We start from the raw sequence: 53,285 nt of genomic DNA on the forward strand, positions 1-53,285 counted from the left end.
GCGCCGAAAGGCCCTGATAGGTCATCCACAGGGGACGGCCGAGATCGTGCCCGTCCCAGTTCCAGATGCCGTCGTCCTGCTGGCGCAGCACACCGGCGACCGCGTCCGTGAGCAGCGTCCGCCACGCCTCCTCGCGGTCCTCGGCCACGGCGATCTCCCAGGCCCCGGGCGTCAGGAGGGCGCGCACCATCCACGCGGCCGTGAAGTGCCGCACGAAGAGGACCTCTTGGCGCCAGGAGTCCTGCGGGTGCGGGCGGCGCACCTCCTCCTGCGTGTTGCGCAGGTCCGCGCACTCCTCGTGCTGCGGCAGCGGGCAGGAGAGGAGCCAGCGGATGCCGTCTTCGCGCGCGGCCCGGGTGTTGCCGTCCTCGCCGAGGACGCGGGCCGCGCGGTCCAGGGCGACGACGGCCTGCGCCGTGTGCGCGGGCGAGGGCCGCGTGGTGTGCGCCGCGGGCCCGCGCAGGGCCGGGCCCCAGCAGCGGCGGTGCTCGCGGGCGGGGTCGGTGATGGTCCGGTCTACCAGCTCGTCCCGCAGCCGGGCGATGGCCGGGGAGTCGGGCGCCGCGCGCAGCATGCCCCGAAGGACCGTCGTCACCACATGCGTGCGGGCCAGCCCGGACGGCTCCAGGCCCGGGGTGAAGCGGGCCGCGCAGCGCGCCGCCTCGTCCGCGAGCCGCGCCGGGTCCGCGCCCGCGCGGGCGAGCGCGCCGAGGACCAGAGCCGTCACCTCGGGGCGCGGCACCGACCCCTGGGAGCGGGCGGCCCAGCCGCCGTCGGGCAGCCGCTGCCGCCACAACGTCTCCACCAGCTCCGAAGGGCTCAACCTGCCGTCCTGCACGCCGAGTTCGAGCACGAGGTGCAGTCCGTACGCGGTGCCGGTGGGCGTGGGCCGCACCGGCAGGGTCTGCTCGTCGAGGGCGTGCGGCCAGCCCTTCAGGAGGCCCCGGTCGGGATCGTCGAGGACGGCCAGCTCGGCGTGCAGGGTGCGGTGAGTGGCGGCGGCGAGTGCCGGGAAGGGGCCGGGGGCGTGGGCGGAGCCGGTCGCCGCGCCGGTGCCCGGGGCGCGCGGCGCGGTCGGCGCCCCGCCGTCGTCCGTGCCCGTCCGGGCGCGCAGCAGCGCCGCCGCGAGCCAGGCCGCCAGGCCCGTGCCGACGCCGCTGACAGCCGCGATGCCGTACCGCGCGGCGTCCGCGGACAGCTCCTGCGGCAACACGCCCACCAGGGACTGGAACACGGCGTACCCCGCGGCGGCGCAGCCGAAGCCGCCGAGCCAGCCCACGAACCGGCCCTGGCGCGAATCACCCGGGGGCGGCGGCCCGGGATCCGGCCGGACCGGGCTGCGGCCCAGCTGCTGCTGTGACACGGGATGTTCCCTCCCCCCAGGGCGGCGCGTGGGTCGTCGTCATTCCCAGTCTAGGCGGCCGCAATCGTGTTTCTCCGGGTCAGGAAGGGTCCGGTGCCCGGTGGCCGCGGGGCGCGCCGCCCCGTTCAGTCTTCTCTCACCGCCCCCGTTCGGCCATGGTGAAGGTGAAGGCGAACTCCGCGGGCGCCGCCGGGAGTTCGTGCCGCGGCAGCACCCCGGGGCCGCACGACTGCGAGCCGATGCCGCGCTGCCCGTGGTCGAGGTGCACCCACACCGTGGGGCCCGGCCTCAGATCCGTGCGGTGGGCCGCCGCGTCCAGCTCCGCGCTGCTCCAGCGCCGGGCCGTGAACCAGAACTCGGGGTCGCCGACGATCCGCACCCCGTCGCCGTCGAAGTCGTCGCGCAGCTCGGCCCAGCGGACGTCGGCGCGGGCGCCGTTCTCCTGCGGCCGGACGTACGGCGTCTGCATCCGGTCCACGTGTGTGTACCAACGGCTCACGACGGACGCCGACTTGGTGTCCGGGTAGGCCTCCCCGGGCCCGCCGCCGAACCAGTGCGCGTGGCCGAGCGCGGCGGGCAGCCCGAGCCGGACGCCGAGCCGGGGCAGCGGCACCTGCCAGTCGCCCTCCGGCGTCACCGACACCGCGAGCCGCAGGGCCGAGCCGTCGGACGTCCAGCGGTAGACGGTGCGGAGCGCCAGGTCGCGGGCGGCCGGGGCGACCCGGGTGCGGACAGTGAGCCCGTCGGCGTCCGACTCGACGTCGTCCAGGCGGTGTTGCATCCGGTCCAGGCCGAGCTTCCGCCACAGCGGGCCGTGGCGGGTGTCGGGCTGCCAGGGCGCGCCGTCGTCGTTGTCGGTGGGCGCCCGCCACACGTCGAGGCGCGGGGCGGCGGTCAGGGTGAGGTCGGCCAGGGCGCGCAGCTCGCCGGTGCGGGCGTCGAAGCGGCCGGGGCCGATGCCGAGGTCGTAGCCGCGGCGGCGCGGGCGTTCGCCGGTGGCGACGGGGACGGGCGGGCGCGGGGTGACGGCGAAGTCGGCGCGGGCCACGACGTGGTCGAGGGAGGTCCAGTTGGTCTCCTCGCAGACCATCGCCGACACGTGCAGCCGGATCTCCGCGCCGCCCGGCGCCGGCGGCGGGTCGGGCAGCTTCAGCTCGATGCTCTCGCCGGGGCCCAGCTCGGGCGGCACGTCCAGCGGGCCCGACACCGGGTGCGCCGGGCCGTCCGAGAGGTACGTCCACTCGAACGCGAGGTCCGCCAGGTCCGCGAAGTCGTACAGGTTGGTCACCGACACCGTGCCGGACACGGGGTCGTAGGTGAACCGCACCGGCTGGATCACCTGCTTGTAGTCGAGGAGCCCAGGGGACGGCGTCCGGTCGGGGAAGCACAGGCCGTCGCAGACGAAGTTCCCGTCGTGCAGCTCCTCGCCGAAGTCGCCGCCGTAGGCGTACCCGAACGCCGGGTGCCGCAGGCCGTGGTCGATCCACTCCCAGATGAAGCCGCCCTGCAGCCGCTCGTACCGCTCGAACAGGTCCTGGTACTCGCGCAGGCCGCCGGGGCCGTTGCCCATGGCGTGCCCGTACTCGCAGAGGACGAAGGGCAGCCGACGGCGCGCCTCGGGTCCCTCGTCCTCGCCCCGTCCGATGCGTTCGACCTCGGCGTGGTCGGCGTACATGCGGGAGTACATGTCGGTGTCCCCGCAGGAGGGGTCGCCCTCGTAGTGGAGGAGCCGGTCCGGGTCGCGGTCGCGGATCCAGGCGGCCATCGCGCTGAGGCCCGCGCCCGTGCCGCACTCGTTGCCGAGCGACCAGATGATCACCGAGGGGTGGTTCTTGTCCCGCTCGACGGTGCGGGCCGCGCGGTCCAGGAGGGCCGGGGTCCAGCGGTCGTCGTCGGCGGGGTTGCCGCGCCAGCCCAGCATCGTGAAGCCGTGCGTCTCCAGGTCGCACTCGTCGATCACCCACAGGCCCAGCTCGTCGCAGAGGTCGAGGAAGGCGGGGTGCGGCGGGTAGTGGGAGGTGCGGACGGCGTTGATGTTGTGCTGCTTCATCAGCTGGACGTCCGCGCGCATCGTGGCGAGGTCGAGGGCGCGGCCCTTCTCCGGGTGGAACTCGTGCCGGTTCACGCCCCGGAACAGCAACGGCCGCCCGTTCACCGTGATCAGCCCGTCGGTGAGGGCGACCGTCCGGAATCCCACCCGCAGCGGGATCCGCTCGCCCGCCGTGGTCAGCTCCGCGTCGTAGAGCCGGGGCAGCTCCGCCGACCACGGCTCGACCGGCACGGTCACGCTCTGCCCGGTCGCGACGTCCACGCCCAGCTCCGGCACCGTCACCCGGCCCGGCACGTCGGAGTCCACCCGCAGCGTGCCCGTGCCCGCCTCGTGGTCGTACGAGGCGTGCGTGAAGAAGTCCCGCGCCGCGCCCTCGGGCCGGTGCAGGAGCGTGACGTCCCGGAAGATGCCGGGCAGCCACCACTGGTCCTGGTCCTCCAGGTACGACCCCGACGACCACTGGTGCACGCGCACGGCGAGGACGTTGCTCCCGGGCCGCAGCAGGTGCCCCACCGCGAACTCGTGGGGGAGCCGCGACCCCTTGAAGTCCCCGAGCGGAGTGCCGTTCAGCCACACCCGCGCACACGACTCGACCCCGTCGAACCGCAGCACGGCGTCCCCGTCCGCGGGCCACCCCTCGGGCAGGTCGAATCCGCGCAGGTGGTCACCCGTCGGGTTCTCCGTCGGCACCCGCGGCGGGTCGACGGGGAACGGATACATCTGGTTGGTGTAGATGGGCGCGCCGTGGCCCTGCAGAACCCAGTGCCCGGGCACGACGACCTCGTCCCAGGCCGCGGCGTCGAAATCGGCGGCGGCGAACGACTCGTCGAGCCCGTACGCGCCGGGGGAGAGCCGGAACCGCCAGCTCCCGTTCAGTGAGAGCACGGCTGCGTCCGAGCCCGCGTACCACGCGCGGGGTGCGAGACCGCCGGTGCCGGGGGACACGTCCTCGTGGTGGGGAAGTTCCATGGGTCCATCACAACCCGCGGAAGGTGCGGTCTCAATTCTTTGCGTCGGCAGGTTGTTGGATTCTTGGCCGGTCGTTTGGACCGAACGGCGCCGCGGGCCCGCGCTCCGCGCGGACGGCCGCCGCGCGGAGCGAGCTCTCAGCCCCGGTCGAGGTCGGCGTACACCACGATCTGCCACGCGAGGACCCCGACGGCCGCGGTCTCCGCCCCCGAGACCGCGAGCAGCGGCCAGGTGAGGTGGCCGTTGGCCCAGAAGGCGGTCAGCGCGGCGAGCGGCGAGACGGTGAAGGCCAGCAGGTCCACGGCGAGCTGCAGTGCCTTGCGCGAGCCCCGGCGCCGGTCGTCGCGGTGGGCGGACTCCCAGCCGAGGATCTCCTCGTCCAGGTCGAGGACTTCGGCCAGGCGCGGGGCGAGCGTGGTGCGCACATGGCGGCCGATGGCGGAGATCTTCTCGTCGTTGACGAGGTACGTCCAGCCGAGCAGCAGCGCGATCGGCGGGAGCAGAAGCAGGAGCGCCAGATGGTCGTCCCCGCGCATCGTCGAGGCGATGACGGCGGCCGTGGCGGCGAGCATCGCGTACAGGAGGTTGTCGCGCAGCCGGATGCGGCCGGTCTGCTCCGCCTTCAGCTGTTCGTACTCGGTCAGCAGTACGCGTCCGAGGGTCACCTCGTCCGGCTCCGCCATCCTGCCTCCGTCCGTTCGGGGTCGGTGGGCTCAGCCCGGTCTCACAGCAGGTGGGGGAGCAGGGTGCAGAACACCTCCGCCGCGTTGCGGGCGGCGACGGCGTGGTGGCGGTCGTCCTTGTCGGGGCCCGCCGCGTCCGACATCCCGCGGACCGTCAGCCACGGCTCGGGGGAGCGGTCGTGGGCGGGGCCCGCGTACACGGCCTCGGCGAGGCCCGCGCCCTCCGTCTCCACCGCGAGGACCTTCTCGTTGTACTGGCGCAGATAGGCGCGCTCGGCCGCGTCGGTGTCGGCGAGGACGGCCTCGCCCGAGCCGATGAGACCGCGCAGCGCCCGGTGCTCCCCGGACCAGGGCAGCCGCCACGGCTCGCCGTGCTCCGTGAAGAAGTCGTTGACGGCGTGCTGCACCTCGGCGGCGATCGGGTGGCTGCGGCCGCGCCGCCGGATCCCCTCGGGCGTCACCTTGCGGGGTTCGTAGTGCACGACCTCCTGCGCCACGACGACATCGCCCAGGACCAGGTCCGGGTGGACGGCTCCGGCGATGCCGACGAGAGCGAGGAAGCGCGGAGCGTACGCGGCGCGCAGGGCCGCCACCGCACTGCCCGCCGACAACTGGCCCGGGTGCAGCGACTGGGTGACTGCGACCCGCACCGGGCGGCCCGCGTCGGCCCAGCGGAACTCGCGGAACCGCTCGCGGCGCGCGGTGACCGTCTTGCGCTGGGTGCCGCGCAGGGAGAGCGCGTCGATGAGGGCGCGGGTCTCCACCGAGAGGACCGTGACCACGCCCAGGTCCCAGGTCTCCGGCTCCGGTCCGGGCGGAGTCCGGGCGCTCTCGGGGCCGGTGGCGGGGGACCCCGTCACGCTCGTGTTCTCGCCCATGGCGACGCCCCCGGAGAGGTCGATCCGGTTGCCGGAGCCGGTGCTGATGATCCCGTTGTTCCGCACGGTGTTCCTCCCGGGATCACTTGCCGACGCTCGTGTTCTCGCCCATGGCCACGTCCGCCAGGTTGATCTGGTTGCCGGAGCCGGTGCTGATGACCCCGTTGTTGAGGATGGCCGTGGCCCGGCGCCGGAACTCGGAGGTGTCCACGCCGCGCTCGGTGAGGTAGTCCCCGACCGTCGAGAGCAGCCGCTGCTCGATGATCTTCAAGTGCTTCACGACGTCGAAGGTCTGGAAGTAGTTCTCGTCGGCGCCGATGGCCGCCAGCTCGCGCGCGCTGTAGTCGGCGCCGATGTCCCGCCCCCGCTTGAGCTGCGCCACGGTGACATCGCTCCCGGCGCCGAGCGCGCCGAGCAGGGGCAGCGGCGCCCGCAGCAGCCGCACGGGCGCGAGCGGGATGTCCCGGATGCGGCCGCCGGCCAGCGCGGCCGCGCGCAGCGTCGCCAGCGTGCCCGTGCCGCCGATGGTGTCGACGATCTGATAGGCGAGCCGGGTCGGCGCGAGGGCCCGGCTGCTGAACTCGATGTACATCGTGCGCCCTTGCAGTGACACGTGCACGAAGACGGTGGTCACCACCTCGCCGCCCCAGGACTCCACCTGGCACGTCAGATAGTGCCTGACCGTCTCCTGCGGGCGGTCCAGGACCCGCTCGACGAGCCCGGCACGGGCGGCCGGCTCCAGGTCGTCCGCGTAACCGCGCGCGTAACGGCCCGCCACGAAGAGGGAGTCGAGCACCCGCAGCCCCGGCAGCCGGGTCTCGGGGTCCTCCTCGGTGTCGAGCGCCGTGATCGCGCGCCGCAGCTCCTCAACCAACTCCCGGGTGGCGAACGGCTTCTTCTCGAACTCGACGTCCTTGTCGACGCCGAGCGGCTTGGCCTCGACCAGACGCTGCGCGAACGACCAGGTGCGCAGGCCGCTGCCGCTGCCGACGAAGGGGCTCGTGCCCGAGTACACCACCAGGGGGTGCCGCTGCTGGTTCTCGATCACGGCGAGGCGGCCGCGGGTGCGCGGACGGCGAGGATCGGTGCCGCGGGCGCGCAGCCGGTTCACGGCGAGCTGGCGCAGCGTGCCGAGCACCGCGAGGACGGCGCAGAGCGTCAGGGCGATCACGGCGGCCATGAGGAACACGCCGTCGTCCCCGCTCCCTTTGACTCCCGCGACCACGCCCGCGGTGACGAGGGCGGCGATGACGAGGTCGTAGCCGATGGTCCTGCGCCACCGGGGCGCGTCCGTATCCGGAGCCGTTCCGTCGGTGAACCTCTGCCCCAGGGCCCGGACGGACCGCGTGGCGTACGTGATCACCGCGATCGCGAGGCCGACGTCCAAGAGCACCACGGCGGCGAGGAGCGCGGGGAGCGGATAGAGCAGGATCGCCGCGCAGCACAGCGTGAGCAGCACCGCGTCGCCGACGGTGGACAGCCACCAGGCGCGCCACGCGTGCGTCACGACGGGCACCAGGTCGTAGCCGTACGACGGCGCGACCCGGCGTTTGCGGGCGTTGTACACCCGGTGCAGGACGGCGTCGCGGAACCCGGGGTCCAGGTACACCCCGGCGCACAGGCGCCGCGTCGCGGTGCGGTCCGGTATCTCGATGCCCACGTTGGGTGGGGCGGGTGTTTCAGGCGTCGTCATACGTCCCCCGTAAGTGCTCCGCCCGAGAGAGAGCCCACCAGCATATCGACGGTACGGGGGCGTGTCAGGGCGGGAACACGTCAGGATCGATGACTGAACTGGCTTGAGTGGAGGGGGAGTTGGATGCTTTCGAGGTGGCGTGGTCCTCGGGTGGCGCCGGGTGCGGAACGGGCCTGGGCCGGACGGCCGGAGGAGGCCGAATAAATAGGTGGCGGCCCGACGGAGGCGGGAGCTACAGTCAACGCGTTCCTCGGCGGAAGCGAGACGCGACCGCCGTCGTCGGCTGAGCAGGTTCCCAGGAGGTGTGATCAATGGCTGTCGTTGCGAACGATGCTGCCCGCATCCAGACGTTCATCCACATCACCTCCGTGGTCTCCGGCTGACCTCTCTCGTCCTTCGCCGCGCCCGTCCGGCGCGTGGGCCGGGGCCACCCTGTGAAGGGTTCCCCTTGTCTTTCCCCACGTTTCACTCTGCTGCGGATTCCTCTGCTGCTGATTCCGCTTCCGCCGCCTCCTCGGCCCTCTCCGGGTCCGCCGTGTCCTCCCTCCAGCCGTACGGCTGGGACGAGGACTGGGCCGCGGCCTTCGCCCCGTACGCGGCGCAAGGGCTGCTCCCCGGACGCGTCGTCCGCGTCGACCGGGGCAGCTGCGACCTCGTCGTCACCGAGGAAGGCGTCATCCGCGCCGACACCACCTACGTCACCCCGCACGACCCCCTGAAGGTCATCTGCACGGGCGACTGGGCGGCCGTCGACGCACCCGGCGGCGACCCCCGCTACGTACGGGCCTACCTGCCGCGCCGCACCTCCTTCGTGCGGTCCACCTCGTCCAAGCGGTCCGAGGGACAGATCCTCGCGGCCAACGTCGACCACGCCGTCATCGCGGTGTCCCTCGCTGCCGAGCTCGACCTCGGCCGCATCGAGCGGTTCCTCGCGCTCGGCTGGGAGTCCGGCGCCCAGCCCGTCGTCGTCCTCACCAAGGCCGACCTCGTGCCCGACGCCACCGCCCTGTCGTACCTCGTCGAGGACGTGGAGACGACCGCGCCCGGCGTGCAGGTGCTGCCCGTCAGCGCCGCCGACGGCGACGGCGTCGACGTCCTCGCCGCGGTGATCTCCGGCGGTACGTCGGTGCTCCTCGGGCAGTCCGGCGCGGGCAAGTCGACCCTCGCCAACGCGCTCGCCGGGGCCGAGATCATGGACGTCCAGGCGATCCGTGACGTCGACGGCAAGGGACGGCACACCACCACCACCCGCAACCTCCTCGTCCTGCCCGGCGGCGGCGTCCTCATCGACACGCCGGGACTGCGCGGGGTCGGCCTCTACGACGCCGGGACCGGCGTCGGCCAGGTCTTCGCCGAGATCGAGGAACTCGCCGAGGGGTGCCGCTTCCAGGACTGCGCGCACGAAGCGGAGCCCGGCTGCGCGGTGCTCGCCGCCCTTGAGGACGGCACACTCCCCGAGCGGCGGCTTGACAGCTACCGGAAGCTGATCCGGGAGAACCAGCGCATCGTCGCCAAGACCGACGCCCGGCTGCGGGCCGACATCCGTCGTGAGTGGAAGCGGCGGGGGGCCGAGGGGAAGGCGGCGATGGAGGCCAAGCGGGGGCGCTTGCGCTGAGCATGTGCGGCGGGGCGCGGTGGTTCTTCGGCCGCGGGGGCGGTGGGGGCTGGTCGCGCGGTTCCCCGCGCCCCTTGCGGGGCCCGGTCGGCCGCCCGCCCCGTCGCCCGCCGGGGGCAGCGGTCGGTGAGCGTGGTGTCCGATTTCCGCTAGCAGCCGCGTCTCGTCCGGCTCACACTGGATGACGTGAGCGATCAAGACACCAGGTACGAGGCCGTCCGCAGCCGCGACGCCCGTTTCGACGGCGAGTTCTTCTTCGCCGTCGAGACGACCGGCATCTACTGCCGGCCGAGCTGCCCGGCGGTCACGCCCAAGCGCAAGAACGTCCGCTACTACCCGACGGCCGCCGCCGCGCAGAGCAACGGCTTCCGCGCCTGCCGCCGCTGCCGCCCCGACGCCGTGCCCGGCTCAGCCGAGTGGAACGTCCGCGCCGACGTGGTCGGCCGGGCCATGCGGATGATCGGGGACGGCGTCGTCGACCGCGAGGGCGTCGGCGGCCTCGCCGTCCGCCTCGGCTACAGCGCCCGCCAGGTCCAGCGCCAGCTCACCGCGGAGCTGGGCGCGGGCCCGGTCGCGCTCGCCCGGGCGCAGCGCGCGCACACCGCCCGCGTGCTGCTCCAGACCACCGAACTGCCCGTCACGGAGATCGCGTTCGCCGCGGGATTCGCGAGCGTACGGCAGTTCAACGACACCATCCGGGCCGTGTACGAACTGACGCCCACCGGCCTGCGCGCCGCCGCGCCCAAGCGGGGCGGCGGCCGCGGCACCCCGTCCGCCGGGATCCCGCTGCGCCTCGCCCACCGCGGCCCCTACCAGGCCGCCGCCGTCTTCGACCTGCTCGCCCACGAGGCGCTGCCCGGCGTGGAGGACGTCAGCGGGGTGCGGGGCGCCCGGACGTACCGGCGCACGCTGCGGCTGCCGTACGCCTCCGGGATCGTCGCTGTCGAGGAGCGCGACGCGCGCAAGGGCTCCGACACCCACCGCTGCGGCTGGCTGGAGGCCCGCATCCACCTCACCGACCTGCGCGACCTGACCACCGCGGTGCAGCGCCTGCGCGGCCTCTTCGACCTGGACGCCGACCCGTACGCCGTCGACGAGCGCCTGTCCGCCGACCCCCGCCTCGCCCCCCTCGTCCGGGCCCGCCCCGGCCTGCGCTCGCCGGGCGCGGCCGACCCGGAGGAGTTCGCGGTGCGCGCGGTCGTCGGCCCGGAGCGGGCGCGCCGCCTCGTCGTCGAGCACGGCACGCCGCTGCCGTCGCCGTGCGGCACGCTCACCCATGTCTTCCCCGCGCCGGAGGCCCTCGCCGGACACCTCCCGCTCGCGGCCGCCCTCACCGACGGCACGGTGCGCCTGGACGCGGGCGCCGACCGCGACGACGCCGAGCGGCAGCTGCGCGCGGTCGCCGGTGTCGACGCGGTGGCGGCCGCCGCCATCCGGACGCGGGCCCTGGGCGACCCGGACGTGGCCCCGCCGGGGGAGCCGGTGCCGGACGCGTGGCGGCCCTGGCGTTCGTACGCGGTACGTCATCTGCGTACGGGACACGCGGGGGCGGACGTCGAGGAGGCCCGACTGCTCACGGCCTAGGGGTCTGCCCCCGGCGGGCCCGTCGCATCGTGTACCAGCCCGCCGCCGTCAGGGCCGCCGCGAGTGCCGCGGCGCCGCCGACGGTCTGCCCGGTGGAGGCCAGGCTGCCGTCCGACCCCGCGTCGCCGGTGTCACCGATGGCGCCGCCCGAGCCGCCCGAGCCGCCGGATCCCGTCGTGCCGGAGCCGCCCGCGTCCCCGGACCCGCCGGAGTCCGAGCCGCCCGCCGAGCCGCCCCCGCCGGAACCGCCGTCGTCCGTCCCGCCGTTGCCGTTGCCGTCACCGCCCCCGGGCCCGTCGCCGTCGGCGAAGGTCACCGGCACCCGGACGTCCTGCGAGCGGTCGCCGGGCAGGGTGTGGTCCGCGCGGGTCGCGAGGACGCAACGCGTGGTGCGGCAGTCCGTGGAGCCGTCCTTGGCGTCGACGGTCAACTCGACCTCGAACGAGCCGTCCTTGCCGTAGGGGACGGCCAGGTCCGCCCCGTGCGGCGGCGGGTTGTTCGAGATCCACGCCGACGCCTTCGAGCCGCCGTCCGTGGCCGCGCCGCCCACGCAGGGCGTCGGTGCCTTGCCGGGACCGTTGTCGACGCACAGGGCCACGTAGATGCCCTTCTTCTCGTCGTAGCCCGCGCCCGTGACGGTCAACTGCTGTTTCTTGGGAGCCAGTTCGTTCACCGGGGTGACGGTGAGCCGCTGGCCCCCGGGGCCGGTCGCCGAGCCCTCGTCGCCCGGTTTCCCGCGGATCTTGAGGGTGGCGGGCTCCGAGTGCGCCGTACCGGCGTCGTTGCTGAACTCGGCGCGGTAGCGGTGTCCGTCCTGCCGCGCGCGGGCGGTGAAGGTGTACGAGGGCTTCGTGGCGCCCTCGACCTCGGTCCAGGACCTGCCGCCGTCCGTGCTCCGCTGCCAGCGCACGGTGGGCTCGGGGGAGCCCTCCGCCCGGGCGGTGAGCGTGACCTCGGCCCCGTCGTCGGCGCTCACGTCGGCGGGCGACGCGGTGACCTTCGGCGGGGTGTTCCGCTCGATCCGGGTGATCCGGTTCTGGGCCGGGCTCGTCACGAACACCTCGGCGCCGCCCGGCGCCACCGCCACGGCGGCGTAGCCGAGTTGGGCCTCGTTGCCGGGCAGCGGGACGGGCTCGGCGACCGGCTTCAGGGTGCCGGTGTCGAGGACCGTCAGCGAGCCCCGGCCGTCGTAGTCGGGCGCGCCCGGGTCGCCGACGTCCTGCCGGGCGACATAGGCCCGGGAGCCGTCGAAGGCCACGTCCCGCGCCAGGTCCTTGCCGTCGACGGTGCCGCGCGCCACGCCGTCCGGGCCGAACACCATCACCTTGTCCTGCCGGCCGACCCACACCGAACCGGTCGCCGGGTCGACGGCCGTGAAGCCCTCCGTCCCTTCCTTGACGGGGAGTTCGACGGTCTTCGTCACGGTGAAGGAAGTGGTGTCGATCCGGTACAGCTTGTTCTGCGCGAGGTCCGCCGACCACACCGCCTTCCGTGCGGCGTCGACGGCGAACTGTCCGGCGCCCGGCAGCGTCAGCGTCCGTTTCGCCGCCCCCGTGGCCGTCTCGACCTCCGTCAGGACGGCGCCCTGCGCCACCAGCGTCGTCCCGTCCGTGACTCCGGGCCCGACGTCGGTGACCTTGGCGCCCGCGAGCCAGACGCCCTTGGCCTCCGGGTCGCCGTCCTTGGCCGTGCCGAGGCCCTTGAGCGGATAGTGGAAGACCACGCCGTCGCCCGGGAGCGGCGCGGCGATCTTGCGCACGGCCGACTCGCGGGGCACGCCGTTCGAGCCGGGCGCCTTGGCGGTGCGGCCGCGCACCGCGCCGCTGGACCGGTCGAGCACGTACAGGCCCATCTCGTTGACGTCCGCCGTCCCCGCGTCGTCGTCGGAGCCGACGTACAGCTTCTTCGAGTCGGGGTGGATCGTGACGTCGAGCGGTCTTCCGGCCGTCGTGAAGTCGCCGGTGCGCCGGTAACTCACCTTCTCCTCGGCGGAGTCGGGGTCACCGGTGCCCTCGGGGCCCGCGGGTGCGAAGCCCGTGCCGAGGGCGGCGAGCGTCAGCGCCGACGCGGCCAGCAGCGAGGTGCGTCTCATCGCGTGGGTGTCCGGCCTACTGGAAGGTGACCGGGATGTGCACGTCGTACTTGCGGTCGCCGGAGTCGAAGTGGTCGGCGCGCGTCACGATCGCGCACTCCACGGTCTCGCCGCACACCTGGCCGTTGCCCAGATCGGCCTTCACGTGGATTTTCACGGAGAAGCTGCCGCCCGTGCCGAAGCGGGAGCTGTTCGGCACGGTGCCGCCGCCGACGTTGGACACCCAGTGCGAGGCGCCGGTCGTGCCGGACTGGTCCTGGCCGCCCAGGCACGGGGTCGGCTTGTTGGCGCCGGGCGCCCCGTTGACGGCGCACAGGCCGACGTACACGCCCTGCCCGGTGTTGTAACCGGTGCCGGAGACCGTGACGTTGGCGCCCCCGGCCGCAGCGGAGTCCGGCCCGGTCAGCTGGAGGTTGTACGTTTTGCCGCCGTCGGTGATGGTGCGCTTGGCCGTGACGTCGGCCGCCGCCGCGGATCCGGCGAAGGCGGCGGTGAGCGCGGCGGCGGCGAGGGCGGTGACGCAGGCGCGGACGTGAGTGCGGGTGGGCATGGTGGACGGCACCTCTCTGGGTGTCAGGGAAGAGGCACGCCCGAGCGAGCCTCGACTTAGGTAAGGCATACCTAAGTCGTTTCGGCTCTTGGTGTCAACGCCCCGTCAGCTCGCGGGCAGCCCCCATCTCGGCGCGTCGGCGCCCGGTTTGACCGGCCTGATCCGCAGGTCGGGGCGGTCTCCCCGGGCCGTGATCAGCGCCGAGCCGCCCTTGCCGATGGTGATGCGGAGCGCGCCGCCGCCCGCGTCCTCGTACGGCAGCGGCCGCCCCCGCGCGTCCCGCACCTCGACCGGACCCGCGATGCCGTGCCGCACGACGCACGGCGCGCCCGCCTCGCTCACCAGGCGCACCCACCGCGTCGCCCCCCGCTCCCGCACCGCGCTGAGCAGGAACGCCCCCTGGGTGCGGAAGTCGTGGACCACCAGGTCCGGCCACGCGGCGGGCAGCGCGGGGAAGACGCGGATGACGTCGCCCCAGGACTGGCAGACCATGTCGTGCAGCGACTGCGCGGCCGACAGTGGGGTCTCGATGACCGGGCCCGACTCCTTGTACATGGTGTTCGCCTGGATGAAGCGGCTCATCAGCTGACCCAGGTATTTGAGCGCGTCCTCGCCCTTGCCGAGCAGCGCCGAGATCGACGCGGCGCCCGTGAACGTGTAGCCCTGGAGGGCTCCTTCGAAGTCCACCCAGTGCGCGAGGGACTTCTCGATCAGCGCCTTCTCGGCGGGCGCCCGGCCCGTCACCTCGTACAGCGGATAGACCGCGAGGAGGTGGGAGTAGTGGCGGTGCGACTTCGCGAAGGGGATGTCGGCACCGATCATGTAGCCGTTCGCGTCGGTGGGGTACGCGACGAGCCTCGCCAGGACCTCGCGCCAGCGTGGCGCCAACTCGTCCTCCACGCCCAGGAGTTCGGCCGCTTCCAGGAGTGTGCGGCAGCCCCACGTGAGGAGCATCAGGTCGTAGTTGCAGTCCCTGCTGTTGCCGCCGTACTCGGGCGAGAAGGTCGCCGGGAGGTGCAACTTGCCGTCCGGGCCCGGCTGGAGGAAGTGCAGGTAGTAGTTCACGGCGCCGCGCAGGAGCGGGAAGAGGACGTCGCGCAGGATCGCGGTGTCCATGGTGTGGCGGTAGCTCAGCCAGACGTTGTGCAGCGCCCAGGTGAGGTTGCCGACCTCGGGGGTCGGAGGGTCCTGGCCCGGAACGCCCACGCCGTAGCCGCCGCCCGTGACCGAGGCGCCGTTGACCAGACGGGTGTCGGTGGTGCGCGGCACGCCGAGGGAGTCCGCACGGTAGGGCGCGGCGACCTCCTTGGCGAGGTTGTCCCGGAACTCGCTCAACGCCCGGGTGACGGCGTCGAGTTCGAGGTGGTTGGCGCCGTGGATCAGCCAGTACTCCAGCTGCACGTTCAGGTTCCACCAGGTGTTCGGCCACGGCGTCGGCTCCAGCCAGGGCCCGCAGGTCGCCATCACCGGGGCGTCGCGGCGGGCGGCCGCCGCCGTCTTGTAGAGCTGGATCCAGTAGAAGCGCTGCATGCGGGCGTCCGGCAGCGACAGGAAGCTCTTGCGGTAGTAGGCGTCCCACCAGGCGCGGTGCGGCGCGGCCAGCGTGTCGTACGGCAGCCGGGCGGCGGCCCGCACGGCGCGCACCGCCCGGTCGCGGGCCGTGGCCTTGGGGTGCGAGTGCGCCACGTGGACGTACAACGTCCTTGCCCCGCCCCATCGTTGCTCGCGCCAGGCGGTGACGTGCTGCCCGCCCGCGAGCAGCGGCTGCACGGCGGCCGACACCCCGTCGTGGCTCTCCCTACGCGCGGGCGGATTGCCCTCGTAGCCCGTCGGCAGCGGCTTGAAGGCGGCGCGCGGGCTGATCGCCTCCGCCGGGTGGAACACCCAGCGGAAGCCGCGCTCGCCCGCGCTCGCCGTCACCTCCACGGCGAGGACCGAACGCGAACTGTGCACGTGCGCGCGGACGCGGAGCGTGCCCCGGTCCGTGGTGAGCGTCCCCGTCAGCTCGGCGTCGCGCAGCCGCAGCCGCCAGTCGAGGCCGGTGATCGCCCCGACGGGCTCCAGGGTGAAGTGGCCGATCGGCAGCCGGGCGAGCCCGAAGAGCGAGCCGAACTCCGGGCGGTGGTCCTGGACCTCGGAGTGCTGCACGTTGAACCGGACGGCCGCCTGCTCGCGGCCCGGCTCCGCGTAGATCCCGGAGCCGAGGAAGCCGTTGCCGAGGAACGGGCCCTCGTACCAGGTCCTCGGCATCCGCCGCCAGACCATGTCCGCGTCGTCCAGGACGGTGCGCCAGGGGTCGGGCGCGGCACGCTCCGGCTCCCGTGTGCCGGCCGCCGCGGCCCGCGCGGGCAGTCCGCCGACGAGGGCCGCCCCGCCGATCGCGGGTCCGGTGGCGAGCACGGCTCTTCTGGAGGGGCTGGGCATCAGGCCTCCTGGCCAAGTCATCGGAGGTATCTGCCGCTGAAAGCTAGAGATGACGTACGGGTACGTCAATGAGAAAGGAGAGATCCGATGTAAAAGAGCCGCAGTGATAAAGAGCCGCGGTGAAGTGAGCCGGGGCGAAGCGAGCCGCAGTGAAATGAGCCCTCAGCCGCCCCAGACCGCCGCCCCCACCCACGCCCCCACGATCAGCAGACACGCGAACAGCTCCACGAACACGCTCCACCCCCCGGCCCGCAGCGCCGTCCGCACCGCCGTCACCGCCTCCCCGCGCCCCCCGAGCCGTATCCGCTCCGCCAGGTACAGCCCGCCGACGAACCCCGGCAGCGCGCCGAGCACCGGCAGCACGCAGAAGCCGAGCAGGGCGCCCCCGCCCGCGTACGCGGCCATCCGATGGGTCGCCCCCGACTCGCGCAGCCGGCGCGGCGGCAACTGCCAGCGCACGGCCTGCGACAGCAGGAGCACCAGGGTCGCGCCGACGAGGACACCCCAGGCGAGCCCGTTCGGGTCCTGCAGCGCCCACCACGCGGTCCCGGCCCATACGAGCCAGGACCCCGGTACGCCGGGCACCAGCACTCCGCACAGGCCGAGCAGCATCACCACGCCGACCAGCAGGAGTTCCCACGCTCCCATCTGCCCAGAGTGCAGGAGCGGGTACGAAACCGCAGGTCGGGGTCAGTCCCGGGGGCTCGCGTGGGGGTCGGATCCGGGGGCCGTCCCGGTGACCTCGGGGACCCTCGGGGCCGGGAGCGCGGCGACGGGCCCGGCGGCCGCCTCGCGGGCCACCCAGCCGCGTTCGTACGCGTGCCAGCCGAGCTGGAGCCGGGTCGTCACGCCGGTCAGCTCCATCAGGCGCTTGACCCGGCGCTGCACGGTCCGCAGGCCCAGATCGAGCTGTTTGGCGACGCTGGCGTCGGTCATCCCGGCCAGGAGCAGCGAGAGGACCTCCAGATCCGTGCCGTCCGGACCTTCGGCGCCCGCCTCGCGCACCGCGTCGTCCTCGCCGAGGCGCAGCGGAAGAGCCGTCCGCCAGACCGCCTCGAACAGGCCCGTCAGGGATTCCAGGAGGCCGCTCGCGTGCACCACGAGCGCGGCGGGCTCCGCCGTCCGCGACGTCAGCGGCACCATCGCGAGGGTGCCGTCGGCGACCACCAGCTTCGTGGGCACGCGGTCCGCGACCCGGATCCGCTCCTCGCGCCGCATCGCCGCAGCGACCTCCATGAGCCCCGTGGGCGCGGCGAGGACCTCGCGCTCGATGACCACGCGGTAGCGCACCCCCCGGTTCGCGGCCTGCTCCTCCGCGTCGTTCTCCACGCCCGTGACCGCCACCGGCCTGCCCGTCACAAGGGCGCACACCTCGCGGCTCGCGCCGAGCTGGAGCTGCAGGAAGCGCTGGGAGACGGCGGCCGCGCCGGTCACCACCTCGACCAGGTCGTGGACGGTGGGCTCCGCGGCCCGCGCGCGGTACTCCTCGGCGAGCAGCGTCGCCGCGAGCTCGGCCTTCTCCAGCTCGTGCCGGTGCTGGGTGAGCAGCGCGCCGAGGGCGACCCCGGGCGGCGCCGCCACCCAGCGGCCCGCCCGGCCCGAGGCCTGCGCGGCCAGGCCGTGCCGCTCCAGGCGGCGCAGCGCCCGCTCGGTCTCCGGCTCGCCCAGCGTCAGCCGGCGCGCCAGGTCGGGCACGTCGGCGGCGCCCACCGACACCAGCGCGCGGTACGCCGCCTCGTGCGTCTCGTCCAGACCTATCGCAGCCAGCATGCGGCGACGTCCCTCCCCGATGCGTTCCGGGCAGGCCGGGCCTCCCGATCGTCCTGGCGCGGTCCGCCCGCCGTGGCGGAAAGCAGCCACGGCGTAAACCCGCCGCGAACATCATCCCCGCAGCACCCACCGGTCTGCCAAGGTGTCCCCCTGCGTCGGGCGGTCCTCCCGTGGGGGGTGGGGCCGCCCGGCGCTTCGCGCGCCACCCCGGCCCACCCCCGCCCGCGACGGGCGGAATTTCTTGATGCACCGTTTTCGTACGCCCTGTGCGGTGGACAATAGGGGCATGAGCCAGCAGGGGGAGAGGCACACCGGTCACGGGGCCCGTTCCGGCCAGGAGGACGACTGGTGGGGCCAGTTGTACGACGAGTCGAAGGACGACACGGGCCCGGCCAAGGCAGCCGACACCCTGGACGACCGCTTCGCCTCGGCGTCGGACACGGTGGCCGACGGGGACGACGGCGGGGACGGCGGGGACGGCGGGGACGGCGGGGACGGGGACTCGGACCGGGACGAGCGTGCCGAGGGCTCCGGACCACCGGGAGTTCCCGGGCAACGGGGCGAGGCGTCCGGTGACCTGGCGTCGGCCCAGGGGGAGCCCGGACCGCGCGACGCCGACCCGGCCGAGCGCGAGCCCGCCCCCGACCGACGCCAAGCCCTCCCGGACTGGTTGACCGCATCGCCCCCTCGGCCACCCGAGCGCCCCGCGCCCGAACCACCACAGCCACCCCGGCCGCCGACCCCCGCGCCCCCTCGGCCGACGGTTCCGGAGCCCCCTCGGCCCTCAGCCCCGGAGACACCCCAGCCACCGACGACGGAGGCAGCCCGGACCGCGCCTCCAGCCCCGCCCGCCCCACCCGGAACCCCCGCGCCTCCCGTACCCCCACCGCTCCCCGAGCGCCCCGCGTCCCCGCCCACCGGGCCGCCCCCCGACCGCCCCCACCACCCTCCCGCCTACCGCGCCCCCGCCCCCTGGGCGGCCACCGTCGCCACCGCCGGGCCCGTCACGTTCCCCTCGGGGCGGCAGGCCGAACCCGCGGGGGCCTCGACGGACGAGGGGCGGGCATCGACCGAGGGGAGTGCGATGAGCGGCGCCGGAGAGGACGACGCGGCGGCGCGGGGCGACACGGAGGTGCCGGTCGGGGTGCCCGCGTACGTGGGGGACGGGCCGCCCACCTACGAGGCGGAGCCGACGGGTCTGCCCGCGGCCGACCCGGACGCCTTGGAGGAGCTGATCGCCGACACCGTGCTCGACGGGGCGCGCTACGGCACGAGCACCCTGCGCGCCGCGTCCGTGCGCGGCGACTCGGCCCGGTTCCGGGGCGAGCCGCGCCGCGACGCGCTGCTCACCGCCCGCTTCGGCACCGGCGAGGACGCCCTCGTCCTGGTCGCCATGGCCACCGGCGCCCGCGCCACGCCGGGCGCGCACCGGGCCGCCGCCGACGCCTGCGCGTGGATCGGCCGCGCGGTGGGCCGCAGCCACAGCCGCCTCGCCCAGGACATCCGCGCCGCGCGCCGCGGCGACCTCAAGTCGGGCCTGCACCGCCTCACCGACCGCAGCCTCGGCAAGCTCCGCGCCCGCGCCGCCGAACTCGGCCTGGAACCGGACGAGTACACGGCGACGCTGCGCTGTCTGCTGCTGCCCGCCGACCCCGATTGCCGCACCCGCGTGTTCTTCGGCATCGGCGCGGGCGGCCTGTTCCGGCTGCGCGGCGGCGAGTGGCAGGACATAGAGCCGCGCACGGCGGACACGGCGGGCGAGCCCGTCGTCGGCTTCGGCTCACCGCCCGCCGAGACCCCCGACGGCGACCGGCTCACCATGGACCTGGGGATCACCACACCCCCGAGCCCCTACGAGCCCGCGCCCGCGCCGCCGCGCGACCCCTTCCGCTTCCGGGCCTCCGTCGCCCGCCCGGGCGACACCCTGCTGCTGTGCAGCGGCGGCCTCGCCGAGCCGCTGCGCGGCGAACCGGAGCTGTCCCGCCACCTCACCCGCAGATGGGCCGAGGGCGGCCCACCGGGACTCGCCGCGTTCCTCGCCGACACCCAGGTGCGGGTGAAGGGCTACGCGGACGATCGCACCGTTGCCGCCGTTTGGGAGGCGTGAGCGGCGCCGCTGTGAATTCATGGACCCAACGAGAGCGAAGGGGTGCATGAAGAGATGGCCAAGCAGAACGTCGCCGAGCAGTTCGTCGACATCCTCGTACGCGCCGGAGTCAAACGCCTCTACGGAGTCGTCGGGGACAGCCTGAACCCCGTCGTCGACGCGATCCGCCGCACCAAGGCGATCGACTGGATCCAGGTCAGGCACGAGGAGACCGCCGCCTTCGCGGCCGGCGCGGAAGCGCAGATCACCGGCTCCCTCGCCGCCTGCGCGGGCTCCTGCGGCCCCGGCAACCTGCACCTCATCAACGGCCTCTACGACGCGCACCGCTCCATGGCCCCGGTCCTGGCCCTCGCCTCCCACATCCCGTCCTCCGAGATCGGCCTCGGCTACTTCCAGGAGACCCACCCCGACCAGCTGTTCCGCGAGTGCAGCCACTACAGCGAACTGATCTCCAACCCCAAGCAGATGCCGCGTCTGCTCCAGACCGCCATCCAGCACGCCGTCGGCCAGTCGGGCGTCAGCGTGGTGTCCCTGCCCGGCGACATCGCCTCCGAGCCCGCCCCGGACAAGGCCGCCGAGACCGCCCTCGTGACCTCACGGCCCTCCGTGCGGCCCGGCGACACCGAGATCGACAAGCTCGCCGCAATGATCGACGAGGCCGACCGGGTCACCCTCTTCTGCGGCAGCGGCACGGCGGGCGCGCACGCCGAGGTGATGGAGTTCGCCGAGAAGATCAAGTCCCCGGTGGGGCACGCCCTGCGGGGCAAGGAGTGGATCCAGTACGACAACCCGTACGACGTCGGCATGAGCGGACTGCTCGGCTACGGCGCCGCGTACGAGGCCACCCACGAGTGCGACCTCCTCATCCTGCTCGGCACGGACTTCCCGTACAACGCCTTCCTGCCCGACGACGTCAAGATCGCCCAGGTCGACGTGCGGCCCGAACGCCTCGGCCGCCGCTCCAAGCTCGACCTCGCCGTCTGGGGCGACGTGCGCGAGACCCTGCGCTGCCTCACCCCGCGCGTCCTGCCGAAGTCGAACCGCAAATTCCTCGACAAGATGCTGAAGAAGCACGCGGACGCGCTCGAAGGCGTCGTGAAGGCGTACACCCGCAAGGTCGAGAAGCACATCCCGATCCACCCGGAGTACGTCGCCTCCGTCCTCGACGACCTCGCCGCCGACGACGCCGTCTTCACCGTCGACACCGGCATGTGCAACGTCTGGGCCGCCCGCTACATCTCGCCCAACGGCAAGCGCCGCATCATCGGCTCCTTCAGCCACGGCTCCATGGCCAACGCCCTTCCGCAGGCGATCGGCGCCCAGTTCACCGACCGCAAGCGGCAGGTGATCTCCATGTCGGGCGACGGCGGGTTCTCCATGCTGATGGGCGACTTCCTCACCCTCGTCCAGTACGACCTGCCGGTGAAGGTCGTCCTCTTCAACAACTCCTCCCTCGGCATGGTGGAGTTGGAGATGCTCGTCGCCGGGCTGCCCTCGTACGGCACCAGCAACCACAACCCCGACTTCGCCGCCGTCGCCCGGGCCGCCGGTGCCTACGGCGTCCGCGTCGAGAAGCCCAAACAGCTCGCGGGCGCCCTCAAGGACGCCTTCTCGCACAAGGGCCCCGCCCTCGTCGACATCGTCACCGACCCCAACGCGCTGTCCATCCCGCCCAAGATCAGCTCGGAGATGGTCACCGGCTTCGCCCTCTCCGCCAGCAAGATCGTCCTCGACGGCGGGGTGGGCCGCATGCTCCAACTGGCCCGCTCCAACCTGCGCAACGTGCCCCGACCCTGACCCGACCGCCACTCGTCCTCAAACGCCGGACGGGCTATCTCCCACCCACCCGCCCGAACTTGCACTAGCAGCCCAACAGCCTGGCACCATCAGCCCCGAAGCACCTCGCCCACAGCGCCCTCGCCCACAGCGCCCACCCCCGCAGCGCCGCTTCGACTCGCCCCGCAGCGCCTCTCCGGCCCGCCCCGGGCAAGTTTTCAGCCCGTCGTGGGGGTCCCCCCTGCTCCTTAAGAGCTTGGGGGAGTTTGAGGACGAGGCGCGGAGCGCCGATTCGGGGGCGCCCCCGTCCCACGGCAACGGGACACCCACCCCCGGGATCGGAGAAGGGGTGGGACTGGGGCGCCCCCGCGAGGGCTACGCCGGGCGTAGGCGCAAGGTCAGGATCTGGAAGGGGCGGAGGGTGAGGGAGAGGCCCGCGCCGGAGGTGTCGGCCGGGTGGAGGGGGCGTTCCAGGAGGTCCGTGACGTCGGCGCGGGTGACGGGGAAGGACGTGGTGAGCACGGCACGGGCCCGCCCACCCCGGGACTCGTACAGGCGCACCACCACGTCCCCACTGCGGTCCTCCGCGAGCTTGACGGACTCGACGGTCACCCCGGGGTGGTCGACCCGCACGAGGGGCGCCACCGCGGGTGCCGAGGCGACCCGCAGCGGCAGATTGAGGGCAAGCCCCTCCGCGACGGCGTCCCCCGTCCCGGCACCGGGCAGCAGCGCGTAGGCGAAGTGATGGGTGCCGAGATCGGTCTCGGGGTCGGGACTGTGCGGCGCGCGCAGCAGCGTGAGCCGGACGGTGGTGCCGAGCCCCTCGGCGTGCGCGACCCGGGTCACGTCGTGCCCGTACGTGGAGTCGTTGAGCACCGCGACCCCGTACCCGTCCTCGGCCACCCGCAGCCACCGATGCGCACAGATCTCGAAACGCGCCGCGTCCCAGGAGGTGTTGGCGTGCGTGGGCCGCTGCACGTGCCCGAACTGGATCTCCGCGGCGGACCTCTCGGCCTGCACGTCCAGCGGGAAGGCGGCCTTGAGGACCTTCTCCGACTCGCGCCACTCGACTTCGGTGACGACGTCGAGGCGGCGGCTGCCCGCGGCGAGCCGCAGCTCCTGGGTGATCCGCGACCCGGCGCCGAAGACGCGGACGACCCGCACGGACGCCCGCAGCGGCCCGTCCTCGACCAGCTCGACCGACTCCGCCGCCGTGAGGTCGGTGTGGCGGTGGCGGTAGTGCTTGTCGAGGTCCCACGCGTCGTAGTGGGTGGGGTGGTCGGGGTGCAGCTGGAGGAGGTTGCCGCGGCTGCCGGGGGCGAGGACCTCCCGGTCGGCGGCCCGGTCGAGGACGGAGGCGATGAGGCCGTCGGAGTCGACGGTGACGCGCAGGTGCTCGTTGGAGAGGACGATCTCCTGGCCCGTGCGGGTCGCCGAGGTCACCGCCCCCGCCTCCCGCTCCTGCCCGGCGGCCTCCGCGAGCCCGCGGGTGCCGAGCCCGCCGACGCTCACGTGCACGAGCCGCCCCTCGTGCTCGACGACCTCACTCCGCTCGTACGGCGAGGAGTTGAGCACCGAGGCCTCGCCGCCGCCGAGGTGCCGCACCGCCTCGGCGGTGAGCGAGTCCAGCTCGGCGAGGACGCGTGCGTAGGTGTCGCGGGCCTCGCGGTGCACCCAGGCGATGGAGGATCCGGGCAGGATGTCGTGGAACTGGTGCAGCAGGACCGTCTTCCACAGCCGGTCCAGGTCGTCGTACGGATAGGCGTACCCCGGGTCCTTCACGGCGGCCACCGCGCACCACAACTCAGCCTCGCGCAGGGCGTGTTCACTGCGCCGGTTGCCGCGCTTGGTGGCCGCCTGCGAGGTGTACGTCGCCCGGTGCAGCTCCAGATACAGCTCCCCGGACCACACCGGCGCCCGCTCGCCGTACTCCTCCTCGGCCGCCGCGAAGAACGCCGAAGGGCGCTCGACCTCGACGCGCGGCGAGCCCTCCAGGGAACGCAGGCGGCGCGCCCGCTCCAGCATCTCGCGGGTCGGACCGCCGCCGCCGTCGCCCCAGCCGAACGGCACCAGGGAGCGCGTCGCCCGGCCCTTGTCGGCGAAGTTCCGCTCCGCGTGGGCGAGTTCGGTGCCGTGCAGCTGGGAGTTGTACGTGTCCACCGGCGGGAAGTGCGTGAAGACCCGCGTCCCGTCGATGCCCTCCCACCAGAAGGTGTGGTGCGGCATCTTGTTGGACTGGTTCCAGCTCAGCTTCTGGGTGAGGAACCACCGTACGCCCGCGAGCTTCGCCAACTGCGGGAAGGCGGCGGTGTATCCGAAGGAGTCCGGCAGCCAGATCTCCTCCGTGTCGACCCCGAACTCCTCCTGGAAGAACCGTTTCCCGTGCACGATCTGCCGCGCCAGCGCCTCACCGCCCGGCATGTTGGCGTCCGACTCCACCCACATCGACCCCACCGGAGCCCAGTTCCCGTCCGTGACGGCCTTCTTGATGCGCTCCCAGATGTGCGGCTGGTGCTCCTTCACCCACGCGTACTGCTGCGCCTGCGAGCAGGCGAACACCAGCTCCGGATAGTCACGCGCGAGCGCCGTCACATTGGCGAACGTACGGGACGCCTTGCGCACCGTCTCGCGCAGCGGCCACAGCCACGCCGAGTCGATATGCGCGTGCCCGGCAGCCGATACGCGGTGGGCGCTGGCGTGCGCGGGCCGCGCGAGCACCTCGGCGAGCTCGGCGCGGGCCGCGGCGGCGGTGCCGGAGACGTCGTGCAGATCGAGCGTGTCGAGCATGTCCTCAAGGGCCCGCAGGATCTCGTGCCGTCGCGGCTGTCCCGTGTTCAACTCCCGCATGAGCTCCGAGAGGACCTCGATGTCCAGGACGAGGTGCCAGACGGGCTCGTCGAGTACGGCGAGGTCGGCAGCCGCGAATCGGTAGATGGGCCGATCGCCGGCCGTCAGGATGTCGCCGAGCGGGGTCGGTACGAAGTCGTGCAGCACCGTCGGGTTGGCTGCCGCTTCAAGCAGCAGGCGCACCGGCTCGCCGCCCCGGGCGCGGGTGGCCACCGGCACATGACGGTTGCGCGGGTGAATGCCCTTCAGCGGCACCCCCGAGGCGTCGTACACCAGACCCTCCGCCTGGAAGCCCGGCCCCTCCCCGGTGAACCCGGGATCGATCACCGCCTCCACCTGTCGCCCCTCCCACTCCCGGGGCACCTCGCCCTCGAGCCGGAACCAGCTCGTCGACCAGGGCTTTCCCCAGTCGGATCCGGCCTCGAACGGCTCATACGTCTCCGCGAGTGCCTCGCCCACGGGCACCGGCTCGCCCGGCGCGTGCCACACGGACAGGGAGAGCGGCACCCGCGCCGCGTACTGGGCGGGCCTGATGAACTGCCGCAGCGCGCGCTCCAGGCGCTCCTCCACCAGCGTTCGGTCGTCGTGCACAGCGGCTCCTTCGCGTGGTCGCTCACGGGGTCGATCGGGGGCGATCAGGGCGTACTCGGCTTCACTTCCCCCCAACCCATCGGCGCATCCGTCCCCTTGATTGACGAATGGACATGAGTGCGGCTTGGCGGGACGGGAATGCATCCCGTGAGCGTGTTCGAGTCGGAGACCGGTCGGGGGGCTTGGTCACAGTGGTCATCGGGTGGGCGGGGTCATGATGAGACACCTAAGAGGAGGAGCTGCCACCGGTTCGGTGGGTTCCGTTGAAGCCGTCGAAGCCGCCGGTGGGGAGGCATCCGCTCCGCGACGCGGGGACGAGTCGGCCGGGGGCGCGGTGGGGGTCGGCCGGATGCAGTTACGGCGGCGGCTCGGGCGTGCCGACTTACGGGCGGTGTCCGAGGTGCGGGGTGCGTTACGGGAACTGCTGCGGCACTGGGGGCGGCCCGGGCGGGCCGAGACCGCGGAGCTGTTGGCCAGTGAGCTGGTCACCAATGCGCTCGTCCATACGGACCGGGACGCGATTCTGACCGCCACGGTGGGGCCGCGGCGGCTGCGGGTCGAGGTCCGGGACTTCGTGGGGCGGCGGCCGCTGCCGCGGGCGCCCGGGAACGCCGAGGACACCCACGGGCGTGGGCTGCTCCTCGTCCAGTCCCTCGCCGACGCGTGGGGGGTGCGGGTGCACGGGGTGGGCAAGGTGGTGTGGTTCGAGTTGGACGGGGACGCGGGCTGATCCCTCGCGGGGCGCCCCGGTCCCGCCCCTTCTCCGAAACCGGGGCGCTGCGCCCCCTGGACCCCGGCCTCCCGTCGGTGTCCCCTTCGGGTGGGACGGTCCTCCGCCGAATCGGCGCTCCGCGCCTCGTCCTCAATCGCCGGACGGGCTGGAAACATCGCCGAGGCGGGCTGGGTGGGCAAGTCGTTTCGGGGCTGAGAGTGCCGGGCTGTTGAGCTGGTGGTGCGAGTTTGGGCGGGTGGGTGGGAGAGAGCCTGTCCGGCGATTGAGGACGAGGCCGGAGGCCGATCGAGGGTGCCTCCGGCCGAGCCGTCAGCCGAACTGCTGCTCCAGATCCTTCAGCTTCTGCTCCAGCGAGTCGAGCCGGGGCAACGTCTGGGTGTCGTCCTCGGCGGTGAGGTCGACGGTGACCGGTGCGGACGGGTCATTCGGGACGGCCTGAAGGGAGGGCCGGGACCGTACGGGAAGCTCGTCCTGGGACGGGGATGGCGATGGCGCCGCTATGGCAGGGTCCGCGCCGACCTGCGCGGACCCTCCCGTGGAACCCATCTGGACGTCCACCTGACGGCCACCGCGCCCGTGGTACCCACGATGCCCCCGGCTGATGGCCTTGAGCTGCGCCCGCTCCAGCTTCTCCTGGTCCCGCCGTCGCGTGCGCGCCTGCTCCTTCTCGCGCCGGTCCTCGCGGACCTCCTCGACGGCCTCGTCGAGGGTGCGTACGCCTTCGAGCAGCATCAGCGACCACGCGCCGAAGGTCTCCCGGGGCGCCCGCAGCCACCGCACGATGCGGATCTGCGGCAGCGGCCGCGGCACGAGCCCCTGCTCGCGCAGCGCGGCCCGGCGGGTCTGCTTCAGGGCCCGGTCGAAGAGGACGGCCGCGGACAGCGACATCCCGGCGAAGAACTGCGGGGCACCGGCGTGCCCGATGCCGCGCGGCGCGTGCACCCAGTTGAACCAGGCGGCGGCCCCGGCGAACGTCCAGACCAGGAGCCGCGAGCCGAGCGCGGCGTCACCGTGGCTGGCCTCGCGCACCGCGAGGACGGAGCAGAACATGGCGGCGCCGTCGAGGCCGAAGGGGACCAGGTACTCCCAGCCGCCGGAGAGGTTCAGATTCTGTCGGCCGAAGCCGACGAGTCCGTGGAAGGAGAGGGCGGCGGCGACCGCCGCGCAGCAGAAGAGGAGGACGTAGGAGGCGGTGCCGTAGACGGCTTCCTTGCGCCTGCGGCGCTCCTCGTTGCGTTCCCACGAGTCGTCGCTGGTGGCCACTTTCGCCTGGGCCTTCCTGCCCCGCGCGAGTACCGCCACCGCGACTGCCATGCCCAGGAGCAGGATCCCGCCGGGCAGCAGCCAGTCCAGCGATATGTCGGTCAGTCTCATCTGGCGTCCCTTGCGTCGCGTAGGGCGAGTTCGGGCGCCATAGTGGCCCACCGCGCACGGCGCCCAAGGCGGTTTTCGGGCAAGAGGACGCCAAGGGGGTGGTGAAGGCCGTACCGAGCGCCGAATACCTCGAACTCACGCGTGAGACGCTGGAATCGGGTTCGATTAAACGCGCACGAAGGGGTGGTTCGCCGGGGGCGTCAGCTCGCCGCGTCGGCCGTCAGCCGGGCGACGCGGTCCGCGTCGCACATGCGGGGGCAGGTGACGCAGGTGTCGGCGGGCCGCAGCGTGTAGAACATGCAGCAGCTCGCGCGGTCCCGGGTGGGCAGCTTCTCGCCGTTCGGCCCGGTGAGTTCGCGGAACGCGGCCGTGCCCACGTACGGCTTCGTGGCGCCCGGGAGCAGCTGCTCCAGCTCGGTCGTGGCGCGCTGCTCCTCGCCGAGGAGGTGGGCCACGTACCAGAGGCCCTCGACGATCTCGTCCGTGGCGACGGCCCACAGTGCCCGGCCCCGGCGCCGCATGCGCGGGCCGAAGCCGTCGAGCAGCGGTCCCATGTGCTCGGCCACGGCAGCCCGCAGCTCGGCGCGCAGCGCCTCCTCGTCCGCGACGACGCGGGCGCCGGGCAGCGCGGCCGCCGGGTCGTCCGGCAGGCAGACGAATCCGCCCGGGCGCACCGCGATCTTCCCGAGGGCGCGCTGGAAGAAGACGTTGTCGACGGGGTAGCTCGGCACCCGGCGCTGGAGGAACCACGGCACCGTGAACAGCAGGGTGGCGGGCCAGGCGTAGCGGTGCAGGCCGAAGCTGGCGACGACGTCCGGGCGGGCCTGCTGGCCGTAGTCCTTGATGACCTGCGCGTCGTCCCAGGCGAGGAACTCCTCGAACTCGGGCCCGGCCTCCGCGAGCCCGGCCGCGCCCACCCAGCCACCGCCCCGCGGCGGCTGTTCGTCCTCGGCCAGCTCCTGGATGCGCAGCCCGGGGAACACCTCGGTGAGGCGGGCGTAGGCGGCGGTGACGGGGCTCTGAGCGCGCTCCGTACGTCGAGCGCCGCTTTCCAGGGTGGGAACGGACATGCGCGGGGACCACCGAATCACGATCGATTGCAGGTAAGCCTAACCTTACCCAACATGATCGAGGTTTCAACTGCGGTCGTGTCCGCCTATGGTGCTTCTCGTACGTTTCGGACTGACGGGGCACGGAAGTGCGGGAGGCAAGCGTGGAGCGGGCGGGAGCGCGGACGGCGGATGTGACCGCCATGCGCGCCGCCGGGCGCGTGCCGGAGCAGCCGGAGCGGTCGGAGGTGCGACAGGCGGACGCGGCGGCGCGGGGTGAGCACACGCACGACGGGCCCGACGGGGGCGGCGGCGCCCTCGACGCGCCGGATGACGCCATCTCGGGCATATCGGCTGTTCCTGGCCCTTCCCGGCATCTCGGCGTGCCGCCCCCGCGCAAGCCCATGCAGCGCGCCTCCGTGCGCGGGCAAGTGCTCGACGCCCTGCGCGCGGCCCTGGTGGGCGGCGAGCTGGCGCCGGGCGAGGTGTACTCCGCCCCGGCGCTCGGCGAGCGCTTCGGGGTCTCGGCGACGCCCGTGCGCGAGGCGATGCAGCAGCTCGCGCTCGAAGGCGCGGTGGAGGTGGTCCCCAACCGCGGCTTCCGGGTCACCCGGCGCGGCGCGCGTGAGCTGGGGGAGCTGGCCGAGGTGCGGGCGCTGATCGAGGTGCCGGTGATGCTGCGGCTCGCCCGCACCGTGCCCGCGGAGGCCTGGGCGCGGCTGCGCCCCCTGGCGGAGGCGACCGTGGCCGCCGCGGCCTGCGCCGACCTGGCCCGCTACGCCGAGGCGGACCGGGCCTTCCACGGCGCCCTGCTCGGCCTCTCCGGCAACCAGCAGCTCGTCCAGGTCGCCGACGACCTGCACCGCCGCTCCCAGTGGCCCCTGGTCACGGGCCCTGTCGCGGGCCGCCGCGCCGACCTCGTGGCCGACGCCGCCGAGCACATGGCCCTCCTGGACGCCCTGGTCGCCCGCGACCTCCCGGTGGTCCAGTCCCTGGTGCGCGAACACTTCACGGGCGGCGACGGCTGACCTGACGGGATCGCCCGCCCTGGCGGGAACACCCGGGCGGGCGGCGCCACCCGCCCGGGCCGCCGTGCCCCCGCGGCCTCAGGCCGCCGGAGCCGGCGGCGTCAGCTGTGCCGCGAGCCACGACGGCACCCCGCCCAGGAGGCGGAACAGACGGGTGGCCTCGGCGCGCAGCCGGGACGCCTCCGGTTCGGGTTCCGCGTCCGCGAGGGCGGCCAGGGCCGGGGCCGTGCCGACGAGGAAGCCGAGTTCCTCACGGATGCGCAGGGACTCCGCGAAGCCGTGTCGGGCGTCGGCCAACTCGCCCTCGCGCAGGGCGAGTCCGGCGAGGTGGCGCCAGGTGAAGGAGAGGAGGAGCGGGTCGTCGTGGGCGGTGGCGCCGGCGTGGGCGCGGCGGTAGGCGGCACGGGCCGCCTGCGGGGAGTCCGCGATGTGCTCGGCGATCAGGCCGCGGCGGAAGTCCAGGAGGGGGCGCCCGGAGGAGCCGGGGGCGAGCAGCGCGGCGGCCCTGCCGAGCGCGGTGCGGGCCTCGTCGGCCCGGTCCCGTACACCCAACACCGTTGCTGCGTAAGCGAGTTGGCCGCGTTCGCAGGCGGCGGCGCCGCGGGCGTCGTCATCGTCGGCGACCGCCTCCGCCGTCCGCAGGCTGTCCTCGGCCTCGTCCCAGCCGTCGCCGGTGAACAGGCAGCGCTCGATGAGGAGCGAGGTTCTCTGGACGGCGACGTCCGCGCCCTCTCGGGTGGCGAGCAGCGCCGCCGCGTCGGTCCAGCAGCCGCGCGAGCGCAGCCGCCATACCGCGGTCTGGAGTGGATCGTTCGAAGCGTTCGTTCCGGTACCAGACATGGCGGTATGCGCCACGTTGCCCTCCCCTAGCGCGCCATTGAGCTGTTGAGTCGTGGGCGAATCTCAGCACGGATCGGCGCGCTCGGCCAAGGGGATGGGTGAAAGATTTCACAAACGAGGGGGAACGAGAGCCGAGGGACGGGCGGAGGCCGCGGGGCGTGGGGAGACGCCCGCGGCCCCTGGGATCCGGCCCGAGGGCCTCAACTCATGCGCAGGGCCAGGAAGAAGTCCAGCTTGTCCTCAAGTCGGGAAAGGTCACGGCCCGTCAACTGCTCGATACGCCCGACCCGGTAGCGCAGCGTGTTGACGTGCAGGTGCAGCCGGGTCGCGCAGCGCGTCCAGGAGCCGTCGCAGTCGAGGAACGCCTCGAGGGTCGGGATGAGCTCGGCGCGGTGCCTGCGGTCGTACTCGCGCAGCGGGTCGAGCAGGCGCGCGGTGAACGCGCGGCGCACGTCGTCGGGGACGAAGGGCAGCAGCAGCACGTGCGAGGCCAGCTCCTGGTGGCCCGCCGCGCACACCCGGCCGGGCCGCGCCGCGGCGACCCTGCGGGCGTGCCGGGCCTCCTCCAGGGCGCCCCGCAGGCCCTCCGCCGAGTGCACGGACGCGCTGACGCCGATCGTGAGCCGCCCGTCGTCCGCGAGGCCCGCCGAGAGCGGCTCCCGCACGGCCGCGAGCAGCGTGTCCGCGAGCAGCCCCGGCTCGGCGCCGTCCACCTCGGTGGACAGCGCGGGCAGCGGCACGAGCGCGATGGCCTCGTCGCCCGTGTGGGCCACCGCGATCCGGTCGGACGGGTCGGGTCCGGCCGCCGTCGGGTCGACCAGGATCTCCTCCAGGAGCGACTGGGCCACCGGGCCGCCCTCGATGCCCGAGCCGTCGGCGCCGTCGGCTGAGTTGGCTGCGTTCCACTCGACCCGCGCCACCACGACCTGCCAGTGCGGCGCCGCCCCGAGGCCCGGCAGCAGCACCGGTGCCGCGACCCGCAGACGCGCCGCGATCTCGGCGGGCGCCGCACCCGTCTGGACCAGTTCGAGCACTTCCTGGGCCAGGCGGCGGCGCACCGTGCGCGCCGCGTCCCTGCGGTCCCGCTCCACGGCGATCAGCTGGGTGACGCCCTGGAGCAGGTCGAGCCGCTCCTCGGGCCAGTCGCCCGCGTCCGCCTCGACGGCGAGCAGCCAGTCCGACAGGACCGTCTCGCGCACGTCCCGGGACGCGCTGACCGCACCCCGGCCACTGGACCGAATGGGGAACAGGGAGTACGTGACGCCGTCCACGCTCACCCGGTGCGGGCCCCTGCGCCCCGTCCTGGCGGCGGCGAGCTGCTCCCCGGCCAGCCGCGCGCAGACCGCCGCGGGCAGGGCCGGGCCCGCCGTGCCCGCGCCGGCGATGGGCCGTCCGGCGGGGGAGAGCACCCAGGCCCGCAGGTCCAGGTCGGTGCCGAGCAGGTCGAGGACCACGTCGGGGCCGCCGCCCGCGGGGCCCGAGGTCATCAGGCGGCGGTGGCGGTCCACCACGGCCGCCAGGTCCCCGGCGCGCTCGCCGGACACCTGGCGTACGACGTGCTCGGTGATCGTCGCGAACGCCACCGACTCGTTGACCGCGAACAGCGGCAGGCGGTGGCGGGCGCACGCCTCCACCAGGTCGTCGGGGACGGAGCCCAGCTCCGCCTCGCCCGCGGCCAGCGCGGCGACCCCGGCGGCTGCGAGAATACGTACAAAAGGCTCGGTGTCCGAGGCGTCCCTGCGCCAGGCGAGACCGGTGAGCACCAGCTCGCCGCCCGCAAGGTAGCGGCTGGGGTCGCGCAGGTCCGTGGTCATCACGCCACGCACGGTGCGGTCCAGCTCGTCCTCGCCGCCGAGCAGCCTGAGGCCCAGCGCGTCGGTGTCAAGGAGTGCGCGCAGCCGCATGGTGTCGTCGCCGCCGATCTGTCTCGATTTGATGTCCGGCCGGGATCCCGGACGAACCCGGGGTCGCGGAGTCCCGAAGGTGTCGCGGTTTCTAGAGGGAATCCGCGAGGTTACTGGGGACCGTTCTTCATACGAATCTACAAGACTCGCGCCTTGGCCAGCCAACTCCTTCATGGTTTCGGTGACTGACCCCATCGGACGACCGGGCGGTGTACTTGCCCCACTCCGCGTTAACAGCACATGAACGAGTAGTCGAGAGGCGAAGGACAGCCTCGGCCAGAACGTTGGCCGGAACGTTCGCCCCGGCTCGTCAGCCTAGTAAGCCCCGGTCGGATCCCCAGCGGGAGCCGACCGCACGGCACGATCACGAAGAGAGAGCCACTCATGGACTTCCTTCGCCCCGCCAGCTGGGAGGAGGCGCTCGCCGCGAAGGCCGAGCACCCCACCGCTGTGCCGATTGCGGGTGGCACCGATGTCATGGTCGAGATCAACTTCGACCACCGTCGTCCGGAGTACCTGCTGGACCTCAACCGCATCGGTGAGCTGCGGGAGTGGGAGGTCGGTGCGGACACCGTCCGGCTCGGCGCTTCGGTCCCGTACACGGACATCATGGAGAACCTGCGCGCCGAGCTGCCCGGCCTCGCGCTCGCCTCGCACACGGTCGCCTCGCCGCAGATCCGCAACCGCGGCGGCGTCGGCGGCAACCTCGGCACGGCGTCGCCCGCCGGTGACGCCCATCCGGCGCTGCTCGCCGCGGACTGCGAGGTCGAGGTGGAGTCCGTACGCGGCTCGCGCCTGATCCCGATCGACGCGTTCTACACCGGCGTGAAGCGCAACGCGCTCGCCGCGGACGAGCTGATCCGGGCCGTGCACATCAAGAAGGCCGACGGGCCGCAGCAGTACTCCAAGGTGGGTACGCGCAACGCCATGGTCATCGCCGTGTGCGCGTTCGGCATCGCGCTGCACCCCGAGACCCGCACCGTGCGGACCGGCATCGGCTCCGCCGCCCCTACGCCCATCCGGGCGAAGGCGGCCGAGGAGTTCCTGAACGCGGCGCTCGAAGAGGGCGGCTTCTGGGACAGCAAGAAGATCATCACCCCCTCGATCGCCAAGCAGTTCGCGGAGCTCGCCTCCGGAGCCGCCAACCCGATCGACGACGTGCGCGGCACGGCGAACTACCGCCGTCACGCCGTCGGGATCATGGCCCGCCGCACGCTCGGCTGGACCTGGGAGTCGTACCGCGGCAACGGCCGCAGCACTGAGGGAGTCGCATAATGCGCGTGAACTTCACGGTCAACGGCCGTCAACAGGAAGCCGACGACGTCTGGGAGGGCGAGTCCCTCCTGTACGTGCTGCGCGAGCGCATGGGTCTGCCGGGTTCCAAGAACGCCTGTGAGCAGGGCGAGTGCGGTTCCTGCACCGTCCGTCTCGACGGCGTCCCGGTGTGTTCGTGTCTGGTCGCGGCCGGGCAGGTGGAGGGCCGCGAGGTCACCACCGTCGAGGGCCTCGCCGACTACGCCAAGCACCGCGAGAGCGCCCACCCGGGCGGCGGCTGCGCCACCGGCGCCTGCGGCACTTCGCTCCAGGCCGCCCAGCAGTGGAGCGCCAAGGGCCAGGACTCACAGACCGGCGAAGGCACCGAACTCTCCCCGATCCAGCAGGCGTTCATCGACGCCGGCGCCGTCCAGTGCGGCTTCTGCACCCCCGGCCTGCTCGTCGCGGCCGACGAGCTCCTGGAGCGCAACGACACGCCCTCCGACGCGGACATCCGCGAGGCGCTGTCCGGCAACCTCTGCCGCTGCACCGGTTACGAGAAGATCCTCGACGCGGTCCGCCTGGCCGCGGCCCGTCAGGGAGAGGCGGTCTGATCATGGCTGGCACCACCACTGGCATCCCCGCCAACGTCACCCAGGGCTCGCAGACGAAGGGCGGCGTCGGCGAGTCGATGCTGCGCCCCGACGGCACCCTGAAGGTCACCGGCGAATTCGCCTACTCCTCGGACATGTGGCACGAGGAGATGCTCTGGGGCCAGGCCCTGCGCTCCACGGTCGCCCACGCCGAGATCGTGTCCATCGACACCTCCGAGGCCCTCGCCCTGTCGGGCGTCTACGCCGTCCTGACGGCCGACGACCTGCCGGCCGCGAAGAACTACGGCATGGAGTACCAGGACACGCCCGTCCTCGCCTACGGCAAGGTCCGCCACCACGGCGAGCCGATCGCCCTCGTGGCCGCGGACCACCCGGAGACGGCCCGCCGCGCCGCCGCGAAGATCAAGATCGAGTACCGCGAGCTGCCGGTCATCACGGACGAGGCGTCCGCGACCGCTCCCGACGCGGTCCTGGTCCACGAGAACCGCGGCGACCACCACGCCGGGCACTCCCCGCACCCGAACATCGTGCACCGCCAGCCGATCATCCGCGGCAACGCCGCCGAGGCCGCCAAGAAGGCCGACGTGATCGTCAAGGGCGAGTACACCTTCGGCATGCAGGACCAGGCCTTCCTCGGCCCGGAGTCCGGCCTCGCGGTGCCCGCCGAGGACGGCGGCGTCGACCTGTACGTGGCCACCCAGTGGCTGCACTCCGACCTCAAGCAGATCGCCCCTTGCCTCGGCCTGCCCGAGGAGAAGGTCCGCATGACGATGGCGGGCGTCGGCGGCGCGTTCGGCGGCCGCGAGGACATCTCGATGCAGATCCTCGCCTCCGTGCTCGCCCTGCGCACGGGCAAGCCGGTGAAGATGGTCTACAACCGGTACGAGTCCTTCTTCGGCCACGTCCACCGGCACCCGGCCAAGCTTTACTACGAGCACGGCGCCACCAAGGACGGCAAGATCACGCACATGAAGTGCAAGATCGTCCTGGACGGCGGCGCCTACATGTCCTCGACCCCCTCGGTCGTCGGCAACGCCTCGTCCCTCTCGGTCGGCCCGTACGTCATCGACGACGTGGAGATCGAGGCGATCGGCCTCTACACCAACAACCCGCCCTGCGGCGCCATGCGCGGCTTCGGCGCGGTCCAGGCGTGCTTCGCCTACGAGGCCCAGATGGACAAGCTGGCGGCGAAGCTGGGCATGGACCCGGTGGAGTTCCGGCAGCTGAACGCGATGGAGCAGGGCACGATCATGCCGACCGGGCAGCCGGTCGACTCGCCCGCTCCCGTCGCCGAACTCCTGCGCCGGGTCAAGGCCCGCCCCATGCCGCCGGAGCGCCAGTGGGAGTCCAGCGAGGGCGCCGACGTCCGCGCGCTGCCCGGCGGTCTGTCCAACACCACGCACGGCGAGGGCGTCGTCCGCGGCGTCGGCTACGCGGTCGGCATCAAGAACGTCGGCTTCTCCGAGGGCTTCGACGACTACTCGACCGCGAAGATCCGCATCGAGGTCATCAACGGCGAGGCCGTGGCCACGGTCCACACCGCGGCGGCCGAGGTCGGCCAGGGCGGCGTCACCATCCACGCGCAGATCGCCCGGACCGAACTCGGCGTCCAGCAGGTCACCATCGTCCCCGCCGACACCCAGGTGGGCTCGGCGGGATCGACCTCCGCGGGCCGTCAGACGTACATGACCGGCGGCGCCATCAAGAACTCCTGCGAGATCGTCCGCGAGCAGGTCCTGGAGATCGGCCGGCGCAAGTTCGGCTCGTACCACCCGGCCTGGGCGAGTGCCGAACTCCTCCTGGAGGGCGGCAAGGTCGTCACCGACGGCGGCGAGGCCCTCGCCACCCTCGTGGACGTCCTGGAGGACGAGGCCGTGGAGGTGGAGGAGGAGTTCAGGCACCGCCCCACCGAGGCCTTCGACCTGCGCACCGGACAGGGCAACGGCCACGTCCAGTACGCCTTCGCCGCGCACCGCGCGGTCGTCGAGGTCGACACCGAGCTCGGCCTCGTGAAGGTCATCGAGCTGGCCTGCGCCCAGGACGTCGGCAAGGCGGTCAACCCGCTCTCCGTCATCGGCCAGATCCAGGGCGGCACCACGCAGGGCCTGGGCGTCGCGGTGATGGAGGAGATCATCGTCGACCCGAAGACCGCGAAGGTGAAGAACCCCTCCTTCACGGACTACCTGCTCCCGACCATCCTCGACACCCCGACGATCCCGGTCGACTACCTGGAGCTCGCCGACCCGCACGCGCCCTACGGCGTACGCGGCATCGGCGAGGCCCCCACCCTCTCCTCGACCCCGGCGGTCCTCGCGGCGATCCGCGCGGCCACGGGTCTGGAGCTCAACAAGACGCCGGTACGTCCCGAACACCTCACCGGCACGTAAGCCCTCCGGGGTCTTCAGGAACAAGCCCTCCGGGGTCAGCGGAAAAAGGGGAACCGGGGGACTCACGTCCCCCGGCCCCCCCTCTCCTCAAGTTCGTCTCGGGCCGTCCCCCGGGTCGTGCAGCCAACGCACCATCCCAAATCCCGCAGCTCTGCGGGTGCCCCTGTGAACCTTGGGAGTAGGCACCATGACCCAGCAGTCACTGGAGCCGAAGACCACCGCGGAGGACGCGGGCTCCGGCTCGCGCGTCCCCGCCGGACGGTCTTGGCTCGACCGGTACTTTCACATATCCCTCAGAGGATCGACGGTCGCGCGTGAGGTGCGCGGCGGCATCACCACCTTCATGGCGATGGCGTACATCGTCCTGCTCAACCCGCTGATCCTGTCCGGCAAGGACGCGGCGGGCGACACGATGGGGCAGAAGGCCCTCATCACCGCGACGGCCTTCGCCGCGGCCGTCACCACCCTGCTCATGGGCTTCGTCGGCAAGGTGCCGCTGGCCCTGGCCGCCGGACTCTCCGTGTCGGGTGTCATCGCCTCGCAGGTCGCGCCCGAGATGACCTGGCCGCAGGCCATGGGCATGTGCGTGATGTACGGCGTCGTGATCATGCTGTTGGTCGTCACCGGCCTGCGCGAGATGATCATGAATGCGATCCCGCTCGCGCTCAAGCACGGCATCACCATGGGCATCGGCCTGTTCATCGCCATCATCGGCCTGGTCAAGGGCGGCTTCGTCCACCAGGGCAAGGCGACACCGCTGACCCTGGGCCCGGCCGGTGAGCTCCAGGGCTGGCCCGTCCTGCTCTTCGCGGGCACCCTGCTCCTGATCTTCATGCTGCAGGCGCGCAACACCCCCGGCGCGATCCTGATCGGCATCATCACCGGCACCCTCGTCGCCGTCGTCCTGAACGCGATGGACGTCATCAACCCCAAGCAGTGGGCCAACGGCGCCCCCGAGCTGCACGGCAGCGCGGTCTCCACGCCCGACTTCTCGCTCTTCGGCGACGTCGAGTTCGGCGGCTGGGGCGAGGTCGGCGCGATGACGGTCGGCATGATCGTCTTCACCCTGGTGCTCGCGGGCTTCTTCGACGCGATGGCGACGATCATCGGCGTCGGCACGGAGGCCAACCTGGCCGACGAGAAGGGCCGCATGCCGGGCCTGTCCAAGGCGCTGTTCATCGACGGTGCCGGCGGCGCCATCGGCGGCGTGGCGGGCGGCTCCGGCCAGACCGTCTTCGTCGAGTCCGCGACCGGCGTCGGCGAGGGCGCCCGTACGGGCCTCGCCTCCGTCGTGACCGGCCTGTTCTTCGCGGCCTGCCTGTTCTTCACGCCCGTCACCGCGATCGTCCCGCAGGAGGTCGCGTCCGCCGCGCTCGTCGTCATCGGAGCGATGATGATGATGAACGCCCGGCACGTCGACTGGGCCGACCGCGCCACGGCGATCCCGGTCTTCCTGACCGTGGTCCTGATGCCCTTCACGTACACCATCACCACCGGTGTCGCGGCGGGTGTCATCGCCTGGGTCGCCATCAAGATCGCTCAGGGCAAGGCACGCGAGATCGGGGCCTTCATGTGGGGCCTGACCTTGATCTTCATCGTGTACTTCGCCCTCAGCCCCATCGAAAGCTGGATGGGCGTCCACTGAGGCGCCGCCCGCCCCGCACACGTACATGGGGAGCCTCTCGGGGAGGCTCCGCAGAGCCCTTGAGGAGACCGACATGCTGGACATCGCCGAAGAGTTGAACCGGTGGGTCGAGCAGGGGCGTGACTTCGCCGTCGCCACCGTCGTGGCCGTCGGCGGCAGCGCGCCCCGGCAGCCCGGCGCCGCCCTCGCCGTCGACAGCGACGGCACGGCGATCGGGTCGGTCTCCGGGGGCTGTGTGGAGGGGGCGGTGTACGAGCTGTGCCGACAGGCGCTCGACGACGGCGAAACCGTCGTCGAACGCTTCGGCTACAGCGACGACGACGCCTTCGCCGTGGGCCTGACCTGCGGCGGAGTCATCGACATCATGGTGGCGCCGGTCCGCGCGGACTCACCCGCGCGGCCGGTGTACGCCGCCGCCCTCGCCGCCGCGGCCCGGGGCGAGGCGGCCGCGGTCGCCCGGATCACCGAGGGCCCGGCCGAACTGATGGGACGGGTGCTGCTCGTCCGTGCCGACGGCGGGGCCGGGGCCGCGGGCGTCGCACACGGCGACGGGCCCCCGGACGAGGTCGCGCAGGACCTCGCCGTCGCGTACGAGGGCGGGCTCGGCGGGCATCCCGAGCTGGACCGGACCGTGGCGGGCGAGGCGCGTGCCCTCCTGGACGCGGGCCGCACCGCGACCGTCGGGATCGGCGCGGACGGCTCCCGCTGCGGGCAGCCCCTGACCGTCCTCGTCGAGTCCTCCGTACCGCCGCCCCGGATGATCGTCTTCGGGGCCATCGACTTCGCCTCGGCCCTCGTCCGCGTCGGCAAGTTCCTCGGCTACCACGTCACCGTGTGCGACGCCCGGTCCGTCTTCGCCACGCGCGTGCGCTTCCCCGACGCGGACGAGATCGTCGTCGAGTGGCCGCACCAGTACCTGGAGCGCACCGAGGTCGACGGCCGCACCGTCCTGTGCGTCCTCACACACGACGCCAAGTTCGACGTGCCGCTGCTGCGGCTCGCGCTGCGGCTCCCGGTGGCGTACGTCGGCGCCATGGGGTCGCGCCGCACCCATCAGGACCGCAACCGGCGCCTGCGTGAAGTCGGCGTCACCGAGCTGGAGTTGGCCCGTCTGCGGTCTCCCATCGGGCTCGACCTCGGGGCGCGTACGCCGGAGGAGACGGCGCTGTCCATCGCCGCGGAGATCGTCGCCTCTCGGCGGGGTGGGAGCGGGGTCTCGCTCACCGGGGCGCACACGCCCATCCACCATGATGGAACGCGGAGGTTGGGTGGGCGGATCGGGTCGGTCGCCTGAGGTCGGTTCCGGCCTCGGGTCGGCCGGGGGCGCCGCGGAATCGCGCTGCGCGCTCGTCCTCAAGCGCCGGACGGGCTGAAAAGCATCGCGCTGCGCGCTCGTCCTCAAGCGCCGGACGGGCTGGAATTCTCTTCCTGGAACGTGAAGTGGACCCCCGTCAGGTCCTCCGACAGGGCCCAGAGGCGGCTCGCGGTCTCGCTGTTCGTGGCCTCGGGGGAGAGCCGTACCCGCTTCGGGGCGCCGCGCAGTTCCGCCGGGCCGTCGGGGCCGATGAAGTCGCCGCTCCGGGCCTCCGGGGCCGTGGCCGCGTAGAGCTGGGGGAGGGCGCCCCGGTCGGCGGACTGGGCCAGGGGCTTGAGGAGGCGGCCGAAGAGGAACTTGACCAGGCCGGTCGGGGCGGCCGTCTGGAGGTTGGTGGCGGTGTAGCCGGGGTGGGCGAGGACGCTGCGGACGGGGCTCGCCGCCTCGGTCAGACGGCGGTGCAGCTCGTGGCCGAAGACGGCGTTGGCCAGCTTGGACTGGTTGTAGAACGCCATGGGGGAGTACACACGCTCGCCGGCGAGGTCGTCGAAGGCGAGGCGGCCCTGCCGGTGGTTGGTGGAAGTCACCGTGACCACACGGGAGTTCGGCGTCGCCGCCAGCAGGTCGAGCAGTAGCCCTGTGAGCGCGAAGTGCCCCAGGTGGTTGGCGGCGAACTGGAGCTCGTGGCCCTGCGCGCTGAGCGTCCGGGGCGGGGCCATCACGCCCGCGTTGTTGACGAGGCCGTCCAGGCCGGTGCGCTCGGCGCGCAGGCCGGTGGCGAAGGCGCGCACCGAGTCCAGGTCGGCCAGGTCGAGGGGGCGTACCTCCAGGCTCGCGTCCGGCTGGTCGGCGGTGATGGCGGCGGCGGCCCGGTGGCCCTTCGACTCGTCCCGCACCGCGAGGACCACGTGTGCGCCCCGGCGGGCGAGGGCGCGGGTGGTCGCAAGGCCGAGGCCGCTGTTGGCCCCCGTGACGACGTACGCCCGGCCGGTCAGGTCCGGTATCGAGGCGGCTGACCAGCCTTTCCGTGTCTGCTGCCCGTGCTCTTGGCTCTGCTGCTGCGTCATGCGGCACATCGTGCCCCTCGTGACACCGAGTGTCAATGCGATACCGAGTGCCATGCGGGGCACCGCATGTAGCATGCCGGGGTGAGTACTCGCCGTGAGATCAGCCTGGCCGAGCGCAAGCGTCAGCTCGTCGCGGACGAACTGACCGAGGCGGCGCTGCAGTTGCTTGCCCTGAAGGGGTTCGACGCCGTCACCGTCGACGAGATCGTGGGCGCCGCGGGCGTCTCCAAGCGGACGTTCTTCCGGTACTTCGCGTCCAAGGAGGACGTCGTCGTCCAGTTCCTCGCGGACATGGGCACGGGCATGTGCGCGGAGCTGGCCGCCCGGCCCGCCGGGGAGCGGCCCTCCGAGGCGCTGCGGCACGCCGTCTGGGTGCCGCTCGGCGAGTGCGCCGGCCACTCCGACCGGGCGCTGCGCGTGGTCCAGCTGATCCTCGGGACGCCCGCGCTGCTCGCCCGCTTCCTGGAGCGGCAGGCGCAGTGGCGCGACGACCTGGCGGCGGAACTGGCCCGTCGCGAGGGCCTCGACGCCGAGACCGAGCTGTACCCGCGCATGGCCGCCGGAATGGCGCTGGCGGCCTTCGACGCCGTGCTGCAGCGCTGGAGCGCCAGCGACGGCACGCAGGGTCCGGCGGGGCTGACGGACGAGGCGTTCGCCGTCATCGCGACCGCGCTGGACGCGGGGGTCCGGCGGGGCTGAGGGGGACTGCGGGAAGCTGTGGGGCGGTGTTCGGGTCACGTACCCGGGGGCGGCTTCCGGGGCCCGTGCGGCGCGGGCGACCCCTGTTTCCCCAGCGTGGGTGTGCGGGGGTGCACGAGCCCCGTGCGAGGGTGCCTGCGCCCTTCCGTGGGGCTCGGCGGCTCGGGCACCATGAGGAGGATGGAGCGGCAACAGCACGCCAGGCTCGATGACTTGATGCGCGACCCCTACCCGCTGTACGCGCGCGCCCGGCGTGCCGAAGGGCTCACCTATGTGCCCGAGCTGCAGGCCTGGCTGGTCGCCAGGGACGCCGACGTCCGTGAGGTGCTGCGCAGGCCGGACGTGTTCTCCTCGGCCAACGCGGTGCGCCCGGACGCCGTTCCCTCACCCGCGGCCCTCGCCGTCCTGAGCCAGGGCCAGGACGACGGCGGCGGCCCCCGCCGCCGCGTCGTCGTCACCTCCGACGGCCCGGCCCACCAGCGCCTGCGCGCGCCCATCGCCCGCGGTCTCTCCCCGGCCCGGGTGGCCGCCGTGCTGCCGTACGTGACCGAGCGGGCGACAGCCCTCGTCGACGCCCTCGCGGCGGCGGGGCCCGGCGGGCGGGGCAGGCCGCGCGTCGACGTGATGGAGGCGTACGCGCGGCGGCTGCCCGGACAGGTGATCGGGCGGGTCCTCGGCTTCGACCCCGAGGACGTGCCGGTGGTCGTGCGCGGCGGCCACAGCTCCGAGCAGTTGCTATTCCGGCCGCTTCCGGAGGACGAGCAGATCGCGGCGGCCCGCGAGACGGTGGCGCTGCGGCGGCTCCTGGAGGGCTACGTACAGGACCGGCACGCCGCGCCTCGGGACGATCTGTGCAGCGAGATGGTCACCTCTCTCGCCCCCGACGACGTGGACCCGGACGAGGGCGACCCCGAGGCCGCCGACGCGGGTCCCGCGCTGACCCTCGGGCAGCGCGCCGAGCTGGTCGCGCACCTGCACAACTTCCTGCTCGCCGGGCACCTGACCACCACGGCGCTGATCGGTACGACCCTGCTGCACCTGCTGCGCCATCCCGCGCAGTGGAAGCTGGTGTGCGAGGAGCCGGAGCGCATCCCGGCCGCCATCGAGGAGGCGGCCCGCTACGACACCGCGCTCCAGGGCTTCCGCCGCGTCACCACCCGCGCCGTCACCCTCGCGGGCACCGAACTCCCGGCGGGCGCCGAGGTCCTGGTCGGCTTCGGCTCGGCGGGGCGCGACGAGGGCCGCTACGAACGCCCCGACGTCTTCGACATCACCCGCACCCCGGTCGCCCGGCACGTCGCCTTCGGCCTGGGCGCGCACGGCTGCCCCGGCGCCCAGCTCGCCCGCGAGCAGCTGCGCGTGACCCTGGAGCTGTTCACGCGGCGCTTCCCGGGCCTCAGGCTCGCCGCGGACGGGCCGCCGGTGCGGATGCGCCCGACGCTGATACACCGGGCACCGGAGGCGCTGTACGTGGAGTGGTGACGGCCGTACGCGGAGTGGTGACGTCGGACGCCCCGCGCCCCTCGGCGCCCCCCGTCACTCCCCCCGCCTGCCGCCTAGCGGTACACCTTCCCCGGCTCCGCCTTGCCCGGCGCGAGGAGCTGCGGCACGGTCACGAAGACGTACCCGCGCTCCTTCAGTGCGTCGATGATGCCCGGCACCGCGGGCACGGTGCCCTTGTAGATGTCGTGCAGCAGGATGATCCCGTCGCGGCTGGACTGCTCGAGGACCCGCTTCTCGATGAGCGCGGAGTCGTTCGTCGTGTAGTCCTTGGCGGTCACCGTCCACAGGATCTCGGAGAGCCCGAGCTCGCGGGAGATCTTGTTGACGGTGTCGTTGGTGCGGCCCTGCGGCGGGCGCATCAGCGTCGGCTTCTTGCCTATGAGCTTCTCGATCGCCTTGTTGGGGCGCTCCAGCTCGGCGCGCGCCTCCTTGGGGTCGATCTTGGTGAGGATCTTGTGCGACCACGTGTGGCTCGCGACCTCGTGCCCCTCGGCGTCCATCTGCTTGACCAGCTCGGGGTACTTCACGATGTGGTTCTTGCCGAGCGTGAAGAAGGTCGCGGGCACGGCCTTCTCCTTGAGGATCTTCAGGAGCCGTGGTGTGTTCTCGCTGGGTCCCGCGTCGAAGGTCAGCGCGATGCACTTGGCCTTGCGGCAGTCCACGGTCCCGAACTTGCCCTGATCAGCGGCTTTCGCATCCACCGCGTCCTTGCGGACGGTGCTGGGGGACACGGTGTCCAGCTTGGTGCAGCCGGACAGGGCCACGCTCACGGCGAGCGTGGCGAGCCCGAGAAAGGCGGTGCGCGGACGCAACCTGATCGCGGGCTTCCGCATCTTGTGTATTGCAGGCATGCGGGAACTATACACTTGGTGTATAGGGCGGCTGTGCGGGGCGGAGGGTCAGGTCCTGCTTCCGTCGGAGCGGCCGAACATCTCGATCTCCGCGATGGCCACCTGCTTCTTCGCGGTCGCGGCGTGGGCCGACTCGATCGTGAAGCGGACCTTGGTGACCTCGCCCACGCGGAACGCGCGGCGCTGGCCGCCCGCCCCCGGGTCCAGGGTGAGATCGCGGGTCGTCGTGCTGCCGTCCTTCTTGGTGATCGTCGCCTTGACGCGGTGCGGCAGCGCGGACTTGCCGAGCTGGTCGGCGCGGGCCGACACCCCCGGCGTGATGATGAGGTCGAGCAGCCGGGTCGGCCGCGCGAACCCCACCTCGATCCACTCGCCCTGGCCCGACTGCGCCACCCCCGGCCCCCACCAGGTGTTGTTCAGCTTGTCGAACACCAGCTTCGGGCCGTGGCCCTCGTACGCGCGCGACGCCCTGATCCGGTCCGGCTCGACCGGGGCGCGCTTGGCGAAGTGGTCGCGCGTGGCGTCGTAGCCGTCGGGGATGTACACCACGCCGAGGATGAGCAGCGTCACGGCCACGACGACGGTGACCCAGGTGCCGACCCGGTCGAACACCCGGCGCAGCCGCGGCCGGTCACCGGCCCAGGGTGCCTCGCCGCTGCCCGGCCCGAACAGACGGCGCCACCACGGGAGAGGCCCGGGCGGGTCGTTGCGCATCCCGTTGTCCGCGAGGGGCATCGCGCACCGGCCGCAGAAGTGGCGGTCGGGGCGGTTCGGGGTGCTGCACCACGGGCAGGGCGGGCCGTACGGCTCCTGCAGGTGCGGGCCCGGGGCGCGGACCTGGGGGCGGGCCGCGTCGGGGCGGCCGGGCAGGACGGGGGCCACGGCCGGGGGCGGAGCGGGTCGGGCGGGCTCCGGGTCCGAGACGGGGACGAGGAGCGAACGGGCCCGGTCGTCGGGCCTGGGCGGCACGGGGGAGGTGGGCGCGCCGGGCGCGGGGGGTGAGCCGGGTGCGAGGGGTGAGCCCGGTGCGTTGTACGCGTGGGGCGCGTCGGGCGAGTTGTACGCGGCGGGTGCGTCAGGTGCGCGGTACGCGTCGGGTGGTGCGGGCTGCGTGAGGGCCGCCGGAGGGAAGCCGTCCGGGGCGGGCCGCGCCGGGGGGTTGGGGACCGTGTCCGCCAGGTCCGGGGACGCGGGGGCGGGGTGGGGCGCGGCGGCCGTCCTGGTCGCGCCCGACGAGCCGATTCCGGTGCCCCCGGGGCGGGAGAAGGCGTCCCAGCCGGAGTCGGGCCCGGGTCCGGACGCGGCACCGGACCCCGCGCCCCCGCCCGAGCCCGGGGCCGACCCGGCTCCGGAGGCCGAGCCGGGCCCCGACGCGGAGCCGACTCCCGAAGCGGCCCCGGACTCCGAGCCTGCCCCCGAGCCGTGCCCGGCCCCCGAGCCGTGCCCGGCCCCCGAGACGGCCCGGCCTCCCGCCGCCCCCGAGGCCCCGCTCCGCGCCCCCGCCGCGTCCCAGCGGAGCACGGCCCCGCAGGCGTCGCAGAAGGACTGACCGGGCTCCGCGCGGGTGTCGCACTCGGCGCAGTTCTGCGTGGTCATCTCTGCTGGGTCCTTTCGACGGCCGTCACGGTGACGGTGTAGGGCATGTGCGCGGGGCGGGCGGCGGCCACGAGGGTGTCCAGGCGGTGGGTGTCCGCCGGGGTCGGGTCGGGCAGCCGCAGGGTGACGTGGAGGTGCGGGCGGGGAGCGCCGGGGACGGGGCCGCGGGGCCGGGCGCTCCAGGCGGCGCCCCCGGTCTCCGTGATCTCCGGCTCGACGCCGAACGCGAGCCGCACCGCTTCGGACAGGCCGCGCCGGGTGCCGCGGACGCGGTGCAGCGTGGCCGCCGCGGCCACGGCGGCGCGCAGCCGCCGCTCGGGTTCGGTGCCGTCGGTCTCCGCCCCCACCCAGGTGCTCAGCCACTGGGCGAAGTCGATCGGGGTGAGCGCCGGGTCGAAGTAGGCGTCCAGGCAGTCGAGTACGTTCAGGATCGGCGCCAGGACGTCGTCGAGCCCGCCGACGAAGCGCTGCGCGAGATCGTCGTCGGCGAAGACGGCGGGCAGCATCATGCCGATGGGCGCGGAGGAGCCGAGGCCGTCCACGGAACCTCTCATCGCGGGCCTCCCCGGCGGGACGAAGTCATCACGTGGCGTCCCCGATCACCCGGACACGGTGGTCGAACGAGAAGACAAGGGCGGTCGGCTCCAGATCGATGCGGTCGGTCGGGTCGCCGCGCTTGCCGGTCAGCGGGTCGGCCGGATGCAGGACGACCTCGTCGACGAGCTCCACGCCGGGCACCCGCTGCAGCACGGCGAAGACCTCGCCCGCCTGGACCGGGCGCCCGAAGGGCCAGCCCCGGCTGTCGGCGCCGCCGGTGAGCGGGTCGAGGTGGCGGTACAGGGCGTCGTGGGCCGCACGGCGCACCCGGTCGGTCTCCACGCCGCGGAAGGCGTGCACCGTGGCCACCACGGTGACGCCCTGGTAGTAGGGCGGGCCCACGGCGAGCCGGGTGCCGATGAGGCGCCGCTCGTCGAGGTGCCGGGTGACGCGGTCGAGCAGCGCGTCCCCGGGGACGAGTTGCTCGAAGCGCAGCCGGCCGCCGGGGTCGGGCACGGCCTGCGGCACCACGAGGACGCGCACCGCGTACGCCCCGACCTCGTCCGTGGCGCCCTCCAGGCAGGTGATGCGGGCGGTCTCGGGGGCGGCGCGGCGGGCGAGTTCCTCGTAGTCGCGCAGGGTCACGGCGCGCTCCTGGGCGCGCAGCGTGATCGGGGCCCGGACCTTGGCCTCCTCGACGGTCTCCCCGTCGACCCCGCCGTGGGCGGCCTCGCGGTTGACGACCTCGGTGATGTACGGGATCGAGGTGCGCAGGACGCTGATCGCGCCGCGGGCGACGTTGCCGGACCTGCCGCCGCCGGTGCGGTAGCGGCGGGCACGGATGACGGCGCCCTTGGGGGCGACCATCCCGTACTGGCGCAGGGAGCCGTCGGGTTCGCGGACGGCCGGGCCGAAGGCGAGGTCGCCGGTGGCCGCGTCGAGGGTGATGTGCCGGTCGTCCGGGCGGGACTCGGAGAAGTGCGGGACGACCCGCCAGTCCTCCCAGCCGTCCCGCTCGGCGGTCTGCAGGAGCACCGGCGGGTCGTCGCCGACGACCGGCGCGTGGGCGAGCCGAAGGCGTTGTCCGGGCAGTCCGCTGGACTCGCCGAGCGCCTCGTCGTACACCGTCTCGGCGTGCACGACGCGCGTGGTGCCGCCGACCGTGCAGACGTCGGCGGCGCGCACGGTCGGCGACGTGGTGTAGAAGGGCTGGTCGGGCAGCGGGTCGGTGACGCGGCAGCGCAGCCAGCCGCCCTCGTGGCCGCCGCTGCGGGACAGCACGTGGCCGCCGGGCACGTGCAGGACGACCTCGCCGGGCCGGTTGAGCCCGCCGGTGCCGTCGCGGTGGACCTCGCACGGCCGCCAGCCGTCCGCCGTCCACGCCTCCCACACGAGCGGCGGCTGCCGGGGGTCGACGCCGACGCCGTCGACGCGGCTGTCCAGTTCGAGGGCGACCGCGCAGTGGGGGACGGCCGCGGTCAGGCCGAACAGCAGACAGTCGCCGGAGCGCGGTGCCTCGGCGAAGCACAACACGTCGCCGCCCTCGGCGAGTTCGGTGGTCCGGTCGGCGACGGGCTCGCCCCGCGACTGCACCATCAGGTGCCGCAAGGTACTGGAGACGATGCGCAGATCGCGCTCGGTGGCGAAGACGACCGCGTCCTCCGCCTCCGTGCGCAGCGTCGTCACCTCGGTGCCGACGGGCACCGCCACGGTCTCCTCGCGCGGCGCGGACAGCCAGAACGTGACGTCGGTGCGCGCGGCGACCGGCGGGAAGAGCGTGATCCCGACGAGGTCGAGGAAGGCCAGGTGGTTCTTCTCCGGGACCCGGTTGAGGCGGTAGACGATCTGGTCGGCCATGTGGGCGACCGTCTCGACCAGGGTGACGCCGGGGTCGGAGACGTTGTGGTCGGTCCACTCCGGCGCCCGCTCCTGGATGTAGCGCTTGGCGTCGTCGACGAACTGCTGGAAGCGGCGGTCGTCGAGGTTGGGGGAGTGCAGGGGCATCAGCGGTCGCTTTCCGGGGAGGTGCCGGGGCCCGGGGACGTCCCGGGGGCCTCCGGGTCCTCGTGGGAGGGAATGACGTAGAAGGGGAAGACGAGGCTGCGCGGGTTGTTGGTGCCGCGGATCGCGTAGCGGACGTCGATGTAGAGCACGCTCTGGTCCTCGCCCGCGGTGACCTCCACCTCCCGCACCTCGATGCGCGGCTCCCAGCGGTCCAGGCTCAGATACACCTCGTGCTGGATGCGGCCCGCCGTCTGCTCGTTGACGGGGGCGAACACCAGGTCGTGGATGGCGCAGCCGAACTCGGGACGCATCGGCCGCTCGCCGGGCGCCGTGGCGAGGACGAGCCGGATGGCCTCCTCGATCTCGCGCTCCCCGCTGACCAGGGCGATGCCCCCGGTGGGGCCGATGCGCAGCGGGAACGCCCAGCCGGAGCCGACGAACTGTTCGGCCATCAGAAATCACCGGTCCTCATCGGCATCAGAAGGGCAGTGGCTTGCGGTTCACCAGGACCGCACCGGTCAGATTGATGTTGGACGAGGTCAGCGCCACGCTCGCGGCGGAGGTGAGCGCCAGGGGCCCGGCGGCGCTGACGGTCGCGAGGCCGGTCGCCCGCACGTTGAGGAACGACGTGTTGACGCTGAAACCGCCGCCGCCCGCGTTCACGTTGACGGCGCTCGCGGCCCGGATGTTGAGCAGCCCGCCGCTCTTGATGGACACGTTGCGCTTGGCGCTCAGCGAGAGGTCCGTGCCCGCCTGGACGGACACCGAGCGGCTGCCCTTGATGGTGACCGAACCCTTGCTGTCCACGGTGATCTCGGTCTTGGCGCGGTCCAGGTTGACCTTCAACTTGCCGTCCCCCGTGCTGATCCGCACGCCCCGGTGGCTGCCCACGCGCTGGCTGAGCAGGTCGAGGCGGTTGCCGGTGCGGTCGGAGATGCTGTGGCGGCTGGCCTGGTTGCGCGCCCCCGAGTACAGCGGGGCGCTGTCCCGGGTCGGCTTGTTCCTGCCGTTGTAGAGCCCGCCGATCACGAAGGGGTGGTCGAGCGCGCCCCGGTCGAAGCCGACGAGGACCTCGTCGCCCACGTCCAGCGGGAAGATCCCGCCGCCGCGCTTCCCGCCGAGCTGCACACAGCGCGTCCAGTCGCTCACGTACGTGTCGTCCAGCCAGGGGAACTTCAGCTTCACGCGGGCCTGTTCGTCCTTCACGTCGACGTCGGTGACGACGGCGTTGGCGACGCCGGGCAGCCGGGGCGCGCTGTCGGTGCCGCCCGAGGTGAGGCCGTACAGGGACCGCCACTGGCGGCCGCTGACGGTGACCCAGGACTCGTAGCGCTGCCCGTTGCCGAACACGTGCCGCACCGACGTGGTCGTGTACTTGCCCTCGAAGGGCTTGCCGACGTCGCCGAGCGCGATGGGCACGCCGGGCCGCAGCTCGGGGTTGCCGTGCACGACGACCTCCAGTTCGGAGAACGACGAGGACACGTCGTCGAAGAGGGCGTCGGCGGCGTGGTCGACCTCGGCGGGCTTGTCGTAGGGCGTCGCGGTCTGCACGAGCGTGGACTTCTTGAAGGCGCCCGCCGCCTCGCCGGGGGTGGCGCCGATGGAGAAGTTCGGGTTGCGCGCGGAGCGGGACGTGCCGACGATCTCCCGCGCGTTCGCGACGTCCCAGCCGCGCGCCTGCACCGTGCCGACCTGGTCGGCGGCGGTGACCGCGGTCCGCAGGCGCAGGATGTCGATGCCCGCCTTCAGGACGGTGGGGCTCTTCTTGCTGTCCGTGTTCGGCGAGGGCGCGCCGGAGGACGGCTTGGGCTTGACGAAGTGGAACTCGCCGTCCGCGTCCAGGGACATGACCATCTTGTTCTCGTCCGCGAGCCGCGCGATGAAGTCCCAGTCGGTGACGTTGGCCTGGCTGATGAACTCGTAGCGTCCGCCCGACGCTTCGATCGTGCCGATCGGCACCCCCGCGAGTCCGGCCAGCTGCCGGGCGATCGAGGACGCGGTCTCGTTCGTGTACGCGGCCACGCGGCGCTGGCGCAGGAAGCGGTGCCCGTAGTCGTAGCCGCGGATGACGGTGAAGGAGCCGGTGCCGTCGAAGTCGGCCTCCAGGGCGGTGACTTCGCCGGTGAACAGCGGATCGCCGGTGCCCTTGCCGTCCGCGACCGGCGTGATCACCACCTTCGTACCGAACTTGACCTTGAGCAGGCCGAGGAGCTTGTGGTGCGGGTCGCGGAAGGTCAGACGGAACGCGGCCGGCACCCCGGCGCCCTGGTCGACCCAGCCGTCGACGAGCATCCGGGCGACGGCCGGGGTCAGCTCGGAGCCGCCGATCCTCACATTGAGGACGCTGGAGAACGGGGTGGGTGCCATCAGCGCCGCACCTCCTGCGGTGCGGGAAGCACCAGTTCGGTGCCCGTCGTGAGGCGGGCCGGATCGTCGATGCCGTTGGCGTCGGCGATGGTCCGCCACACCGTGGCGTCGCCGTACTCGCGCCAGGCGAGGGACTGCAGCGAGTCGCCCGCGACGACCCGGTGCACGCGCTGCGCGGTGAGCGCGCCCGAGGTCGGGTTCTGCCCCAGGGGCTCGCCGGGGATCTCGTGCAGCTGCAGCTGACAGGTGGCCCGGATGGGCACGCCCGTGGTGCTGAACAGGGTGTACGAGGCCTGCACGGAGCCGACGTACGCGGTGAACCGGGCCGTGGCGAACGACCCCCACTGGAGGATCACCCACGGTGGCGACGGCTGGTCGGCGTCCTTGCTCTTCGCCGTCACGCTGCAGCAGTCGAGCAGCGCCTCCACCTTCTTGAGGACCGTCTTGCCCGTGGGCTCGGCGGAGGAGTCCAGGAACACCTCCACGCTCATCTCGCGCGGATCGGACCCCATGAACTCCGGTATGGCCCCGTCCCGTTCGGCCGCCGTCGGCGTCACCGTCCACTGGGCGCTGCGGCCGATGGTCAGCTGCGCCGGGTTGAACTCGAAGTCGAACGTCCTCATGAGCGACCCCGGAGTGGTGCTGGTGCCGACGGGCGGCTCATGAATGGCGAGACTGGCGCGCACGAGGCTCTTGCCTGCGCCTTTGCTCTTGGGCATGTACTGGTCCCCCGCTCCTCTCCTGCTTCTTCGACGCCCTAGTCCGTGAACCCGTGGTGCGCGATCTCCAGGACCTCCGTGGCGACGGCCGGGCTGCCGGGGTCGAGGGTGGGGCCCTGCCAGCTGACGGGCAGCACGTCGATGAGGCCCCAGCGGGCGACCTCCGAACCGTCCGCGCGCAGCGCCGTGATCTCGGCGGTGGGCCGCTTGATCCCGGTCTGCACGGACGAGATCCACTTGGCGACCTTCGTGGTGTCCGGCGTGAGCGGGCGGGTCAGCCGGATGGTGGAGAAGGTGACGCGGGAGGGCAGTTGCCAGACGAAGCCGTTGTTCCCGCCCTCCTGGTGGTGCTCGACCTCGACCTGGGACGAGAGGCCGTCGCAGCCGTTGAAGCGGCCGAGGCTCTCGCCGTCGATGGAGAGGGAGAACCAGATGGTGGAGCCAGGGTCCTGGCGGGGCATCGCAGAAGCGCCTTCCTGTCGTGCGGCTGTGTACGTGGGCGGGCCGGGGTCACCGGCGGTCGTCGCGGAGCCTGCCGACCCGTTCGCGGTCCATGCGGAGTTCGGTGCGGATCAGCCGGGTGATCCGGCCGATCATCCGGTGCGTCAGCTCGTCGAGCTGGAAGTCGGTGAGGTCCTTCGGGTCGAACGTGCCGCGCGGCACCCGGCTGTACGCGGGCGGCGGCTCCGCTGCCGATGCCGCCTGGCCCGACGGCGGCGGGGAGCCGCCGCTCGCGGGAGGCGAGTACGGCGGCGGAGGCTCGGCGGGCGGGCTGTAGGCCGGCGGCGGGTCGCCGGGGCCGTCCCGGCGCGAGCTGAGGTGGCCGAGGGAGGCGGAGACCGTGGCGGCGGCCCTGGCGGCGAGCGTCGCCGTCGCGCCGGACGCGAACGGCGACCGGAAGGGCATCCGCTGGACCGCGGGCCCGGCGGGCGCGACGGGGCGCGGGCGCTCGGGCTGCCGTACGGCGGACGGCGGCGGCGCGAGGGGCGTCACGGGGAGGGGGAGCGTGGTATCGGCGGGCGGGGGGAGGGCGCGCAGGTGGACGGGTTTCGGGGGTGTGGTGGCGCGCTGGACGGCGGGGGCCGGGGTGGGTGCGCTGGGTGCGTGGGTCGGGGGAGGGGTGTCCGTACGTGCAGGGGGTGCGGGAGGGAGCGCGGTGAAGGCCGCGCTGCTGAAGCCGCTGCTGAGGCCACTGTTGAGGCTGCCGCCGGAACCGCTGGGGTTCCTGGGGCTGTCAGGGCCGCCGGAGCTGACGGGAGTTGAGGCGGCGGTGGCGCGTTGGACCGGAGGCGTGGCGATACCGCCCGTGGAGTGCGAGGCGGGCCGGGGCGGCTGCGGAGGGAGGGTGAGGGGCGGGGTCTCCGCAGGGGTGGTGGCGAGGGGGGCGCCGAGGGGGGTCCGGCGGCGCGGGGGTGTGGTGCCGGGCGCGGCGGCGCGCTGGACCTGGTGCGCGGGCGGGGTGGCCTGGTCGACGGAGGGCCGCTGCGGGGCGGGTGCGGGGTCCGGAACCGGTGCGAGGAGTGGGCGCGTGGGCGCGGCCGGGCCGGGGGGTGGGCTCGCGGCTGCGGGGGCCGACGCCGAGGGCGACGGAGCGGAAGTCGGTGCGGGTGCCGGGGCGGAAGTCGGTGCGGCGAGGGGAGCGGTGGCCGGGGTGGACGGGATCGGGGCGCCGAGGCCGGAGCGCGCGGGCTTGCGGGTGGCGCTGCGCTGCACTGCCGGGTGGTTCGTGGAGGTGGCGGAGGCGGTGGGTCGTGCGGGCGGTGAACTCGCCGCAGGGGTACGGGAAGCAGGTGTCGCCGGAGGTGTGGCGGAGGGGGCCGTGCCGTCCGTGGGGACGGCGGGAGCGGCGGCATCGCGGGGTGTGGGCGTGGCTGGGCCCGGTGTGGTGCGGGGTGCGCGCTGTACGGGGGGTGCCGGTGGGGCGGCGGGCGGGGTGGGCGTCGAGGGCGACTGCGGGGAGGCGGTCGGTGTGCCGGAGGCGGCGCTCGTGGCGCGCGGGGGGAGGGGGGCGGGTGCTGCGGGGGTGGGGGTGGACGTGTGGGCAGGCGCGGAGGTGGACGTGAGGGCGGAGCCAGGGTGTGCCGGGGCTCGCTGGACCTGCGGACGCGCGTGGGGCGTGGCGGAGGGGAGCGGGGTGCGCTGGGCGTGCGGGGTGCTGAGGTTGCTCGGGTTCGCCGTCGGTGGCGCGCTCGGTGCTGTGTCCGCCGGCATGGGCGGTGACTTGTGGGGTGACTTGTGCGGAGTCGGGGCTGAGGGTGGGGTCGGGGCGGACCCCGGGGTGGGCTCCGGGTTCGGCTGACGAGGAGCGGTGGGTGCCGCCTTGCTCGGGGTCTCGGGCGCGCGCGAAGTGCCCGAGGACAGCGGCCCGTTCGGGGTGGGCGACGGTCGCTTCGGGTTCGGGTGCGTCTGGAGGGACTTCGGCTGAGCGGGTGGCGCGGGAGGCGGGTCGGTGGGGCGGGGCGGGGGTGCGTGCCGTCCTGTCGTAGCGCTGGGTGGTGTTGAACGCATGGCTGTGGAGGGGGACTTGGAGCTCGGCTCGCTGAGCGGACCGTGGGTCGACGCCGGTCGGGTGCGGCTCGGGGCGCCCGTGTCCGGGCTCGCGTCCGAGCCCGTGGTGCGGTCCACGGCCCGCTGTACGGGCTGCCGCCCGCTGGTCGTGGTGGTGGGGGCGGCCGGGGGTGCGGGCTGGGTCGTACCGCGTGGGCCGGATGCCGGGGCTGACGGTGCGGGGACCGCGCGCTGTGCTGGGGCGCTAGGGTCGGCTGGTGCTGGTGCTGGTGCTGGTGCTGGTGCTGGTGCTGGTGCCG

The 53,285-nt window shown here is 73.4% G+C and carries 39 protein-coding genes (1 of these 39 only partly in view); 14 read left to right on the forward strand and 25 right to left on the reverse strand.

Translation table 11 applies throughout. The features are described 5' to 3' along the window. From ACFVHO_RS02570 to ACFVHO_RS02590, 5 genes are all read right to left on the reverse strand, one after another. On the reverse strand, nt 1–1,363 hold the 5' portion of the coding sequence (locus ACFVHO_RS02570; protein ID WP_385709102.1) for a hypothetical protein. The gene continues 41 nt to the left of window position 1, outside the view; 1,363 of the gene's 1,404 nt are visible here — the first part of the coding sequence; the start codon lies at nt 1,361–1,363; the stop codon falls past the left edge of the window. Between the two features lie 136 nt (nt 1,364–1,499). Further along, on the reverse strand, nt 1,500–4,382 hold the full coding sequence (locus tag ACFVHO_RS02575; RefSeq protein ID WP_385709105.1) for a glycoside hydrolase family 2 TIM barrel-domain containing protein: 2,883 nt from the start codon (nt 4,380–4,382) through the stop codon (nt 1,500–1,502). A gap of 137 nt (nt 4,383–4,519) precedes the next feature. Beyond that, entirely contained in the window at nt 4,520–5,065 is a 546-nt protein-coding gene (locus ACFVHO_RS02580; RefSeq protein WP_385709107.1) for a hypothetical protein, read from the reverse strand. A gap of 41 nt (nt 5,066–5,106) precedes the next feature. Next, nucleotides 5,107–6,009, reverse strand: a complete 903-nt coding sequence (locus ACFVHO_RS02585; RefSeq protein WP_385709110.1) for a hypothetical protein — start codon at nt 6,007–6,009, stop codon at nt 5,107–5,109. Between the two features lie 16 nt (nt 6,010–6,025). After that, nucleotides 6,026–7,636: a hypothetical protein gene (locus tag ACFVHO_RS02590; protein WP_385709113.1), complete on the reverse strand. Its 1,611-nt coding sequence runs from the start codon at nt 7,634–7,636 to the stop codon at nt 6,026–6,028. A 535-nt stretch (nt 7,637–8,171) separates the two neighbouring features. On the opposite strand from ACFVHO_RS02590, the gene rsgA reads away from it, so the two are divergent. Together rsgA and ACFVHO_RS02600 are read left to right on the forward strand one after the other, a co-directional pair. Continuing rightward, nucleotides 8,172–9,251 carry a ribosome small subunit-dependent GTPase A gene (gene rsgA, locus ACFVHO_RS02595; protein WP_385709115.1) on the forward strand — a complete coding sequence of 360 codons (1,080 nt, stop codon included), beginning with the start codon at nt 8,172–8,174 and terminating at the stop codon, nt 9,249–9,251. A gap of 186 nt (nt 9,252–9,437) precedes the next feature. After that, the gene (locus ACFVHO_RS02600) at nt 9,438–10,835 is read left to right on the forward strand and encodes a DNA-3-methyladenine glycosylase 2 family protein (protein WP_385709118.1); all 1,398 of its coding nucleotides are present in this window, start codon (nt 9,438–9,440) and stop codon (nt 10,833–10,835) included. Here ACFVHO_RS02600 and ACFVHO_RS02605 read toward each other — a convergent pair. From ACFVHO_RS02605 to ACFVHO_RS02625, 5 genes are all read right to left on the reverse strand, one after another. After that, the gene (locus ACFVHO_RS02605; protein WP_385709121.1) at nt 10,825–12,927 is read right to left on the reverse strand and encodes an immunoglobulin domain-containing protein; all 2,103 of its coding nucleotides are present in this window, start codon (nt 12,925–12,927) and stop codon (nt 10,825–10,827) included. The genes ACFVHO_RS02600 and ACFVHO_RS02605 overlap by 11 nt on opposite strands. A gap of 16 nt (nt 12,928–12,943) precedes the next feature. Then, nucleotides 12,944–13,477, reverse strand: coding sequence for a hypothetical protein (locus ACFVHO_RS02610; protein WP_385709124.1), 534 nt, complete (start codon nt 13,475–13,477; stop codon nt 12,944–12,946). A 105-nt stretch (nt 13,478–13,582) separates the two neighbouring features. After that, on the reverse strand, nt 13,583–15,901 hold the full coding sequence (locus tag ACFVHO_RS02615; protein ID WP_385709127.1) for a Tat pathway signal sequence domain protein: 2,319 nt from the start codon (nt 15,899–15,901) through the stop codon (nt 13,583–13,585). Nucleotides 15,902–16,063: 162 nt separating this feature from the next. Then, nucleotides 16,064–16,549 carry a DUF456 domain-containing protein gene (locus ACFVHO_RS02620; RefSeq protein WP_385709130.1) on the reverse strand — a complete coding sequence of 162 codons (486 nt, stop codon included), beginning with the start codon at nt 16,547–16,549 and terminating at the stop codon, nt 16,064–16,066. A 42-nt stretch (nt 16,550–16,591) separates the two neighbouring features. Beyond that, the gene (locus ACFVHO_RS02625) at nt 16,592–17,671 is read right to left on the reverse strand and encodes a helix-turn-helix domain-containing protein (RefSeq protein WP_385709133.1); all 1,080 of its coding nucleotides are present in this window, start codon (nt 17,669–17,671) and stop codon (nt 16,592–16,594) included. 286 nt (nt 17,672–17,957) lie between these two features. On the opposite strand from ACFVHO_RS02625, the gene ACFVHO_RS02630 reads away from it, so the two are divergent. Beyond that, complete coding sequence (locus ACFVHO_RS02630) at nt 17,958–19,778, forward strand: protein phosphatase 2C domain-containing protein (protein ID WP_385709136.1); 1,821 nt, start codon at nt 17,958–17,960, stop codon at nt 19,776–19,778. Nucleotides 19,779–19,832: 54 nt separating this feature from the next. Continuing rightward, on the forward strand, nt 19,833–21,575 hold the full coding sequence (locus tag ACFVHO_RS02635; RefSeq protein WP_385709138.1) for a pyruvate dehydrogenase: 1,743 nt from the start codon (nt 19,833–19,835) through the stop codon (nt 21,573–21,575). A gap of 354 nt (nt 21,576–21,929) precedes the next feature. Here the strand turns inward: ACFVHO_RS02635 and ACFVHO_RS02640 are convergent, their stop codons facing one another. Next, nucleotides 21,930–24,992, reverse strand: coding sequence for an alpha-mannosidase (locus ACFVHO_RS02640; RefSeq protein ID WP_385709141.1), 3,063 nt, complete (start codon nt 24,990–24,992; stop codon nt 21,930–21,932). 349 nt (nt 24,993–25,341) lie between these two features. Between ACFVHO_RS02640 and ACFVHO_RS02645 the strand changes: the two genes are divergently transcribed. Next, nucleotides 25,342–25,722 carry an ATP-binding protein gene (locus ACFVHO_RS02645; RefSeq protein ID WP_385709372.1) on the forward strand — a complete coding sequence of 127 codons (381 nt, stop codon included), beginning with the start codon at nt 25,342–25,344 and terminating at the stop codon, nt 25,720–25,722. Nucleotides 25,723–26,034: 312 nt separating this feature from the next. On the opposite strand, the gene ACFVHO_RS02650 is transcribed toward ACFVHO_RS02645, so the two are convergent. Beyond that, on the reverse strand, nt 26,035–27,099 hold the full coding sequence (locus tag ACFVHO_RS02650) for a DUF2637 domain-containing protein (protein WP_385709144.1): 1,065 nt from the start codon (nt 27,097–27,099) through the stop codon (nt 26,035–26,037). Between the two features lie 200 nt (nt 27,100–27,299). Beyond that, a complete protein-coding gene (locus ACFVHO_RS02655) occupies nt 27,300–28,169 on the reverse strand; it encodes a (2Fe-2S)-binding protein (RefSeq protein ID WP_385709147.1) in 870 nt (289 codons plus the stop codon). 182 nt (nt 28,170–28,351) lie between these two features. On the opposite strand from ACFVHO_RS02655, the gene ACFVHO_RS02660 reads away from it, so the two are divergent. After that, a complete protein-coding gene (locus ACFVHO_RS02660; protein WP_385709375.1) occupies nt 28,352–29,176 on the forward strand; it encodes a GntR family transcriptional regulator in 825 nt (274 codons plus the stop codon). A 78-nt stretch (nt 29,177–29,254) separates the two neighbouring features. Here the strand turns inward: ACFVHO_RS02660 and ACFVHO_RS02665 are convergent, their stop codons facing one another. After that, complete coding sequence (locus ACFVHO_RS02665; RefSeq protein ID WP_385709149.1) at nt 29,255–30,031, reverse strand: hypothetical protein; 777 nt, start codon at nt 30,029–30,031, stop codon at nt 29,255–29,257. 185 nt (nt 30,032–30,216) lie between these two features. Next, on the reverse strand, nt 30,217–31,920 hold the full coding sequence (locus ACFVHO_RS02670) for a PucR family transcriptional regulator (RefSeq protein WP_385709152.1): 1,704 nt from the start codon (nt 31,918–31,920) through the stop codon (nt 30,217–30,219). A 384-nt stretch (nt 31,921–32,304) separates the two neighbouring features. Here ACFVHO_RS02670 and ACFVHO_RS02675 point away from each other — a divergent pair, with 384 nt between their 5' ends. The 5 genes from ACFVHO_RS02675 (at nt 32,305) to ACFVHO_RS02695 (ending at nt 39,114) form a co-directional block, all read left to right on the forward strand. Further along, nucleotides 32,305–33,195 (forward strand): FAD binding domain-containing protein, encoded by an 891-nt coding sequence (locus tag ACFVHO_RS02675; RefSeq protein WP_385709155.1) that lies wholly within the window; start codon nt 32,305–32,307, stop codon nt 33,193–33,195. Next, the gene (locus ACFVHO_RS02680; RefSeq protein ID WP_385709158.1) at nt 33,195–33,788 is read left to right on the forward strand and encodes a (2Fe-2S)-binding protein; all 594 of its coding nucleotides are present in this window, start codon (nt 33,195–33,197) and stop codon (nt 33,786–33,788) included. The genes ACFVHO_RS02675 and ACFVHO_RS02680 overlap by 1 nt, the downstream gene beginning before the upstream one ends. Before the next feature lie 2 nt (nt 33,789–33,790). Beyond that, complete coding sequence (locus tag ACFVHO_RS02685; protein WP_385709161.1) at nt 33,791–36,175, forward strand: xanthine dehydrogenase family protein molybdopterin-binding subunit; 2,385 nt, start codon at nt 33,791–33,793, stop codon at nt 36,173–36,175. Between the two features lie 187 nt (nt 36,176–36,362). Next, nucleotides 36,363–37,820, forward strand: a complete 1,458-nt coding sequence (locus ACFVHO_RS02690; RefSeq protein WP_385709164.1) for an NCS2 family permease — start codon at nt 36,363–36,365, stop codon at nt 37,818–37,820. 73 nt (nt 37,821–37,893) lie between these two features. Next, entirely contained in the window at nt 37,894–39,114 is a 1,221-nt protein-coding gene (locus ACFVHO_RS02695; protein WP_385709167.1) for an XdhC family protein, read from the forward strand. Nucleotides 39,115–39,218: 104 nt separating this feature from the next. Here the strand turns inward: ACFVHO_RS02695 and ACFVHO_RS02700 are convergent, their stop codons facing one another. Continuing rightward, a complete protein-coding gene (locus ACFVHO_RS02700; RefSeq protein ID WP_385709170.1) occupies nt 39,219–40,202 on the reverse strand; it encodes an oxidoreductase in 984 nt (327 codons plus the stop codon). Nucleotides 40,203–40,283: 81 nt separating this feature from the next. Between ACFVHO_RS02700 and ACFVHO_RS02705 the strand changes: the two genes are divergently transcribed. Together ACFVHO_RS02705 and ACFVHO_RS02710 are read left to right on the forward strand one after the other, a co-directional pair. Beyond that, complete coding sequence (locus tag ACFVHO_RS02705) at nt 40,284–40,901, forward strand: TetR family transcriptional regulator (protein ID WP_385709172.1); 618 nt, start codon at nt 40,284–40,286, stop codon at nt 40,899–40,901. A 180-nt stretch (nt 40,902–41,081) separates the two neighbouring features. After that, nucleotides 41,082–42,383, forward strand: a complete 1,302-nt coding sequence (locus tag ACFVHO_RS02710; protein WP_385709175.1) for a cytochrome P450 — start codon at nt 41,082–41,084, stop codon at nt 42,381–42,383. Between the two features lie 74 nt (nt 42,384–42,457). Here ACFVHO_RS02710 and ACFVHO_RS02715 read toward each other — a convergent pair whose 3' ends face one another. The 9 genes from ACFVHO_RS02715 to ACFVHO_RS02755 are packed head-to-tail and all read right to left on the reverse strand — an operon-like array spanning nt 42,458 to nt 52,191. Next, nucleotides 42,458–43,255, reverse strand: a complete 798-nt coding sequence (locus tag ACFVHO_RS02715) for a polysaccharide deacetylase family protein (protein WP_385709178.1) — start codon at nt 43,253–43,255, stop codon at nt 42,458–42,460. 48 nt (nt 43,256–43,303) lie between these two features. After that, nucleotides 43,304–44,851, reverse strand: coding sequence for an NADase-type glycan-binding domain-containing protein (locus ACFVHO_RS02720; RefSeq protein ID WP_385709181.1), 1,548 nt, complete (start codon nt 44,849–44,851; stop codon nt 43,304–43,306). After that, on the reverse strand, nt 44,848–45,405 hold the full coding sequence (locus ACFVHO_RS02725; protein ID WP_385709183.1) for a phage tail protein: 558 nt from the start codon (nt 45,403–45,405) through the stop codon (nt 44,848–44,850). The genes ACFVHO_RS02720 and ACFVHO_RS02725 overlap by 4 nt, the downstream gene beginning before the upstream one ends. 28 nt (nt 45,406–45,433) lie before the next feature. Next, the gene (locus ACFVHO_RS02730) at nt 45,434–47,392 is read right to left on the reverse strand and encodes a putative baseplate assembly protein (RefSeq protein WP_385709185.1); all 1,959 of its coding nucleotides are present in this window, start codon (nt 47,390–47,392) and stop codon (nt 45,434–45,436) included. Then, nucleotides 47,392–47,844: a GPW/gp25 family protein gene (locus tag ACFVHO_RS02735; RefSeq protein ID WP_385709188.1), complete on the reverse strand. Its 453-nt coding sequence runs from the start codon at nt 47,842–47,844 to the stop codon at nt 47,392–47,394. The genes ACFVHO_RS02730 and ACFVHO_RS02735 overlap by 1 nt, the downstream gene beginning before the upstream one ends. Nucleotides 47,845–47,869: 25 nt before the next feature. Then, a complete protein-coding gene (locus tag ACFVHO_RS02740; protein WP_385709190.1) occupies nt 47,870–49,759 on the reverse strand; it encodes a VgrG-related protein in 1,890 nt (629 codons plus the stop codon). Then, on the reverse strand, nt 49,759–50,478 hold the full coding sequence (locus ACFVHO_RS02745) for a LysM peptidoglycan-binding domain-containing protein (RefSeq protein ID WP_385709193.1): 720 nt from the start codon (nt 50,476–50,478) through the stop codon (nt 49,759–49,761). The genes ACFVHO_RS02740 and ACFVHO_RS02745 overlap by 1 nt, the downstream gene beginning before the upstream one ends. Nucleotides 50,479–50,516: 38 nt before the next feature. Continuing rightward, complete coding sequence (locus tag ACFVHO_RS02750; protein ID WP_030360079.1) at nt 50,517–50,939, reverse strand: phage tail protein; 423 nt, start codon at nt 50,937–50,939, stop codon at nt 50,517–50,519. 49 nt (nt 50,940–50,988) lie between these two features. Then, nucleotides 50,989–52,191, reverse strand: coding sequence for a hypothetical protein (locus ACFVHO_RS02755; protein WP_385709196.1), 1,203 nt, complete (start codon nt 52,189–52,191; stop codon nt 50,989–50,991). 793 nt (nt 52,192–52,984) lie between these two features. On the opposite strand from ACFVHO_RS02755, the gene ACFVHO_RS02760 reads away from it, so the two are divergent. Beyond that, on the forward strand, nt 52,985–53,285 hold a 301-nt coding region (locus ACFVHO_RS02760), incomplete at its 3' end, for a hypothetical protein (RefSeq protein WP_385709199.1).

The sequence above is a fragment of the Streptomyces sp. NPDC127108 genome (assembly GCF_042677545.1).
GTDB lineage: Bacteria > Actinomycetota > Actinomycetes > Streptomycetales > Streptomycetaceae > Streptomyces.

Coding starts and splice junctions, on each gene's coding strand:
- ACFVHO_RS02735 (WP_385709188.1), bottom strand. CDS start 47,844: ATGGCCGAACAGTTCGTCGGCTCCGGCTGGGCGTTCCCGCTGCGCATC.
- ACFVHO_RS02635 (WP_385709138.1), top strand. CDS start 19,833: ATGGCCAAGCAGAACGTCGCCGAGCAGTTCGTCGACATCCTCGTACGC.
- ACFVHO_RS02700 (WP_385709170.1), bottom strand. CDS start 40,202: ATGACGCAGCAGCAGAGCCAAGAGCACGGGCAGCAGACACGGAAAGGC.
- ACFVHO_RS02740 (WP_385709190.1), bottom strand. CDS start 49,759: ATGGCACCCACCCCGTTCTCCAGCGTCCTCAATGTGAGGATCGGCGGC.
- ACFVHO_RS02715 (WP_385709178.1), bottom strand. CDS start 43,255: ATGCCTGCAATACACAAGATGCGGAAGCCCGCGATCAGGTTGCGTCCG.
- ACFVHO_RS02590 (WP_385709113.1), bottom strand. CDS start 7,636: ATGACGACGCCTGAAACACCCGCCCCACCCAACGTGGGCATCGAGATA.
- ACFVHO_RS02720 (WP_385709181.1), bottom strand. CDS start 44,851: ATGACCACGCAGAACTGCGCCGAGTGCGACACCCGCGCGGAGCCCGGT.
- ACFVHO_RS02610 (WP_385709124.1), bottom strand. CDS start 13,477: ATGCCCACCCGCACTCACGTCCGCGCCTGCGTCACCGCCCTCGCCGCC.
- ACFVHO_RS02680 (WP_385709158.1), top strand. CDS start 33,195: ATGCGCGTGAACTTCACGGTCAACGGCCGTCAACAGGAAGCCGACGAC.
- ACFVHO_RS02670 (WP_385709152.1), bottom strand. CDS start 31,920: ATGCGGCTGCGCGCACTCCTTGACACCGACGCGCTGGGCCTCAGGCTG.
- ACFVHO_RS02615 (WP_385709127.1), bottom strand. CDS start 15,901: ATGCCCAGCCCCTCCAGAAGAGCCGTGCTCGCCACCGGACCCGCGATC.
- ACFVHO_RS02685 (WP_385709161.1), top strand. CDS start 33,791: ATGGCTGGCACCACCACTGGCATCCCCGCCAACGTCACCCAGGGCTCG.
- ACFVHO_RS02660 (WP_385709375.1), top strand. CDS start 28,352: ATGCGCGCCGCCGGGCGCGTGCCGGAGCAGCCGGAGCGGTCGGAGGTG.
- ACFVHO_RS02710 (WP_385709175.1), top strand. CDS start 41,082: ATGGAGCGGCAACAGCACGCCAGGCTCGATGACTTGATGCGCGACCCC.
- ACFVHO_RS02750 (WP_030360079.1), bottom strand. CDS start 50,939: ATGCCCCGCCAGGACCCTGGCTCCACCATCTGGTTCTCCCTCTCCATC.
- ACFVHO_RS02580 (WP_385709107.1), bottom strand. CDS start 5,065: ATGGCGGAGCCGGACGAGGTGACCCTCGGACGCGTACTGCTGACCGAG.
- ACFVHO_RS02620 (WP_385709130.1), bottom strand. CDS start 16,549: ATGGGAGCGTGGGAACTCCTGCTGGTCGGCGTGGTGATGCTGCTCGGC.
- ACFVHO_RS02655 (WP_385709147.1), bottom strand. CDS start 28,169: ATGTCCGTTCCCACCCTGGAAAGCGGCGCTCGACGTACGGAGCGCGCT.
- ACFVHO_RS02745 (WP_385709193.1), bottom strand. CDS start 50,478: ATGCCCAAGAGCAAAGGCGCAGGCAAGAGCCTCGTGCGCGCCAGTCTC.
- ACFVHO_RS02625 (WP_385709133.1), bottom strand. CDS start 17,671: ATGCTGGCTGCGATAGGTCTGGACGAGACGCACGAGGCGGCGTACCGC.
- ACFVHO_RS02630 (WP_385709136.1), top strand. CDS start 17,958: ATGAGCCAGCAGGGGGAGAGGCACACCGGTCACGGGGCCCGTTCCGGC.
- ACFVHO_RS02575 (WP_385709105.1), bottom strand. CDS start 4,382: ATGGAACTTCCCCACCACGAGGACGTGTCCCCCGGCACCGGCGGTCTC.
- ACFVHO_RS02690 (WP_385709164.1), top strand. CDS start 36,363: ATGACCCAGCAGTCACTGGAGCCGAAGACCACCGCGGAGGACGCGGGC.
- ACFVHO_RS02725 (WP_385709183.1), bottom strand. CDS start 45,405: ATGAGAGGTTCCGTGGACGGCCTCGGCTCCTCCGCGCCCATCGGCATG.
- ACFVHO_RS02605 (WP_385709121.1), bottom strand. CDS start 12,927: ATGAGACGCACCTCGCTGCTGGCCGCGTCGGCGCTGACGCTCGCCGCC.
- ACFVHO_RS02650 (WP_385709144.1), bottom strand. CDS start 27,099: ATGAGACTGACCGACATATCGCTGGACTGGCTGCTGCCCGGCGGGATC.
- ACFVHO_RS02695 (WP_385709167.1), top strand. CDS start 37,894: ATGCTGGACATCGCCGAAGAGTTGAACCGGTGGGTCGAGCAGGGGCGT.
- ACFVHO_RS02730 (WP_385709185.1), bottom strand. CDS start 47,392: ATGCCCCTGCACTCCCCCAACCTCGACGACCGCCGCTTCCAGCAGTTC.
- ACFVHO_RS02675 (WP_385709155.1), top strand. CDS start 32,305: ATGGACTTCCTTCGCCCCGCCAGCTGGGAGGAGGCGCTCGCCGCGAAG.
- ACFVHO_RS02645 (WP_385709372.1), top strand. CDS start 25,342: ATGCAGTTACGGCGGCGGCTCGGGCGTGCCGACTTACGGGCGGTGTCC.